This window comes from Arenicella xantha, from assembly GCF_003315245.1.
In the GTDB taxonomy this organism is placed as follows: Bacteria; Pseudomonadota; Gammaproteobacteria; order Arenicellales; family Arenicellaceae; genus Arenicella; species Arenicella xantha.
The window spans coordinates 583,679-641,349 of sequence record NZ_QNRT01000001.1 but is presented as its reverse complement, the minus strand read 5'-3'; the positions used below and the strand labels follow the sequence as shown (position 1 = coordinate 641,349).

At 48.1% G+C, this 57,671-nt stretch carries 45 protein-coding genes (2 of these 45 running past the window's edge); 34 read left to right on the top strand and 11 right to left on the bottom strand.

The genetic code is table 11. From position 1 onward, the window contains the following. The 8 genes from miaB to DFR28_RS02715 all read left to right on the top strand — a co-directional run. Positions 1-608 carry the final stretch of a tRNA (N6-isopentenyl adenosine(37)-C2)-methylthiotransferase MiaB gene (gene miaB, locus DFR28_RS02750; RefSeq protein WP_425455468.1) on the top strand. 682 nt of this gene lie to the left of the window's left edge, so 608 of the gene's 1,290 nt are visible here — the last part of the coding sequence; its start codon lies off the left edge, out of view; its stop codon occupies positions 606-608. Positions 609-786: 178 nt separating this feature from the next. Continuing rightward, positions 787-1,767 (top strand): PhoH family protein, encoded by a 981-nt coding sequence (locus DFR28_RS02745; RefSeq protein ID WP_245941724.1) that lies wholly within the window; start codon positions 787-789, stop codon positions 1,765-1,767. Further along, positions 1,751-2,302 carry an rRNA maturation RNase YbeY gene (ybeY, locus tag DFR28_RS02740; protein ID WP_113952763.1) on the top strand — a complete coding sequence of 184 codons (552 nt, stop codon included), beginning with the start codon at positions 1,751-1,753 and terminating at the stop codon, positions 2,300-2,302. Before DFR28_RS02745 ends, ybeY begins: the two co-directional genes overlap by 17 nt. A gap of 41 nt (positions 2,303-2,343) precedes the next feature. Beyond that, a complete protein-coding gene (locus DFR28_RS02735) occupies positions 2,344-3,189 on the top strand; it encodes a CorC family transporter (RefSeq protein ID WP_113952762.1) in 846 nt (281 codons plus the stop codon). 5 nt (positions 3,190-3,194) lie between these two features. Beyond that, on the top strand, positions 3,195-4,118 hold the full coding sequence (locus DFR28_RS02730; RefSeq protein WP_113952761.1) for a 5'-3' exonuclease: 924 nt from the start codon (positions 3,195-3,197) through the stop codon (positions 4,116-4,118). Between the two features lie 110 nt (positions 4,119-4,228). Then, entirely contained in the window at positions 4,229-6,100 is a 1,872-nt protein-coding gene (locus DFR28_RS02725) for an ExeA family protein (RefSeq protein ID WP_113952760.1), read from the top strand. Between the two features lie 9 nt (positions 6,101-6,109). Further along, a complete protein-coding gene (locus DFR28_RS02720; protein ID WP_113952759.1) occupies positions 6,110-6,562 on the top strand; it encodes a general secretion pathway protein GspB in 453 nt (150 codons plus the stop codon). Positions 6,563-6,673: 111 nt separating this feature from the next. Beyond that, positions 6,674-8,251, top strand: a complete 1,578-nt coding sequence (locus DFR28_RS02715; protein WP_113952758.1) for a peptide chain release factor 3 — start codon at positions 6,674-6,676, stop codon at positions 8,249-8,251. Between the two features lie 72 nt (positions 8,252-8,323). Here DFR28_RS02715 and DFR28_RS02710 read toward each other — a convergent pair whose 3' ends face one another. After that, positions 8,324-9,193: a 6-pyruvoyl trahydropterin synthase family protein gene (locus DFR28_RS02710; RefSeq protein ID WP_113952757.1), complete on the bottom strand. Its 870-nt coding sequence runs from the start codon at positions 9,191-9,193 to the stop codon at positions 8,324-8,326. Between the two features lie 74 nt (positions 9,194-9,267). On the opposite strand from DFR28_RS02710, the gene gltX reads away from it, so the two are divergent. The 12 genes from gltX (at position 9,268) to pgi (ending at position 22,798) form a co-directional block, all read left to right on the top strand. After that, positions 9,268-10,656, top strand: a complete 1,389-nt coding sequence (gene gltX / locus DFR28_RS02705; protein WP_113952756.1) for a glutamate--tRNA ligase — start codon at positions 9,268-9,270, stop codon at positions 10,654-10,656. Between the two features lie 1,077 nt (positions 10,657-11,733). Continuing rightward, positions 11,734-12,435 (top strand): DUF3450 domain-containing protein, encoded by a 702-nt coding sequence (locus DFR28_RS02700; protein ID WP_113952755.1) that lies wholly within the window; start codon positions 11,734-11,736, stop codon positions 12,433-12,435. A gap of 2 nt (positions 12,436-12,437) precedes the next feature. Continuing rightward, complete coding sequence (locus DFR28_RS02695) at positions 12,438-13,784, top strand: MotA/TolQ/ExbB proton channel family protein (protein ID WP_113952754.1); 1,347 nt, start codon at positions 12,438-12,440, stop codon at positions 13,782-13,784. A 93-nt stretch (positions 13,785-13,877) separates the two neighbouring features. After that, positions 13,878-14,408: a MotA/TolQ/ExbB proton channel family protein gene (locus tag DFR28_RS02690; RefSeq protein WP_113952753.1), complete on the top strand. Its 531-nt coding sequence runs from the start codon at positions 13,878-13,880 to the stop codon at positions 14,406-14,408. Positions 14,409-14,466: 58 nt separating this feature from the next. Continuing rightward, positions 14,467-14,871, top strand: a complete 405-nt coding sequence (locus tag DFR28_RS02685) for an ExbD/TolR family protein (RefSeq protein WP_113952752.1) — start codon at positions 14,467-14,469, stop codon at positions 14,869-14,871. Positions 14,872-14,876: 5 nt separating this feature from the next. Next, positions 14,877-15,476 carry a TonB family protein gene (locus DFR28_RS02680; RefSeq protein ID WP_113952751.1) on the top strand — a complete coding sequence of 200 codons (600 nt, stop codon included), beginning with the start codon at positions 14,877-14,879 and terminating at the stop codon, positions 15,474-15,476. A gap of 42 nt (positions 15,477-15,518) precedes the next feature. Next, positions 15,519-16,877 carry a tetratricopeptide repeat protein gene (locus tag DFR28_RS02675; RefSeq protein WP_113952750.1) on the top strand — a complete coding sequence of 453 codons (1,359 nt, stop codon included), beginning with the start codon at positions 15,519-15,521 and terminating at the stop codon, positions 16,875-16,877. A 108-nt stretch (positions 16,878-16,985) separates the two neighbouring features. After that, positions 16,986-17,768, top strand: coding sequence for a DUF3450 domain-containing protein (locus tag DFR28_RS02670; protein WP_113952749.1), 783 nt, complete (start codon positions 16,986-16,988; stop codon positions 17,766-17,768). A 43-nt stretch (positions 17,769-17,811) separates the two neighbouring features. Further along, the gene (locus tag DFR28_RS02665) at positions 17,812-19,281 is read left to right on the top strand and encodes a MotA/TolQ/ExbB proton channel family protein (RefSeq protein WP_170131952.1); all 1,470 of its coding nucleotides are present in this window, start codon (positions 17,812-17,814) and stop codon (positions 19,279-19,281) included. Between the two features lie 20 nt (positions 19,282-19,301). Continuing rightward, positions 19,302-19,715: an ExbD/TolR family protein gene (locus DFR28_RS02660; protein ID WP_113952747.1), complete on the top strand. Its 414-nt coding sequence runs from the start codon at positions 19,302-19,304 to the stop codon at positions 19,713-19,715. A 325-nt stretch (positions 19,716-20,040) separates the two neighbouring features. Then, the gene (gene gap, locus DFR28_RS02655) at positions 20,041-21,036 is read left to right on the top strand and encodes a type I glyceraldehyde-3-phosphate dehydrogenase (protein WP_113952746.1); all 996 of its coding nucleotides are present in this window, start codon (positions 20,041-20,043) and stop codon (positions 21,034-21,036) included. 118 nt (positions 21,037-21,154) lie between these two features. Continuing rightward, positions 21,155-22,798 carry a glucose-6-phosphate isomerase gene (gene pgi / locus DFR28_RS02650; RefSeq protein WP_113952745.1) on the top strand — a complete coding sequence of 548 codons (1,644 nt, stop codon included), beginning with the start codon at positions 21,155-21,157 and terminating at the stop codon, positions 22,796-22,798. Positions 22,799-22,904: 106 nt separating this feature from the next. On the opposite strand, the gene DFR28_RS02645 is transcribed toward pgi, so the two are convergent. From DFR28_RS02645 to pyrC, 3 genes are all read right to left on the bottom strand, one after another. Continuing rightward, positions 22,905-24,626 (bottom strand): energy transducer TonB, encoded by a 1,722-nt coding sequence (locus DFR28_RS02645; protein WP_113952744.1) that lies wholly within the window; start codon positions 24,624-24,626, stop codon positions 22,905-22,907. A 160-nt stretch (positions 24,627-24,786) separates the two neighbouring features. Continuing rightward, positions 24,787-25,578 (bottom strand): TerC family protein, encoded by a 792-nt coding sequence (locus DFR28_RS02640; protein ID WP_113952743.1) that lies wholly within the window; start codon positions 25,576-25,578, stop codon positions 24,787-24,789. Positions 25,579-25,795: 217 nt separating this feature from the next. Next, positions 25,796-26,827 (bottom strand): dihydroorotase, encoded by a 1,032-nt coding sequence (pyrC, locus tag DFR28_RS02635; RefSeq protein WP_113952742.1) that lies wholly within the window; start codon positions 26,825-26,827, stop codon positions 25,796-25,798. Between the two features lie 255 nt (positions 26,828-27,082). Here pyrC and thrS point away from each other — a divergent pair, with 255 nt between their 5' ends. Genes thrS through DFR28_RS02620 form a run of 3 tightly spaced genes read left to right on the top strand, consistent with a single transcriptional unit; the run spans position 27,083 to position 30,096 of the window. Then, positions 27,083-29,017, top strand: a complete 1,935-nt coding sequence (gene thrS / locus DFR28_RS02630) for a threonine--tRNA ligase (RefSeq protein WP_113953385.1) — start codon at positions 27,083-27,085, stop codon at positions 29,015-29,017. Between the two features lie 36 nt (positions 29,018-29,053). Then, positions 29,054-29,833, top strand: a complete 780-nt coding sequence (locus tag DFR28_RS02625; RefSeq protein WP_170131951.1) for an FKBP-type peptidyl-prolyl cis-trans isomerase — start codon at positions 29,054-29,056, stop codon at positions 29,831-29,833. Positions 29,834-29,844: 11 nt separating this feature from the next. Beyond that, complete coding sequence (locus tag DFR28_RS02620; RefSeq protein WP_113952741.1) at positions 29,845-30,096, top strand: glutaredoxin family protein; 252 nt, start codon at positions 29,845-29,847, stop codon at positions 30,094-30,096. Between the two features lie 111 nt (positions 30,097-30,207). Here the strand turns inward: DFR28_RS02620 and adk are convergent, their stop codons facing one another. Further along, the gene (gene adk / locus DFR28_RS02615; RefSeq protein WP_113952740.1) at positions 30,208-30,864 is read right to left on the bottom strand and encodes an adenylate kinase; all 657 of its coding nucleotides are present in this window, start codon (positions 30,862-30,864) and stop codon (positions 30,208-30,210) included. Between the two features lie 241 nt (positions 30,865-31,105). Here adk and DFR28_RS02610 point away from each other — a divergent pair, with 241 nt between their 5' ends. The 3 genes from DFR28_RS02610 (at position 31,106) to DFR28_RS02600 (ending at position 34,770) form a co-directional block, all read left to right on the top strand. After that, on the top strand, positions 31,106-32,962 hold the full coding sequence (locus DFR28_RS02610) for an AMP-dependent synthetase/ligase (protein ID WP_211316822.1): 1,857 nt from the start codon (positions 31,106-31,108) through the stop codon (positions 32,960-32,962). Positions 32,963-32,967: 5 nt separating this feature from the next. Further along, on the top strand, positions 32,968-33,711 hold the full coding sequence (locus DFR28_RS02605; RefSeq protein WP_170131950.1) for an endonuclease I family protein: 744 nt from the start codon (positions 32,968-32,970) through the stop codon (positions 33,709-33,711). 204 nt (positions 33,712-33,915) lie between these two features. Further along, complete coding sequence (locus tag DFR28_RS02600; RefSeq protein WP_170131949.1) at positions 33,916-34,770, top strand: MlaD family protein; 855 nt, start codon at positions 33,916-33,918, stop codon at positions 34,768-34,770. A 59-nt stretch (positions 34,771-34,829) separates the two neighbouring features. Here the strand turns inward: DFR28_RS02600 and DFR28_RS02595 are convergent, their stop codons facing one another. Together DFR28_RS02595 and DFR28_RS02590 are read right to left on the bottom strand one after the other, a co-directional pair. After that, positions 34,830-36,527, bottom strand: coding sequence for a glutamine--tRNA ligase/YqeY domain fusion protein (locus DFR28_RS02595; protein WP_113952737.1), 1,698 nt, complete (start codon positions 36,525-36,527; stop codon positions 34,830-34,832). Between the two features lie 113 nt (positions 36,528-36,640). Next, complete coding sequence (locus tag DFR28_RS02590; protein ID WP_170131948.1) at positions 36,641-37,720, bottom strand: mechanosensitive ion channel family protein; 1,080 nt, start codon at positions 37,718-37,720, stop codon at positions 36,641-36,643. 227 nt (positions 37,721-37,947) lie between these two features. On the opposite strand from DFR28_RS02590, the gene DFR28_RS02585 reads away from it, so the two are divergent. Together DFR28_RS02585 and pntB are read left to right on the top strand one after the other, a co-directional pair. Next, complete coding sequence (locus DFR28_RS02585; RefSeq protein WP_113952735.1) at positions 37,948-39,489, top strand: Re/Si-specific NAD(P)(+) transhydrogenase subunit alpha; 1,542 nt, start codon at positions 37,948-37,950, stop codon at positions 39,487-39,489. A gap of 12 nt (positions 39,490-39,501) precedes the next feature. After that, the gene (pntB, locus tag DFR28_RS02580) at positions 39,502-40,887 is read left to right on the top strand and encodes a Re/Si-specific NAD(P)(+) transhydrogenase subunit beta (protein WP_113952734.1); all 1,386 of its coding nucleotides are present in this window, start codon (positions 39,502-39,504) and stop codon (positions 40,885-40,887) included. A 74-nt stretch (positions 40,888-40,961) separates the two neighbouring features. On the opposite strand, the gene DFR28_RS02575 is transcribed toward pntB, so the two are convergent. Next, entirely contained in the window at positions 40,962-42,419 is a 1,458-nt protein-coding gene (locus DFR28_RS02575; protein WP_113952733.1) for an amidohydrolase family protein, read from the bottom strand. Between the two features lie 81 nt (positions 42,420-42,500). After that, positions 42,501-43,550: a helix-turn-helix domain-containing protein gene (locus DFR28_RS02570; RefSeq protein WP_113952732.1), complete on the bottom strand. Its 1,050-nt coding sequence runs from the start codon at positions 43,548-43,550 to the stop codon at positions 42,501-42,503. Positions 43,551-43,688: 138 nt separating this feature from the next. On the opposite strand from DFR28_RS02570, the gene dusA reads away from it, so the two are divergent. The 5 genes from dusA (at position 43,689) to DFR28_RS02545 (ending at position 52,608) form a co-directional block, all read left to right on the top strand. Then, on the top strand, positions 43,689-44,672 hold the full coding sequence (gene dusA / locus DFR28_RS02565; protein WP_113952731.1) for a tRNA dihydrouridine(20/20a) synthase DusA: 984 nt from the start codon (positions 43,689-43,691) through the stop codon (positions 44,670-44,672). A gap of 191 nt (positions 44,673-44,863) precedes the next feature. Then, entirely contained in the window at positions 44,864-46,741 is a 1,878-nt protein-coding gene (locus tag DFR28_RS02560) for a right-handed parallel beta-helix repeat-containing protein (protein WP_113952730.1), read from the top strand. Between the two features lie 176 nt (positions 46,742-46,917). Continuing rightward, positions 46,918-49,467, top strand: a complete 2,550-nt coding sequence (locus tag DFR28_RS02555) for an AsmA family protein (RefSeq protein ID WP_113952729.1) — start codon at positions 46,918-46,920, stop codon at positions 49,465-49,467. A gap of 149 nt (positions 49,468-49,616) precedes the next feature. Further along, on the top strand, positions 49,617-51,299 hold the full coding sequence (gene ilvD / locus DFR28_RS02550; protein ID WP_211316821.1) for a dihydroxy-acid dehydratase: 1,683 nt from the start codon (positions 49,617-49,619) through the stop codon (positions 51,297-51,299). Positions 51,300-51,309: 10 nt separating this feature from the next. Next, positions 51,310-52,608 (top strand): replication-associated recombination protein A, encoded by a 1,299-nt coding sequence (locus tag DFR28_RS02545; RefSeq protein WP_211316820.1) that lies wholly within the window; start codon positions 51,310-51,312, stop codon positions 52,606-52,608. 48 nt (positions 52,609-52,656) lie between these two features. Here the strand turns inward: DFR28_RS02545 and DFR28_RS02540 are convergent, their stop codons facing one another. After that, positions 52,657-53,148 (bottom strand): Fur family transcriptional regulator, encoded by a 492-nt coding sequence (locus DFR28_RS02540; protein WP_113952727.1) that lies wholly within the window; start codon positions 53,146-53,148, stop codon positions 52,657-52,659. Then, complete coding sequence (locus tag DFR28_RS02535; RefSeq protein WP_170131947.1) at positions 53,141-54,613, bottom strand: SH3 domain-containing protein; 1,473 nt, start codon at positions 54,611-54,613, stop codon at positions 53,141-53,143. The genes DFR28_RS02540 and DFR28_RS02535 overlap by 8 nt, the downstream gene beginning before the upstream one ends. 1,212 nt (positions 54,614-55,825) lie before the next feature. Here DFR28_RS02535 and DFR28_RS02530 point away from each other — a divergent pair. After that, positions 55,826-57,671, top strand: the 5' portion of a protein-coding gene (locus DFR28_RS02530) for an adenosylcobalamin-dependent ribonucleoside-diphosphate reductase (RefSeq protein WP_342773275.1). 263 nt of this gene lie beyond the right edge of the window; only the first 1,846 of its 2,109 coding nucleotides appear in the window; its start codon is at positions 55,826-55,828; its stop codon lies off the right edge, out of view.

The window sequence follows — 57,671 nt, the reverse complement described above, 5'->3', positions numbered from 1 at the left end:
CATTGGAGTTTTCGGACAGTCTAATAAATGTGTATGCCGATGTGCCAAAACTAGTGAATCATTTGCACTTACCGGTGCAGTCTGGCTCTGACAGCATTTTAGCGGCGATGAAGCGTCGTTATAAGGCCGAAGACTATGTGCGTATTATCGAAAAAATCCGCAAGATACGCCCCACAATAAGCTTGTCATCCGATTTTATTATTGGCTTTCCAGGTGAAACCGATGAGGACTTCGAGGCCACGATGTCGCTGATCGAAACTATCGGTTATGACACTTCGTTTAGCTTTATTTACAGTCCGCGCCCCGGTACGCCAGCATCAGATTTGGCTGATGACGTGCCGATGGAGGTCAAGCAAGCGCGCTTACAACGTTTGCAAAAACGCATCATAGAAATGGCGGCGGATATAAGCCGAAACATGGTCGGTACGGTACAAACCGTATTAGTTGACCGTCCGGCGCGAAAAGATCCTCAGCAAATATCCGGTCGCACCGAGAATAACCGCGTGGTGAATTTCGATGGAGACCAGAATTTAATCGGTCAATTTGTCGATGTCCGGATAACCGAAGCATTGCCAAACTCACTGCGTGCGGTAATGGTGGACAGTTAGGTTTATTCGAGTTGCGTTGGTGTGACTCGAATTCTTAACAAAATTACGCTTGTTTTCTTTGGACGCTTGTTCTATAAATCGAGTATGCAGAAAAATCATCTTCGTCGACATTCTATGCGAGGCAAGCTGCATTCATGATTAGACGTACCAGCTGTCCTTGTACGAGAGGTCTATTTCATTGAATCAAGCACTGCCTGCTAAGACGCTCTCTCTCGGCTCTAAAGAGTCACCTGTCGACAACGCACGATTATCCATTCTCTGCGGTGAATGTCACCGCAACATCAAAATTATCGAAGACGAATTGTTAGTGCGCTGTTACCAACAAGGTTCGGACTTTGTGCTGCAAGGTAAGTTGGGCCACGTCGAGGTTGCGCAACGAGTCATTCAAAAGCTATATCAACTAACGGCTGGCAAAGCCGGGAGCGCTGGTTTGGAAGAGTCCAAAGTTTATCAAGTGATCAATAATATGTCAGAGCCGTCAGAGCGCGATGTTGAATTTGCGCGTGTGTCCGCCCCGCTTAAACCTGTGGTGGCCAAATCTAACGCGCAAAGCGAATACATGTTGTCGATCGATAAGCATGATGTGGTGTTCGGTATTGGCCCTGCCGGAACCGGTAAAACCTATTTGGCCGTGGCCAAGGCGGTAGAAGCGTTAGTCAATGAAGAAGTAAAACGCATCGTGTTGGTGCGACCAGTGATTGAGGCTGGTGAGAATCTCGGGTTCTTGCCGGGCGATATCGGTCAAAAAATCGACCCCTATTTGCGACCCTTATATGACGCTTTATACGAACTATTAGGCGTCGAACGCGTTGCGCGACTTATCGATCAAAAGATCATCGAGTTGGCACCGTTGGCCTATATGCGCGGACGTACTTTATCCGACGCCTTTGTGATAATGGACGAAGCTCAGAATACCACCATTGCACAAATGAAAATGCTGCTGACCCGCACCGGTTATGGTTCCAAGGTTGTTCTTACCGGTGATTTGTCGCAAGTAGACTTACCAAAAGGCACGTACTCTGGTCTGAAGCATGCGCTGACGATTCTGCGTGATGTTAAAGGTATTAGCGTTAATAAATTCACCGGTAAAGATATTGTGCGGCATCCATTAGTGCAGCGCATTGTGCAAGCTTATGAGAAACATGAGCGCAACGATTAGTTTAGTGGATTTGCCAGTGTTGTCGGTTGATGTGCAATTCGCGCTTGAAGCGTATAACGATGACGGCTCTGAAGCTACTACAGTGGTCAACTCTGAGAACGAGCTGCCGACAGTCGATCAATTGTCAGAGTGGGCTAATTTGGCTTATCAAGCTGTGCGTGATACGCCCACTGAGATGACTATCAGAGTGTGTGAGTCCGCTGAGTCTCAGATGCTGAATCTTAGTTATCGAGGAATGGATAAGCCGACGAATGTATTGTCTTTTCCGTTTGCCTCAGACGACGACTCTTTTGCGCCAGCGATGGCCGATCTGGAATTGCCTATTTTAGGTGACGTGGTGATCTGTCATGCGGTATTAGTTCACGAAGCGCAACAACAACAAAAGTCACTCTCTGATCATTATGCGCACATGGTGACTCACGGTATATTGCACCTTTGCGGTTTTGATCATTTGGACGATCAAAGCGCACACCAAATGGAATCCTTAGAAGCTACGATTTTGGAACGCAGTCAGATCGCGAATCCATACCAATAATCACCTATTTTTGTCATTGAAATTAACCCTCTTGTTACTGCATGAACGCTCCCGAAAAACCTCCGTCGAAATTTACTCAGTTGCTTAAAAATAAGTTGTGGGGTCTATTGCCTCAACAGCGTGCTGAAACCCGCGAAGATGTGCTGGAAAACCTTCGCCAAGCTGAAGAAGACGGCATTGTTGCCCGTGATGCCTATGACATGATGCAGCGCGTTATGTATGTGTCGGACCTGAAAGTGCGTGACATTATGGTGCCGCGTAGCAATATGGCTTTTGTTGAACGAGAGCATGCTCTTGACCAATGTTTGGATGTCATGGTCGACAGTGGGCACTCGCGATTTCCTGTGGTAGATAATGAAAAGGATATGATCGTTGGCATTTTGCTGGCCAAAGATCTACTGCACTTTTTCGATGATGATAATAAGCAACGGTTTAATCTGCGCGACCTCACTCGGCCGGTGGTGTTTATTCCTGAGAGCAAACGCTTGAATGTGTTGCTTAGTGAATTTCGCGAAAACCGCAACCATATGGCGATTGTTGTCGACGAGTTTGGCGCTATTGCTGGTTTGGTGACCATTGAAGACGTGCTCGAACAAATCGTTGGAAATATTGAGGACGAGCATGATGTGGAAGATGATGAAAGTCTGATTCGTACACTCGAAGACGGCGAAGTGATTGTTAAGGCGGTATTGCCAATCAGTGAGTTCAACGAACATTTCCAGTGTTATTTGAGTGAAGCTAATTCAGACACCATCGGCGGTTTGGTTAGCCAGACTATCGGGCATGTGCCAATGCGTGGTGAAAGTGTGGAGATCGATAAGTTTAACTTTGAGGTGATTCACTCTGATTCGCGGCGCATCCATTTGATTCGCGTTAAGCAGGGGTAGGCGGTATGCAAAACGGGTCGAAGCCAACGGTGTACTTAATTGATGCCAGCATATATATCTTCCGAGCATGGTTTTCCGTTCCGGATTCTATGCGTGGTGAAAATGGCCAGCCGGTGAATGCGATTTATGGGTTTGGTCGTTTTTTAACTGAGTTTGCCGAGAGAAGTCAGGCGGCTCATGTGGGTATTGCCTTCGATGAAAACCTCACTCAGTCGTTTAGGAATGATATCTATCCACAATACAAAATGAACCGGGAGTTACCCCCGGAAGACCTCAAAAATCAATTCAAGTATTGTAAAAGAATGGCTCAAGCCGCTGGGTTTCATTGTATTGGTCATGATCGCTATGAGGCCGACGATTTGATCGCGACATGGTCGGCAGCAATGCGTAGTCACGGCTACCGCAACGCCATTGTAAGTGGTGACAAAGATCTAGCCCAGCTTCTGCATGGCGATGATTTTTGGTGGGACTTCGCGCGCAATATTCAGCTCAACTCAGCCGGAGTGGTAGATAAGTTTGGAGTACCACCACATTTAATTCAGGATTATTTGGGGCTATGTGGGGATGCTGTTGATAATATTCCGGGTGTGCCGGGAATCGGTCCGAAAACCGCCACAGCCTTGCTCAATGAATTTGGCTCGGTGGAAGATTTGTACGACAATCTGGATGCCGTAGGCGGCTTATCGATTCGAGGAGCTAAAACGCTGTCGGCTAAGTTGAGCGCACATAAAGATCAAGCAATGATGTCGAAGTTGCTGGCAACGGTAGCGTATGATGCTCCGATTGACACCACGCCAGACACCCTGTTGCGACGATCTGCAGAGATAAATTCACTGCAGGAAATCGGCCACATCATGGGCGGACGTGGTGAGGGCTTGTTTAGTCGATTGGTTGAGTCTTCCAACCGAGTTCGTCAGTCGACACCCTAATTAGTTAGCGACCTTTGAGGCGCGTGTGCTTTAGTAATGCATCTGTAATTAGTTGTGTTGTGTGAGTCCGCGTGCATTCAAAATTTGATTTGACGTAATCGAGGCTACCAGTGTACTTAACGTATTTTGGGTTAACCGAGCGACCATTTTCTATCGCCCCTGACCCGCACTATCTTTACATGAGTAATCGCCATAAAGAGGCGATGGCACATCTAACTTACGGCTTGTCGCAAGGTGGATGTTTTATCGTGCTCACTGGTGAAGTAGGGACGGGTAAAACTACGCTATGTCGCAATTTGTTGACTGATCTGCCAGAGAATGTCGATGTCGCGTTAATACTGAATGCCAATATTAACGAGCAGGAGTTATTGCAGACTATCTGTGATGAGCTCAAAATCGATTATCAAGAGTCGGCTACGCAAAAGCGCTTGTTGGATCAGATAAACGCGCACTTGCTGGCGACCTTCGCCGACAACCGACACACGGTGTTGATCATTGACGAAGCTCAATTGTTGAGTCGAAACGTGCTCGAGCAAATCCGCCTCTTGACCAATCTGGAGACCACTAAAAGTAAGCTGCTGCAAATTATTCTAATTGGCCAGCCAGAGCTCAATCAGGTATTGACTCGCAATGATCTACGTCAACTAGCGCAACGGGTTACCGCGCGCTACCACTTGGGCTCGCTGGATCGTGCTGAGATCGGTGATTATGTGAATTTCCGTTTGGCGGTAGCCAGTTGTAAGCAGCCGCTGTTTAGCCGTCAAGCGCTGAATAAGTTATATAGTTTGAGTGGTGGTATTCCGCGCAAAATCAATGTGTTGGCTGACCATGCTTTGTTAGCCGCATACGCCAAAACTCAGGCGATGGTAGATTCAAAGTGCGTTAAGGCCGCAGCGAAAGAGGTCTTTCTCGATTCGGACTCAGTTGGCTCAGCGGTGACTGGTCATTTGAATGCGAATCGCTGGTGGGGTTTGGCGGTTGCTGTGGTCTTGCTGAATGTGCTGCTCTGGTGGTATTTCGCGCCAAGTAATCAGGATGTGAATGAGTCTGCTGGTCAAGCTGTATCAGGATTGCCGGCTGTGTCGGAGTCTTCGGAGTTAGTTGATGGCAAGCAGTCGACGGCTGCATCGTCTTCTGTTTCAACTGAGGTGGCAAATCAACCGGCCTTAACTACGATTATTAAGTCTGATCAAATTGCACCTGGCTCGGTGCAGATTGCTGACGAGTTTTTGGATAGCCCGTCGGATGCTGACTCGCAAGATGATCCGCTTATCGGTCAGGCGAGTAATCCGCCGATCAACAATTTGTTACCTGCGGCTCCGCGGCGGCCGAGCTATGACATTGATTCTGAGTTTGGCGCGGTGCTTGATACCTCGGCAGATGTTACCGGTCGGATCTTGGCGCTCAGAAGTCTCGCCTTAGCCTGGGACGTAGATTTACCCGAGCAGCTTATTAAGTCTCCGTGCGAAGAGTTAAAGCAGGTTGGGGTGGCGTGTGTGAGCGCCAACAGTTGGTCGCAATTGCTGCGTTTAAATCGTCCTGCTGTTTTAGTGTTGGAGCAGCGCGGGCAACTGCATCGGATCATCGTGTTCGATATGGAAGATGATGTAGCCCGTGTACTAGTTGGTGAAAATGTTCATTCGGTTGAGGTCAGTGAGTTGGCTGCGCGCTGGGCGCGAGATGCCACGGTTTTGTGGCGACCGGGCCCGGTCGGCAGCCGTTTGTTTCAGCAAGGCGATGAGTCACAACAAATGCCGGTTCTACGAGCGCATCTAAATCAAGCTCTAAGTGTCGCTAGCATGCCGCTGTTAAGTGATGTTGGTTCGACTAAATTTGATCTGGATTTGGCGCAGAAGGTCTTCGCGTTGCAATCTCGATTTGGTATTGTGGCAGACAGTAAAGTCGGTGATGAAACCTATACGTTAATGAACGAATTGATTGCGCCTGAGACTACGCCGGTATTACGGCCTCGCGCGTGGTAGGTAATTGTTATGTCAACCATACTTGATGCGTTAAAAAAGTCCGAGCAAGAGCGCAAGCTGAACAGTCTTCCGACTTTGTCTGATATGCCACCTCCGCAAGAGAGTTCGCGGCTGCCGCTCATTTTGCTTTGTGTAATTTGTGCGTTGCTGGTTGTGTTGTTGCTGTTGGTTGTGGCGCAATGGCGGTCTAATCACAATAGTGTTAATTCAGAGCAATCCGAGTTGAATGGTCGCTTATCCGTTGCTGCATCGACTGACGAATCGCTGCCAGTCGATGTAAATATTGTAATACCGATTGATGTGGTGTCGTTCTCGGATGAGCCGGCTCAGCGGTTTGTCATGATAGAAGGCAAGGTGGTGCGTGAAAAAGAGTTCGCGCAACCGGGTGTCATGGTCGAAGAGATTCAGCGCGATGCCGTGATATTGAATATTCGAGGGCAGCGCGTTAAGCGTACGCCTTGACCCCACTTTTACGGTATTTTCAAGAAAACCTCCGAAGTGCTTAAAAAGCATGGGGTGGGTTGATCCGTTTCGCTATAATCCGCGCTTTGCTACTACTAAGAAGCCTTCACTATGAGTTTGTCATCCGAAGTCGCCAAGCGCCGCACCTTTGCTATTATTTCGCATCCGGATGCGGGTAAAACAACCTTAACTGAACGGCTACTACTGTCTGGTGGCGCAATCCAGATGGCTGGTAACGTCAAAGCTCGAAAGAGTGGTCGACACGCCACCTCCGATTGGATGGAGCTAGAGAAACAGCGTGGTATATCGGTAACCTCGTCAGTGATGCAGTTCGAGTATGGCGGGAAGATGATTAATCTGCTCGATACGCCCGGTCACGCGGACTTTTCTGAGGATACGTATCGCACGTTAACGGCAGTCGACTCGGCGCTAATGGTCATTGATATTGCCAAGGGTGTTGAAGAGCGCACGATTAAATTGATGGATGTGTGTCGATTGCGTACGACGCCGATTATGACCTTCGTTAATAAAATGGATCGAGAAGGGCGCGACCCGATCGAGGTAATGGATGAAGTTGAGTCGGTTCTCGATATTCTGTGTGCACCAATGACGTGGCCGGTTGGCACTGGAAAACTGTTTCGTGGTGTCTATCGGATCTATGATGACACGATCCATTTGTTTGCCGGCCGACCCGGTAATGATAAGGAGAAAGATACCTTTATTGATGGTTTGCACAGTGCCGAGGCAGATGCGGCGTTGGGCGGTTATGCGGCCGAACTGCGTGACGAATTAGAATTGGTGCAGGGCGCTAGTAACGAATTCGATTTAGAGTTTTATCTGAGCGGAGAATTGACGCCGGTGTTTTTTGGCTCTGCAATTAACAATCTAGGTATTGATGAGTTGATGGAAAACTTTGCTCGCTATGCCCCGCCACCGCAAGGTCGCGCGGCGCAGACTCGCGAGGTGAGTTCGGCAGAAGAGAGTTTTTCAGGTTTTGTATTCAAGATACAAGCCAATATGGACCCGTCGCACCACGACCGAATTGCGTTTATGCGCATTACGTCAGGGCATTTTGAGAAGGGTAAGAAGCTACGGCATGTACGCTTGAAGCGAGACATGGCAATCAATAATGCCAGTACCTTTATGGCCTCGCGTCGAGACCAGATTGAAGAAGCGTATGCGGGCGATATTTTGGGAGTGCATAACCACGGCACAATTCAGATCGGTGACACCTTTACCGAAGGTGAAGAATTAAAGTTCACTGGTATTCCAAACTTTGCTCCTGAGCTATTTCGGCGCGTCCGTCTGCGCGACCCGTTGCGTGCCAAAGCCTTACAAAAGGGCTTGATTCAGTTAAGTGAAGAAGGGGCGACGCAGGTGTTTCGGCCGCTCAACAATAACGACATGATTCTTGGCGCGGTGGGGATTCTACAGTTTGATGTAGTGGCGCACCGTTTAAAGGCTGAGTATAACGTTGAGTGCGCATTTGACGCGGTGCCAGTGGCGACCGCGCGCTGGTTACATTTTCCAGACGCTAAAATGGAAGAAGAGTTTCTGCGCAAAAATGAATCGAACGTCGCGCGTGATGGTGCCGATAGTTTGACCTATGTTGCGCCCAATATGGTGAATCTGCAGCTTACGATAGAGCGCTGGCCTGACGTTGAGTTTCGCAAGACGCGTGAAATCTAGATGCACTAAGTTTCACGCGCTTCTATTAACTAGGTATTGATTAAGTCGGCTGTGGCGCGTTGGCTTTGTGGTCTAAGGTATCGCGGGCAAGCTTTCTGCTATAGCGCCTTTCCCAACGCCCTCAAACGCCTGTACTTTAAAGTGTGCGTTAGGTGAGGCTTCGTTTAGCAATTCGACAATATGCTCAGCGATGCACTCAACAGTTGAATCGCAGTGCATGATATGCACTCGATCTGCCGGTAAGCTAATCTCAAATACACCTTGCGGTGCTTGATATCTAAAGCTTATATCGTCATGTTGGTAGCTGACAATATCTGCGTTCGAGCCGAGGTATATGTCTTGCCATCGAGAAGCTAAGGCTTTTTCGAGCCCGCGTTTACGCTTGCCGTTTTTCCAGATACGAATGGTCGAGCGATGTCCGTGGGCGATTCGTTGACAATTGCCGTCATGCTTTTTAAGGCCGTGGCTATAGGTGTAATAGCTGCCAGCCCGCGACTCTTTACGAAGCTTAATCTGGATCTTTTCTACGTTGCTCGGCAGAATTTCTTGTAAGCGAGCCTTTAAGTACTTTTCAACTCGCTTGCGGCTGACCCGCGCAGTAGCGATGGCGCAAATTGCACTGGCCGGGGATGAGTGTTTAATGCTTAAGTCGTCGTTGGTAGTGAAGCTGAGTGCGAGTGTGCCGGTGTCGTCGTCGCTCAGCTGACCATCTATGCTCAATTGCTGGTAATTCAGTGGCACTAATAGCTTGTGGTCAACTTCGGCGTCAATTAACTGCTTGATTGCTTTCTTAACTTTTGCGAAGTCGAATACCATGCTTTGCGCATCGAGCTTGCCGTGCAGTTCAACGTCAACCTCCCAGCTAGCGCCAATGAGCCCACGTTTTGGATCCAATACTGAGCAGTCGATGACGGTTAAATTATTTACAAATAGGCGCGGCATAATGCGAATTCGGCTAATTATGATCGCTGAAATTATACTACAATTCGCCCGTACATTATTTAAGGATCTTTATTATGACCGTCACTCGATTTCCCCCAAGCCCTACTGGCTACTTACACATTGGTGGTGCACGAACTGCGCTGTATTCATGGTTGCACGCACGGCAGCACAAAGGTCGATTTGTGTTGCGGATTGAAGATACCGACCTAGAGCGTTCCACGCAGGAATCGGTGCAAGCAATTCTCGATGGAATGCAGTGGTTGGGGTTGGATTATGACGAAGGTCCCTATTATCAGACTCAGCGCTTCGATCGATACAAGGAGGTTATTGACCAGTTGCTTGAGTCGGGTCATGCCTATCATTGTGAGTGTAGTCGAGAGCGCCTAGACGAGATGCGTGAAGCGCAGAAGGCTGCCGGCAAAAAAGCTAAATACGATGGCCGTTGTCGTGAGCTTGGTTTGTTAGAGTCCGCTGAGACGGTGGTGCGCTTTAAGAATCCGCTTGATGGTGATGTGGTTATCCGCGATTTAGTAAAAGGCAACATCGTGATTTCTAATCAAGAGCTGGATGACTTGGTAATCGCGCGCCCAGATGGTGTTCCTACTTATAACCTCACGGTTGTAGTCGATGATATGGATATGGGGATCACGCACGTTATTCGCGGCGATGACCATATTAATAATACCCCTCGTCAAATTAATATCTTGGAGGCGCTCGGTGCAGCGTTGCCGTTGTACGGTCACGTGCCGATGATCTTGGGTGAAGATGGTGGTCGATTATCTAAACGGCATGGTGCGGTGAGTGTCATGCAGTATCGCGATGATGGTTTTTTGCCTGAAGCGCTTTTGAACTACTTGGTTCGGCTTGGTTGGTCGCATGGCGATCAAGAGATATTTACTCCAGAGGAGTTGCTTGAGTATTTTCGGATCGAGGATGTTAGTCGTGCACCTTCGACCTTTAATGGCGATAAGCTGTTATGGGTAAATCAAGAGAAAATCAAGTTGCTGACCCCTGCTGAGTTGTTAACCGCGTCGGCTTGGCATTTTGCGCAAGCGGGTATTGATGTTGAGCATGGTGAGCATAGTTATGCGGTGTTGGGCTTAATTAAGGAGCGTTGTAAAACCTTGATCGACGTAGTCGAGCAGAGTCGCTTCTTCTTCTGCGCGGTCACTGAGTATGATGCCGCTGCGGTTAAAAAATGGATTAAGCCCGGTTCGCAAGCACTGCTGTCGAGTTTGATTGCTAAGCTAGAAGCGTTGACAGATTGGCATGCTGAAGAGATTCAAGCTTGCGTGCAGCAAACCGTTGATCAGCACGAAGTTGGTTTCGCCAAGGTCGCGCAGCCAGTTCGAATTGCGGTGACCGGTGCAACCAATTCGCCGTCGATCGATGCGACGCTTAGTTTGCTGGGGCGGGCGGAGACATTGCAGCGATTGAAGGCAGCGTCGGCGCATTTTGAATAATACTGCTGGACACTTTGTAAATCATATTGAGAATTAGTAGCTAAAAAAACTCACCAAGTGAAATAAGTGTAATTGATCAGTGACGTCATAGATTGTGGCTGTTAAACTCATCAGCCTTGCGCTTGATTTGGTAGTGCAGGATCGATTGCCACCGAGCTTTTGGTGGTGGCTTTTGACCGCACACAATCAGATTTAAGTGTTATTGAGGTAGGTGCATTAAAGGGTGCACAAGCGTTGAGAGTTTGAAAAGGGTTGGCGTGATGCGTTAATCCGTTATAGACTTGGCGTCGAGAAGTTCTGCTAAAGACAGAGCGGCAATTACAAAATAAACAGGCTCGCTTGTTTTTTTAACTCACTTGTTTTTTTAACTCACTTGTTTTTTTAAATAGTTCGGTTAATTCGGGTAAGTTTAGAAACAGTGCAAGAGGGTCAGCCTTAGGAGAAGATGTTTGCCTCGCCCATGCAATGGTGCATGGTCACACTACTGCAACGCAGTTTGTTTAGCGTTTTGGGTAGTCCGACAAACGATACAACATATTACCGTTTAGGCATTTGTTGGGTTGCGGGCCGCTAGCTAGAAGCTGTAATGTGAATGGTGTGAGATTGATTGGTTATTTGCGTTTAATGTTGGTTTGCCGGCTTTGATACGAAATTGAATGGTGCCCCATATGTAGCTATTGTATATAGGCTGCTTTCACTGTTTCGATTTGTACGGCGTCAACACTAAAGCAATTTAGTCCATACACGCGAGTTCCTTCATACTATCTTCCCCTAAAGTGCTTAGTTTTTTGGTTGCGGCCTGTTGGCTTGTTTCATTACGAGTTGTAAACTTTCGTTCTTGGCTTAAATGTTGCAAGCTACAGAGGGTTTCTCGAAGGTGTTACTTTGAAAGAGGGGTGGGCTTACGCGTTTTTCGCTGTAGTGCATCGGTGGTGACCCATAAATTTCAATTTGAAGTGTTGGCGCAACAAGGCTGTAATGGTTTTGGGTCAGCTTCAAATTTAAACAAGTCGACTTAACGGTCGGCAACTATTGAATCTAGCTAAATAGATTTCATTACAAGAGGTTAAATCTAAAATGAAAAAATCTGTGTTGAATTGGATCGGTCAGGCGTTGGCAGTGGTTGTCATCGGCGCGGCCGCTGTGACCACCGCCGTGGCGCAGTCATCTGGAGGCTCTTCGGTTGATCAAGAGTTTGCACGAGAGCTCAAGTTGGTTGAAGGCTTGAAAGTGTATAACGCCCAGTTGGAAGAACAGCTCCAAGCACAAGGCGTTGCAAAGCGCGAAATCGTTCAGTCAATAGACAAAGCGAAAGATTTGGACCCGCAAATGGCGCCAGTTTTGAGCAAAATGTTGGCCGCTTTGGAAGCGTTTGTGAAAGCAGATTTGCCTTTTCATAAAGAAGAGCGTGTTAAGAGCATCATTCAATTGAAAGATTTGATGAAGAACCCTGATGCCACAACCTCTAGTCGCTACCGCAGTATTATGGATATCTATAATGTTGAGCTCGAATACGGCACAACCTCTGAAGCTTATAAAGCAACTCAGAGTATTGGTGGCACCGAAGTAGAAGTTGATATGCTCCGTATCGGTCGCATTGCGCTTTATTACCAAACTACCGATCAGAAAAATTCTGGGATGTGGGATTCAGTGAATAATACTTGGAAGCCGCTGCCTGCCAGCGACAATCGAAATATCCGAAAAGCAATCAAGGTCGCGGCTAAAACGACTGCGCCTGAACTGCTAAGTCTGCCTATCAATGCTCCGGAGGGTGCGTAATCATGAAGCGTTTATTAACAGCTATTGCTATTACAGCAACGTTCGCCTTCGCCCCAGTTCAAGCTCAAACTGTCGACCAACTTCTATCTGATGTTAAAAGTGGCAGTTTGCAAAAAAGCAAAGCAGCGACTGATTTAGAGAATCGATTTCGTTCAGCTGGCGGCGGTAAAGCTGCCATTCTGGCAAATCTAAAAGCACAGCGTGCGACATTGGATGCGCGCAGTGAAGCGCTTGAAAACCAATACGCCGCAAATAACGAAGAGTTGAATACGATTCGTACCGCTCGCCAAGCTGCACTCGGTAATCTGAAAGATTTATTTGGTGCCGTACAGCAGGTAGTTGGTGAGGCAGAAGCCCGTTTCGACACTTCTATCGTGTCGGCTCAGTACCCAGGTCGTGGTGCTAATTTTGACGAAATTTCCAAGAAAGTATCGAATCAAGCGAATCAGCTTGTGACGGCTGGTGAGGTTGAGTCAGTGTGGCGTGAGCTTTTTAACGAGCTTGTGCAGCAAGGTAAAGTAGCCAAGTTTAGTGCCTCTGTAGCAACTGCTTCTGGCGCGCGTACTGACCAAGATGTGGTTCGAGTTGGTGTGTTTAACTTGATTGGTGATGGTAACTTCCTAACCTACGGTAAAGGTGGTGTGGCTGAATTGCCGCGTCAACCAGACGGTCGATATTTGAGTCAAGCTGGTGATTTGTTCGGAGCAGCTGGTTCAGGTGGTACGGTTAATTTCGCGTTGGATCCAACACAAGGTCGCTTACTTGATGCGGCAGTTGAGAGTCCAAGTCTGAGAGAGCGAATTGACCAAGGTGGACCAGTTGGTTACATCATTTTAGGTGTTGGTTTATTCGCCGCGTTAATCGCTATTTACAAGATTGTGACGTTGTTTGGTGTTGCGGCTTCCGTTAACAAGCAAGCTAAGAATCCTGGCTCGCCTTCAACGAAGAACCCACTTGGTCGTGTATTGAAAGCGGTTACTGATAATCCAACTAAAGATACCGAGGCGATGGAGCTGAGGTTGTCTGAGGCGATTATGAAGGAAACGCCGAAACTGACATCTTGGTTGATGTTCTTGAAGATCGTTTCAGTAGTAGCACCACTAGCGGGTCTACTCGGTACGGTGCTCGGTATGATTGAGACGTTCCAATCAATTACTTTGTTCGGTGCGGGAGATCCAAAGCTTATGGCTGGCGGTATTTCTCAAGCGCTGGTAACCACAGTATGTGGTCTAGTAGTAGCAATTCCGATCGTTCTCTTGCATACCGCCGCTGCGTCAAAAGCGAAGCGTGTTGAGGAAATCCTCGAAGAGCAGTCAGCTGGTATGGTTGCTCGTCAGATCGAAAGCTAAGCGCTTTTGGTCTCGGGTTAAGTTCGCTGGACAATTGTGGCCAGCGAACTTAACGAAATAAGAGACTGTCAGTAACAATAGAGGTTTCACAAGATGCCAGAGTTTATTTTAGTCATCTTTGAGTACATTCGAGATTTTATGGAGCTGGGCGGACCGGTTTTATATCTGATCGCTGGATTACTCATTATTATGTGGTTCATGATTATTGAGCGCATATTTTATATACGCGGTGCTCATCGTTCGGCTGTTAAGTCGGCGATTGAAGAGTGGGAGTCGCGTACCGAACGTAAGTCTTGGGCGGCTCACCAAGTTCGTGAAGAGCTGGTGTCCCGTGTCGCTAGTAAGTTGCGTGAAAATTTATCGATGATCCAAGCTTGCGTTGCATTGGCTCCGCTATTTGGGTTGCTCGGTACTGTAACTGGCATGATTGAGGTTTTCCAAGTCATGGCGATCAACGGCACTAGTAACGCTCGTGCGATGGCAGGCGGTGTTTCGCGTGCGACTGTTCCAACTATGGCTGGAATGGTGGCGGCTTTATCCGGCTTGTTCTTAAGTTTTTGGTTGCAGCGTAAGGCTGAACAAGAACGAGAAAAGTTGAATGAAAACCTGACCTTGGATCATTAGACCCGTAGCTCAGTAGTTATCAGCCAAGAATTAACCCCCTAAGTTGGGAGAACATTAAATGAGACGAGCACTTAGAAATAGACAAGAGGAAGACGCCAAAATCGACATTACGCCGATGTTGGACGTTGTCTTCATTATGCTCATTTTCTTCATCGTTACCGCTAGCTTTATTAAAGAGAGCGGCGCTAAAGTTACTAAGCCTGAAGCGGTTAATGCTGTTAAGCATCCGAAGGCATCTATCCTTCTTGCTATCGATGAAAACAATGATATATGGCTTGATCGACGGGTAATTGATCCGCGCGCTATCAAAGCCAACGTGGCCCGTTTGCGAGCAGAGACCCCTGATGGGGAAGTGATTGTGCAAGCGGATATTGAGTCCAATGCCGAGACCGTCATGAAAGTTGTTGACGCGCTTAAAGAAGCTGGCATTCAACTTCCCACTGTCGCGACTAAATCGGAGTAGTAATCATGTTTAGATCTATTCAATCCCTAGTGATCGCAGTATTCGTGACGCTTGGTCTAATCGTAGGTATGTATGCCTTGATTAAGATGGAGGAGCCTGAATTGGTAGAGTCTCAGGATCTGAAATTGCCAGACTTTAAATTCAATCCTAAGAACGAAGAAGTTCAAACTATCACGCCTAAGCCTCAGCGCCCGGACGAAGTAGAGCAGCAGCCCGATGTGCCTGACGTGCAGGTTGTGGCTGATCGGCTTGATATTAATTCCAACTTTGCGCTTGGCGCGGTGAAAGTTGGTATTAATCGTGATCTTAAAGGGTTCAACTCCAATGATGGGGAATATTTGCCAATCTTCCGTCCTCCTCCGATCTACCCACGACGTGCGGCAGAACGAGGTTTGTGTGGTTCGGTTGATTTGCGTTATACGGTAACTTCGAGTGGCACAGTAACTAACCCTGAAGTGATGGCAAGTACTTCGTCAATGTTTGAAAGTGCCGCGAAAAAGGCTGCACTTAAGTACAAGTACAAACCCCGTCAGGTTGGTGGTAAGCCAGTAGACGTTTCTGGAGTAGAAATCCGGGTGGTTTTTGAAATGGAAGGTGGTTGTTAAGTCGGCGAGCCGAATAACAATCACTCTCAGCGAGGTGAAACTATGAATACCATGAATTTTTTGAAGACAATAACAGCCTCCGTTGCAACAGCCGTACTTATGGTACCGATGTTTGTGGCGGTTGAGGTTGCGGTGTTCGGCGCACAGCAAGCTGTAGCGCAAGAAGAAGGCGCTAGTAATAAAAGGCAGACCAAACGGGTAGAGTCGATACGTCAAAAGCACATGAAGACGTTTGAGAAGATTCAATTGTCTTTTGAAGAAAAGCGAACCAACGAAACCAAGGCACTTTTAGATAAATTGGCGCAAGATCCCGAATTAAATAATATCGAGAAAGCCTATTTGCATAACTATCGTGGCAACATTTGTTTTGAAGAAGATAATTTGAATTGCGCCTTGCGAGAATTCAAATTGGTAACGGCGACTCGCGAGGGTTTATCCGATGCTTTTTACAATCAAATGTTGTATGTGATTGCTCAGGTTCTGTTTTCACAAGAAAATTATCGTGAAGCCCTCAAGTATGCCCAGCAATGGTTTAAGACTCAGCAAGATCCAGCTGCTGACGCTTACATGCTAGTAGGTCAAGCTCACTACATGCTTAAAGATTACGACGCTGCGCTACCAAATGTGCAAAAGGGTATTTCTAAGTATGAAGAAGTTGGTAGCGTACCTAAAGAAGGTTGGTTGCAATTATTGAGTCAGATCTATCGCCAGAAGAATGACTATCGCAAGATGTTGCCAGTGCTTAAGCAATTGGTTCAGTTTTATCCAAAGAAATCATATTTGCTGACTATGGCGAGCGTTTATAACGAGTTGGATGATCAACCTCGTATGACCGCGATGTATCAAGCTTTGTATGATCAGAACTTACTGACATCTGAAGCCGAAGTGGTTGCACTCGCGCAGTTAAATATGAGTCTCGACAATCCTTATGCCGCGGCACAGATCATGGAAAAAGGTCTGAATTCGGGCGTGATCAAAGGCGTGCTTAAGAATTATCGTATCTACGCACAAGCATTGTTTGCAGCAAAAGAGTACGAAAAAGCCCTTGCGCCATTGGAAAAGGCGGCTGGTTTGGCGAAAGACGGTAAGTTGTACAACCAGCTTGGTCTATCTCTAATTCAACTGAATCGCTGGCGTGAAGCTGAAAGCGCGCTCAAAAAAGCTATCAATAAAGGTGGCCTGCAGAACACCGGCGGCGTATTCATTAGCCTAGGTTTAGCACAGTTTGAGCAAAAGCAATTTGTCGAGGCTGAAGCGACTTTCAATCGAGCTACTAACTACGAGAAAGTTTCTGGTGATGCTCGAAATTGGATCAGATACGTTAAATCAGAAGTTATTCGAATTAGAGAGCTCGAGGCACCAATCCCTGAGATTGATACTAGCGTTGAGCCAATTACTTAATCGATAGATAAACAAATTAGATAATTCGTGTTTGATTTATAAACACGTTTACTTGAAAGAACCAATAAAAAGCCAAGCTTTAGTCTTGGACTTATAAAGAGGTTAAATATGCGTACAGTAGTACTGAAGTCAGTAGTGAAAAAGAGTGTGCTTTGTCTCTCACTCGCGGCGTTGATGCCATTCACTGCCTATGCAGACAAGACCGATGATATCTTGAATAGCGGAATAAAGCGTCAAGGGTCAGGTGCCGCGTCGCAGAAGCGTATTGATGCAATCTCCGAGCAAACCGAAAAGGTTATTGCTGACTACCATCAACAGCGTAAAAACGTTGAGGTGTTGAAGAAGTTTAACGATCGCATGCGTCGAACTTTGCAGGCTCAAGAAGTAGCCATGCAACGGCTCGAGCGTTCTATCGAAGATGCTTCGTTAATTGAGCGCCAGATCGTGCCACTTATGCTCAGCATGATTGACGGTTTAGAGCGCTTTATTGCCGCTGATGTTCCGTTCAAACTTGAAGAGCGTCGCGCTCGTGTCGGACGAATCAAAGGTTATTTAACTAACGCGAATATTTCTGCCGCTGAGCGATTTCGTCAAGTCTTAGAGGCGTATTCGATTGAGAATGCCTACGGCCAGTCGATCGACGTTTTTGTCGAAGAGCTTGAATTGCCGCAAGGAACCTTGTCGGTCAATATGCTGCAAGTAGGCCGGTCTGGCTTGTATTATCTCACTACCGATGGCAAACAAGCTGGATACTGGGATACCTCAGCAAAGGTGTGGAAAGCGCTTGATAGCTCACACAATGCTGGTATTGCACAGGCTATTCGTATGACACAAGATAAAGAGGTGAAAGGGCTAATGCTTCTTCCCACCAAAGCACCGGAGGCGATTTAACATGGTCTCTTTACTAGCAAAAATAAATAATAGACGGTCGAAAATGTACGGATCTAGCAATGTCATTCGTTCGGGTGTGTCTAGGTCGGTTGCACTGCTGTTAGTCGTTCTGCTTGTGCCTTTTAGTTCGGGTGTGCAAGCCCAGGCTAACGAATCGACTCGCGCCTTAGATATTAATCGGATTTTGAGCGCAACAAACTCAGCAGCGAGTCGCGAACGCACTGCGAATACAGCTCGTGAGAATCAATTTAAAGCCGAGCGCAGTAAGCAGCAAGGCCGTTTGAACGCAATGCGCAACGAGCGCGCTCGTCAAGAGCGTATCAGTGATGAATTGGATCGTCAGTTCAAAGCCAATGAAACGAAAATCATTGCGTTGCAAGAGGATTTAGCTAAGGAGCTAGGTGATCTAAAGCAGTTGTTCGGCGTGATTCAGTTATCGGCGTCAGAAGCGCAAGAGTCTTATAAGACGTCGCTGATTAGTGCTCAATACCCAGATCGTGCTGAAAATCTTCGTCAAATGGTAGCCAAAATGGCGAGTTTGACTGACTTAGTTTCGATAACCGAAATAGAAGATTTGTGGTACCAACTGCAGAATGAAATGACCGAGCAAGGTAAGGTAGTAAAGTACACTGCCCCGGTGAATTATGTAGTCGGTTACGAAGTTGACGAGAACGGCGAACTATTGAAGAACGATAATGGTAACCCGATTCCGATCTATGAAAAGCAAGACAAGGTGGTAACCCGAGTTGGTGTATTCAATGCGGTTACTGGTGGTGACATTCTGCAGTACTCTGAAGGCCTTGGTTTCGTCGCGTTAGAGCGTCAAATGCGTGGCGACTTCACTAGTCGGGCAATTGACTTGCAAAATAGTACCTCAGATGTAACTCCGTTCTTGATGGACCCAACGAAGGGTGCATTGCTAAGTGCATTGGTTCTGGCTCCGAGTGTTGGTGAGAAAGTCAAAGAGGGCGGTATCGTAGGTTATGTGATCATTACCTTGGGTGTACTTGCGCTACTAATTGCCGCTTTCCGTATCTTGGTGTTAATAGGTGTCGAAGGTAAGGTGCGTAAGCAAGCTAAGGATCTTAAACGTCCTTCTCTACGTAACCCATTGGGTCGCGTATTGAAAGTGTTCCAAGATAATCCGAATACGGATCCCGAGACAATGGAATTGAAGCTTGGCGAGGCTATGTTGAAAGAATCGCCTAAGTTGAACTCATGGATCATGTTTATCAAAATCATTGCGGTGGTTGCACCACTTCTTGGTCTACTAGGTACCGTGACTGGCATGATTCAAACTTTCCAAGCAATTACCTTATATGGCGCAGGTGATCCTAAAACGATGGCTGGAGGTATCTCTCAGGCCTTGGTTACAACCGTGCTAGGTTTAGTGGTTGCGATTCCTACCGTTTTCGCTCACTGGATGGCTTCGAGTCGCGCCAGACGTGTTGAGGGTATTTTAGAAGAACACGCTGCTGGTTTGATTGCCGAGCAGTATGAAGCACAGCGTTAAGCGTTACAGAGGAAATAATAATGAAACGTCTAGGTAAAGCGAATAACGAAGAAGAAACCGATATTGATATCACGCCCATGTTGGACGTGGTGTTTATCATGTTAATTTTCTTCATTGTGACAGCCAGTTTTGTAAAAGAGTCAGGTATCGATATTAATAAGCCACCGGCTTCTGCTGATCCGCCAGACCCAGAAGCGCCAAAGCCAATTGTTATTGAAATCAACAAGTTGAATGAAATAACAATTGAGCGTAATGTGGTTGATCATCGTGCGATTAAGTCTACCGTTACACGCCTAAAGGCTGAACGGCCAGAAGCATCGGTAGTTGTTAAGGTTGACCCTAAGGCTCAAACCAAGGCAATCATTCAGGCGATAGACGGAATTAAATCCGCTAATGTCCCGACACCGACCATCTCCTTGACAGAAGGAACGTGATGTTGGTTCGATGATGAAATTCAAAAAAGCACGCGTCTTAGCGTGCTTTTTTGTGTTTAGCGTTACTGCTTTGTAGAACTTGGTATATGGAATTTTGTATCTAGAGTTGGGCGGGTCTAATTAAGTGTTTAGTGGTCTGCTTGAGAGTCTATCTCAATGATAATTACGCCGATGAGTGTAGGCTTTTATTCCCAGCATCGGTTGTTGCAGAGTGCCTTCGGCTAGCGATATTCAGCCTCGGAATTACCACATTCTTTGAATCTGTCGGTATTATCTTTGAGGTGCAACGCTGACCCGTATTAAAAAGTAAACTAGGAGTTTAGAGATGATCAATATTGCTATAAATGGCTTCGGCCGCATCGGGCGAAATATACTTCGGGCCGTCTATGAGCGGGGTTTGGACAAACAGTTTAATATCGTAGCGATTAATGACTTAGCGTCCACGGAGGCTAACGCTCACTTATTGCAATACGATACGACCCATGGACGATTTAATCAGATTGTCAGTTTTACCGAAGACTCTATTTCGGTCGATGGAAAGGTTATTCCAGCGTTTATGCAGAGAGACCCCGCAAATTTGCCGTGGGGAGACCTCGATGTTGATATCGTGCTCGAATGTACAGGATTTTTCCGAACCCGTGAATTAGCGAGCAAGCATTTAACAGCCGGTGCCAAAAAAGTACTCGTGTCAGCGCCAGGCAAAGGGCTAGATGCGACTGTGGTGTTTGGAGTCAACGATAGCGAGATAGGTCCTAACAGCCAGCTGATTTCTAATGCGTCGTGCACAACCAACTGTTTGGCGCATGTAGCTAGCGCAATGCATAGTTCGATTGGAATTGTTTCGGGTTTAGCGAATACGGTGCATGCTTATACTAACACTCAAAATCTGTTGGATTCATATCATAAAGATAAGCGGCGAGGGCGAGCGGCTAGTTACTCGATGATTCCAACCAGTACCGGTTCGGCCAAAGCGATCGGACAGGTAATACCTGATTTGGATGGTAAGTTAGATGCCGTAGCAGTTAGAGTGCCAACCATTAATGTATCCTTGTTGGACTTAACCTTTTTAGCGACCCGCAAAACATCATTGCAAGAGATAGCTGATATATTTGAGGTCTATAAAGAAGGTCGTTCGGGTGTGTTCAACGTGAGCAATGTTCCTTTGGTGTCGATTGATTTCAACCATGACCCTAATTCTTGCGTGGTGGATATTGAGCAAACTCGAATTAATGGACAGCTTGTCAAAGTGCAGGCTTGGTACGATAACGAATGGGGATTCTCTAACCGAATGTTGGACACCGCGTCAAGGATGCAGCAATAATAAAGTCAATTAGACTATGTCAATCAAGTTTGCACTTTCGAGTACATTGGAGATGCACTACAATCTCCAGTCTATGTTAAAACTTAACCGTTAGCCTCGCGCTAAGCAATGCTTACCTATGTCTGAAAATATCATGTCGCCGTCAATTGAACCATCGCTTCGAAAAAGGTTAGAGGCGTTGGCCGTTCTTGATCAGCGTTTAGGGATTAAAAAGAAGTTTATCAGCGATAGTAATCGTGTAAATCTGATGTCCAAGCAGATAGGGGATATCTATTTTGATTTTAGTAAAACTCATATCAGTCCTGAGCTGATCAATATTTACTCCGAATTTTCGGATCAAATTGAGTTTGCAAAAAAGCGTACGGATCTGTTTTCAGGTGAACGAATTAATATTACCGAAGATCGCTCGGTGTTGCATACGCTATTGCGTGACCCGACTAACCAGGGAATCGATATGCGTCGCCCCGAGACGTTAGAGCAAGCGCAGTCCTCAGCAAATCAGCTGCTTGAGCAATATGCAGCAATTACCAAAGAACTCGATGCTCGAAGTACTCAGGTGACTGACATTATTCATGTTGGTATTGGCGGCTCTGCGCTAGGGCCACAGCTAATTACCGAAGCGTTGAGCGACGTAGGCGGCGATATTACCGTTCACTTTATCGGCAACATTGACGCACACCAATTAGTCGCCGTGTTGAGTGCCTGTAGGGTTACAAGCACATTGGTAATCGGAGTGTCGAAAACTTTCACCACGGCTGAAACCTTGCAAAACATAAACTCGATCGCTGATTGGTTTGCTAAACACGGGGAGATGAACCCGTTGCAGAATTTCTACGCAGTGACGGCAGCTCCAGACAATGCTGTTGCGTATGGAATACCTGAAAAAAATGTTGTTTCCTTCCCGCAATGGGTTGGTGGTAGATACTCGGTGTGGTCGTCAGTGTCTCTGTCGGCTGCATTGGTGTTTGGTATGGATCGGTTTCAAGAGTTTTTGGCCGGCGCGGCATCAATGGATCAGCATTTTTATCAAACAAAGCCAAGTGAAAACGTCTGTTTTCTCGCTGCTATGCTCGATCATTATTATGATAATTTCATGGGCGCGAGTTCCAAGGCGATCTTTGCCTACGATTACCGTTTACGTTCGTTGGTCGATTACTTGCAGCAATTAGAAACCGAGAGCAATGGTAAGGATCGTCAGGTAGATGGTAGTCCGGTCGATCAGGAAACATCGCCGGTGGTCTGGGGCGGTGTCGGCACTGATGTTCAGCATTCGGTATTTCAAATGTTGCATCAGGGCACCTCACTGATCCCGGCCGAGTTTATTTTAACCTTGCGTGCTGATCATGAATATCCCGAGCATCACCTTGAGTTGCTGGCTAATGGTCTAGCGCAGACGGCGGCGCTATTAGCGGGCCAAAGTCTTGACGAAGTGAAAGAGTTGCATGCGACAGAGGGATTAACTGACCTAGCTGCTAAAGCAAAGATATTCGCTGGTGATAAGCCCTCGACAACTATTCTCTTGCAGCGACTCAATCCAACAACGCTCGGTGCATTATTAGCGTTTTATGAGCATAGGACTTTTTGTGGTGGATTATTTGCGAATATTAATTCGTATGACCAAATGGGCGTAGAGCTTGGGAAGCGTCTTGCGAAACAGCTTAAGCCTACCATTGATCCCAATGCTGCAAATGTTGCCGATGGCGCCAAAGACGCGTTTGATCCGTCCACGCAAGCATTGATTACGCGAGTTAACGACAGATAGTTGTGCCAATGAAGCTTGCGTGACGTTGCAAGCGGCAGGAATCATTTTGACAATCCAAAAAAAAGGGCGTGCTAAAAGCACGCCCTTTTCTATATAGCCTATTTCACTAGTTCAAGCGAAATTGCACCTTAGTAGTAATTTGGGTGCTGCGCACTGGCAAGCCAGTGTTCTGATTGCGAGCTGGAGAAAAGCGCCATTTTTCGACTGATTTTATCGCTGCTGAATCAAAGGTTGTAGAAGGTTCAGATCCCTTAATAGTGATATCTTCAGGGACACCGTCTGTGTTTACGTAGAAGGCCACTTGTACCCAACCCTCTTGCCCGTTCTTCAAGGCACGGCTTGGATAGCGAGGAGGTGCTCGACTGATTACTTTAGCAGGAAGAATTTTAGGTGGCGCAGGTTTGGCTTCAGCAACCTTTACTGGCTCAGTTTTTTGCTCGGCTGCTTTCGCCGCTGCAATTTCTTCTTGTTTAGCTTTCACTTTCTGGTTTAGATCGGCTAAGCCCTGACGGTCAACGTTTAAGCGTTTGATCAGCGCCGACAATTTAGCTGTCTCTTCCATATTGCCAGAGCCAAAATTTTCATTGGCTAATACAAGCAGTTTGGCGCTAAGTTCTTTTACTCGAGGTTCCGAATTGGCCTTGCTGATCTTATTGCCTTTTAAAGCGTCTGAAACCAGTGAGTAAGCGTTTCCTTTTTGAGGAGGGATTAGGTTGCCGTTAGCCAGCGCGTTGTCGATGTTGCCAATCAGAACTTGTTCTTCCTTCAAAGCTTCAGTCGCTGTCTTAGAGCCTTCAACGTCACCTTCCAGTCGCTCCAATACGGCGGCGGTTTCAGCTATTTCTTCTTCTGAGCCACTGGCGCGTACTTTCTTCACATGGGCTGTAATCGCCTTGCCTAAATCGGCGCTAAGCTGATCGTTATTGGTGTTTAACGGTTCAATAGCGCGTAAAGCATCTATGGTTTTTAGTGCTTCATCAAATTGAGCATCTGCAACTAGTTGGTTGTAGTTGGAGCGCATTGCTTCAGCAACGGTTTTACGCCCTTCGTAAGCGGTTGAGTCATATGGGTCAATTTCCAACACTTGATCAAAATACTCAAGAGCATTGTCACCAGCAGGAGTCACATAACGACCCTCTAATAGTGCTGTGGCTGCTTGTTGATTTAGTTCGTTGGTAATAGAGACTGTGTCCGCTTCGATATCTTCGATGACTTGTGTCGCTTCAGTTGGTGTGTCGAGAACGATTTGTTGCTCTTCTTCTCCGCCACCGCCGAAAATCAAAAAGCCGACTACAGCTAACGCTAATACACCGATACCTGCATAAATGGCTGGGTTGGTTTTACGTTGAGCGGCTAATGAGTCAACACTAGCTCGATTCTCGGCAGGGCCGACAACCATAATGTCTTCACCAGCCGCTTGCTTTTCTACTAATTCAGTATGTAAAACATGTGCTGACTTAAATGCTAATGAAATTTGATTGGCGCTAACTGGCTTATTAAATGCTCGATACACCACGGGCTGAATATTGGACTTGAGAATTTCATTGAGTCCTTCTTTCTCGCCAACAAGCATCAATACTTGAGTTGGGTCGCTTTGTTTGATCTTCAGCGCTTGATCTATCGCGGTGCCGACATCGCCGGCAGTGCTATCGATATCAAAAATCACGATGCTGTTGTTCAAAAATAAATTGGGTTCGGCTAACGCGGCCTGTACCGATTCACGAGCGTTAAATTGCTGATCAGTAGTGTTACCACCAAGAATGGTTTCGACAACGGTAGTATCCGCTGATATGACGAGTACTGATTGACTGGGGGTGTCTGCAGACATACATCCTCCTACGTTTAAACTATTGGTTTTTCAAAGGTTTGTTATTGTTGTAAATGCGCATTATTACAACTTGATAATAGCACTTGACGAACTAATTACCATGTTGCCAATTAGCGTCATCGCTAATAAATCACGATTTTTAAAGACTTCATCGTGCATTTTATGGGGTTTTACTACCTACCCCTTTTTTTGCGATATTCAATTTACGCTGATAGCGACTTTGGACTATGTCACTGATAATCAGTACGAATAAAACAAAATAAAATGTGGTTTTCGACATTTGTTCAATGGGGTTTCCGAACAATTGCATGTGAGCGAGATGGCCGCCTTCAGATAGCAGCATAACGCCGACTAAGAATAAGATGAATAAGCCGAGTACTTCGTACATTCGATTCTTGGTTAAGAAGTCGGATACGGTATCGGCTAATGCCACCATTAATATTCCGCCAATGAGAATGGCGGTGGCCATAACGGCGAACACTTTGGTCACCGCCATAGCGCTTAGAATAGAGTCAAATGAGAACACAACGTTCATCGCCACGATCCAAAAAATCACAAAGCCGATCGATTTATTGCTTCTTTCTTCTTGGTTAATATCTTCGAGGCTCATCATATGCAATATCTCTTTCATGGCGGTATAGAGAATGAATACCCCGCCAAACAACACAATGATTGCGTGTAACGTAAAGGTCGCATGAATGATTCCTTCCCAATGAATTGCGAATAACTCATTTTGGAAAGCTTTGATCATGTTTAGCAGTAGGAATAACAATATGATTCGTAATGCGACCGCAATAATGATGCCCCAAAAGCGGACTGCTTTTTGTTTCTCAAGCGGAGCGCGTTTGCTCTCCAATGAGATATAAAGCAAATTGTCAAAGCCCAACACGGCTTGTAGTAATACTAGTAGTAATAAATCGACTAGATTTACTAAGGTGAAAATTTCGGCCATTTAAAAATTCCGGTTATTGGTTTTTTCTCTATCTATGACTAAACGTCATATAAAGAAAGGAGCATGATTTTACTGAGTAGCCTGATACGCTAAGCGTCCGCGATCTAATCGAGATAACGATTTATCTTGGTTTTCGCTAAGCGATAAGGCCATAATTTATTAGTTTTAGTGACTCGTACTGTATTAAACCGCAAATCAAACGGTTTTTTAATGGCCTTTAGGCTAATTTCCACTTAAGTAATTGACCCGCGTAGAAAGGTACGATCGAATCTCCGTTTGCGAGCTCGACATTTTCGGGTACCGTCCATGTGTCACGCAGCAAGGTGATGGTTGATGTGTTTCGCGGCATTTTGTAAAAATCTGCACCGTAATGCGACGCGAAGCCTTCAAGTTTGTCGATTGCGTTCAAGTCTTCAAACACTTGCGCGTACAGCTCGATCGCGCTCCATGCGCTATAACAGCCCGCGCAACCGCAGCTATTTTCTTTGGTGTGTTTGGCATGTGGTGCTGAGTCGGTGCCGAGAAAGAACTTGTTAGAGCCACTGGCAACGACCTCACGCAAGCGTTGTTGATGAGTGCTTCGTTTTAATACGGGTAAGCAGTAATTATGTGGTCGAATACCGCCTGCTAGTAAGTCATTTCGGTTGAGCAATAGATGTTGAGGCGTGATCGTTGCCGCTAAATTTGCGTTGCCGGAGAGCACAAAATCCACTGCGTCGGCGGTGGTAATGTGCTCGAACACAATTTTCAGGTCTGGAAATTTGGCGTGAATTGCCGCGAGGTGTGAATCGATGAATGCTTTTTCGCGGTCGAAGATATCCACTTCCGCTTGAGTGACTTCGCCGTGAATCAGCAGTAACATGCCGACTTTGCTCATGGCTTCAAATACCGGATATAAAGACTCGATCCCCTCGACCGCCGCATCAGAGTTGGTTGTTGCCCCTGCTGGATACAGCTTTGCTGCCGGAATTGTTGAAGAATGCGCCGCAATAATATCCTCAGGCGTGGTGTCATTGGTCAAATACAGTGTCATCAATGGCTCGAAATCATTACCTGCAGGTCGAGCCGCAAGAATGCGTTGTCGATACGCTAGCGCTTGTTCTTTGGTTGTAACTGGCGGTACCAAATTGGGCATTACAATGGCGCGCTTAAAGCACCGCGCGGTTGCTGGTACGGTTTCGTTGAGCATTTCGCCGTCGCGAAAATGTAGGTGCCAGTCGTCTGGCGCAGTAATGGTGATTTGATTCATGACATGAAAGCCGTAGCAGTTACCTGCCGATGGCGCTTTGACCTTGGTTATTAGCCTTTAACGGTTTCGTTTTCTGGCGGTTCCGATACAATACACCGCTGGCTATTATATGCTGGCGGTTTTCAGTTTGAGTTTAGACGAGGTTTGACCTGTTTGAATCAGTAAAAAACCGTAATACAAGCCCCCATGTGGATGCTTGACCGTAAACTAAAGCTAAGTGATTTGCTTAGCAAAGAATATAGCGACCGAAGCGACATGTCGATACAAATAACCTTCCCAGATGGAGCCACCAAAGAATTCGATCAAGCCATTACTGGCTTTGCGATTGCTGATGGCATTAGTAGTGGTTTGCGCCGTAATGCGGTGGCCATTGAAGTTAATGGTGAACTCTGGGATCTGACGCGGGAGATTGAAGCCGATGCCTCGGTAGATATTATCACGCGCGATAGCGATAAGGGTCTCGAGGTGCTGCGTCATGACGCCGCTCATGTGATGGCTGAAGCGGTCAAAGAACTGTATCCAGAAACCCAAGTGACTATTGGGCCATCGATCGAGAACGGTTTTTATTATGATTTTGCTCGAGAAGAAGCATTTACTCCTGACGACCTAGTGTTAATCGAAGCACGCATGCGTGAGATTGTGAAGCGCAATGAGGCCATCGAGCGAGAAGTGTGGGATCGTGATGATGCCATTGAGTACTTCAAAAACTTAGGGGAAGTCTACAAGGCCGAAATAATTTCGGATCTACCGGTAGACGAACAAATCACGGTCTATCGGCAAGGCGACTTTCTGGATTTATGTCGCGGCCCCCATTTGCCATCAACTGGCGTTTTACGCGATGGCTTTAAATTAACTAAGCTCGCTGGTGCATATTGGCGTGGTGATTCGAATAATGCTCAATTGCAGCGTATTTATGGCACCGCTTGGGCAGACAAGAAGCAGTTAAAAGAATACCTTCGTCGCATGGAAGAGGCTGAGAAGCGCGACCATCGAAAGCTCGGCAAGGCAATGGATTTGTTTCATCTGCAGGATGAAGCGCCAGGCAGTGTGTTTTGGCATCCCAAAGGCTGGTCTATATATCAGACTGTGCAAAATTATATGGGCGCCAAGCAGTATGCGCATGGCTATCAAGAAATTAAGACCCCACAGGTGGTTGATATCTCTTTATGGGAGAAGTCGGGGCATGCGGCTAAGTTTAGCGATGACATGTTTACCCTCACAACCGACGATCGTGATTACGCTATTAAGCCAATGAACTGCCCATGCCATGTGCAGGTATTCAATCAGGGCTTGAAGAGCTACCGAGACTTGCCACTCAGGCTTGCCGAATTTGGTTCGTGCCACCGCAATGAAATGTCCGGTTCGTTACACGGCATCATGCGAGTGCGCAGCTTCGTGCAAGATGATGCGCACATTTTCTGTACTGAAGACCAAATCCAATCTGAAGTAAAAGCCTTTATCGACTTCTTGCATGAAGTGTATGCAGATTTTGGCTTTGACGAAATTATTTATAAGTTGTCTACTCGACCCGAACAGCGCGTAGGTAGCGACGAAGTCTGGGACCGAGCGGAGCAGGCTCTGGAACTCGCGTTGAATGACAACGGCCTTGATTGGGAATTACAGCCGGGCGAAGGCGCATTTTATGGCCCGAAGGTTGAGTTCTCATTAAAAGATTGCATCGGGCGTGTTTGGCAGTGCGGTACCATACAAGTAGATTTCTCAATGCCTGAGCGCTTAGGTGCGGAGTACGTAGCCGAGGACGGTAGTAAGCAAGTTCCGGTTATGTTGCATCGAGCGATTCTTGGGTCTATTGAGCGTTTCTTGGGCATCTTAATCGAGCAGCACGCGGGCGCATTGCCAGCGTGGTTGGCGCCTCAGCAAGTGATGGTGGCTACCATTGTTACTGATGCCAATGATTATGCGATTGAAGTTGCTAAGGCCCTGCGAAGTGCTGGATTACGTGCGGAAGTTGATCTGCGCAATGAAAAAATTGGCTACAAAGTTCGCGAGCATAGCTTGCAAAAGATTCCGGCGATCCTATGTATTGGAAAGCGTGAAGCGGAAGAAGGGACTGTAGCGGTTCGTCGTTTCGGCAGTAAGGCGCAAAACGTGATGCCTTTAGAAGAATTTATTGAACAGTTCTGCACGGAAGTTGACGACAAGCAAGTGTTCGACATTGAAGCGAGTTAGGCTCGCGTAAATAAACCCACTAGGAGACTATTATTAATGAATTTAGTTAAACACATTACTGCTACCGCAAGCCTATCTGCGCTTGTGGTTGGTGCGAGCATTGGCATGACAACATCTGCTTTTGCGCAAGACAGCAAATGGACAACCAATACGGCAGTCGATTTAAGCTCTCAAGAAGCCAAGCTTGGCTATACGTTTGGTATGCAGATTGGTGCCAATCTAGTGGGGCAAGGCATCGACAAGCAAATCGACGTGTCAGCACTAACCGCGGCAATTCAAGACGCTGCAGCAGGTATTGAGCCGCGTTTGTCACAAGAAGAAATGCAGCAAGCTCAAATGGCTTTCCAGCAAGTGATGCAAGCCGAAGCTGAAAAAGCTCAAGCTGAAATGCTAGCCAAAGGTGCTGAAAACAGCGCTGCCGGCGCCGCTTTTATGGCTAAGAATGCCAAAGAAAAAGGCGTTAAAACCACTGAGAGTGGTTTGCAATATAGTATTTTGCGCGAAGGCAAAGGCAAAACTCCAACAGCCAGCGATGTCATCAAAGTTCACTACGTGGGCAAGTTAATCGATGGCACTCAGTTTGATAGTTCGCACGACCGAGGCCAGCCGGCTAGTTTCGCCGTTGCCGCGGTTATCCCTGGTTTCTCAGAAGGCCTGCAATTGGTTAAAGAAGGCGGCAAAATCCGTTTGGTGATTCCAGAGAGTCTAGCCTACGGTGTGGATGCTCCTCCTTCGATCGGTCCTAATCAAACCCTTATTTTTGAAGTTGAGTTGCTAGAAGTCACACCAGCTCCAACTAGTAAGAAAGAAGGTTAAGGCACTTACTAATGGACACTACGAAGGAAACTAAGCTAGCGCTGTATTACAGTAAATATTGCTTTTTTTGTCAAAAGGTACTGACGTTTATGCGTGGCGGCGATTTTGATGTTGAATTACGCAACACCTCTGATCGCGAGCATGCTCAGGCTTTAATGGCCGGAGGCGGTAAAACTCAGGTTCCTTGTTTACGTATTGAGCAAGCGAATGGTGATGTTCAGTGGATGTATGAATCCGACGACATTATTCGATATCTGGGATAGCTAGCGTTTTACTTCAGAGCATGTGCTCCACTAAAAAAGGCCATCGTTTATGATGGCCTTTTTTTTGACTCAACTGCTTGCTGAGTTGAGTGCTATTTTGTCGGTGTGATGTTACTGATCAAGTGCGGCCTGAATTTTATCGCGAATGGAGTCAACTGTGCCAACGCCTTCAATTTTAACGTATTTAGGTGCGTTTGCTTGTTGGCTATCGGCAAATTCTTGATAGTAGCCGATCAGCGGTTCAGTTTGAGCATGATAGATATCTAAACGTTTACGAACCGTTTCTTCTTGGTCGTCATCTCGTTGTACCAATGGCTCGCCAGTGACGTCATCAATGTCGGCTACTTTAGGCGGGTTATAAATTACATGATAGGTACGCCCAGAAGCTAGGTGTGCACGTCGGCCACTCATGCGTTTTATGATTTCGGCATCATCTACGCTTATTTCGACCACATAGTCGATATCAATGCCGTGTTTACGCATTGCGTCAGCTTGTGGAATGGTGCGTGGAAAACCATCAAGTAAGTAGCCGTTTTCGCAGTCACTTTCTTGTACGCGGTCTTTCACCATGCCAGTAATGATCTCATCTGAGATCAAGCCACCGACATCCATGATTTTTTTTGCCTCAATGCCGAGCGCCGTTCCGGCTTCAACAGCCGCACGTAACATGTCGCCGGTTGAAATCTGCGGAATACCGTATTTTTCTGTAATAAACGTGGCTTGTGTGCCTTTGCCAGCGCCAGGGCCGCCGAGAAGAATGAGTCGCATAATACTCGCCTTTAAAATCCGGTTGAAATGCTGATGTTGCTCGAGAAAATGCCTTGAAACTAGGCACCTTACCGCGGAGAGTGGCGTAATTTAGCACAATCTTGGTGCAGTGATAAGCTGGAATTATCTATCTATAACGAGCATCTTTAGGATGAATAGAGATTTTCGGTGACCAAGCCTGTCAAGCGCGATACTATAAAGGCCTAAATTTCCCAAAATCACACAGTCAAATTAGCAAATCGTGCCGCATACCGAACCGAAAATATATGTTCAACATCCAGATGACGCACTGGTTAATGATACGGCGCTAGACGTTATCAACTGCCATGACGCTACAACTCTGGATCAGTTATTTCGTGAGCGAGTCCGACGCAGTTCGAACAAGGTAGCCTATCGCTATTACCAAGACAAGCAATGGCAATCGATTACGTGGGCAGGCTTAGCCAGTGAAGTTGAGCGCTGGCAGGTCGCGTTTCGTGAAGCGGGTTTGCAGAAGAGTGATCGAGTTGCGATCTGCTATCGCAATAGTGTTGAATGGGTAGTGTTTGATCAGGCGGCTTTACGTCTTGGTCTAGTGGTCGTGCCGCTTTACACGCAAGATCGAGCTGACAATATAGCTTACGTAATTGGCAATGCAGGAGCTAAAATCGTCTTGTTTGCCGACACGGAGATCTGGCTGCAGGTCCTCGATACTGATGAAGACACGAGTTGTGTGGAGCGCGTGTTGGTTATGCGCGGCGCGGAACTGGGTAAGGTTAAATTGGTCGATAACTGGCTGCCGGAACACGGACGTCATTTTGAACGAGGCTTAGCAAAGGCTGATGATTTAGCCTCAATCGTTTACACGTCTGGCACCACAGGTAGACCGAAAGGCGTTATGTTATCGCATCGGAATATGTTGTCGAATGCGTATAGCGGCATGCGCAGTGTGCCGCTGCATCCGGATGACTGCCTGCTATCGTTTCTACCTTTGTCGCATACCTTGGAGCGTACGGTCGGTTATTACGCGGCGATGATGAGCGCAAGTGAAGTTGCATTCAATCGTTCAATCCCAGAGTTGGCGGACGATTTGCGAGAGATTAAACCCACCGTTATGATCTCAGTGCCTCGTATATTTGAGCGCGTACACAATAAGATTTACGCGGGCTTGGCGGAGCAGTCAAGCTTCAAGCGTTGGCTGTTTCAGGCCGCCGTGCGCGTTGGTTGGGCGCGCTTTCAGACGCAGCAAGGCATTCGTTCATGGAGCCTTAGTCAGCTGCTGCATCCGCTATTAGATGCTTTGGTGGCAAATACAATTCGAAGCAAGCTCGGCGGTCGACTGCGGTTTGTTATCGTTGGCGGCGCTCCATTGTCAGAAACCGTAGCCAAGACCTTTATTTCAATGGGTGTTCCCTTACTGCAAGGCTATGGCTTGACTGAATCAAGCCCGGTTGTCAGTGTAAATACTCCATCTCGCAACCGGCCAGATTCAATTGGCATGTTATTGCGAGGAGTGGCGGCCAAGTTAATGGATGGCGATGAACTTTGGGTGCGCGGCGAAAATGTAATGATGGGTTATTGGGATAATCCATCAGCGACCAGTGAAACGCTGGTGGTCGACGGTGATCAGCGATGGTTGCGAACTGGCGACTGTGCTTCGATTGATGACGACGGTTTTTTGCGGATCACCGGGCGAATCAAAGACATCTTAGTGTTGGCTAATGGTGAAAAAGTGCCGCCATCGGACATCGAAGGAGCGATTTCCCGCGATCCAATATTTGAACAAGTGTTAGTGGTCGGCGAAGGCAAGTCGTTTCTATCTGCTTTAGTGTATTTGAATCCAAAGCTCTATCAAGCGTTGTGTGATACGCACGGACAAAACGTCGCGGACGCCCCAAGTGTTTCAGTGCAAGATGACTTATTAGCGCGAATTGCTCAGCAAATGGACGATTTTCCGGGTTACGCAAAGATTCGCAAGGTGGCATTAAGTGATCAAGAGTGGACCGTCGAGTCGGGTTTATTGACGCCCACTTTAAAGATAAAGCGACCTAAAGTTTTGGCCCAATACCAGTCAAAGATTGACGAGCTCTATGCCGGGCATGGGGTTCACGGGGAATGAGGTCAGTGAGTGTGATTGTCAAACGAGTCGCTGTCGTGGCGCTCATGCTCGCGGCTGTGTGGTTCTTTGAGTCTTATGAGTCAGCATCTGAGCAGGGCACGCGGGCTGCAAATTCACCGCCGCAACAGGTCGGTGCTAAACAACGCAATTACGATCAAGCACGTAAAGTGTTTTGGCGAAACTTGTACCCTCGTGATGGCGTTACCTTGTATTGCCAAGCGCCGTTTGAAACCGATGAGCGCGCTGGATTTAATGTCGAGCACGTGTTTCCGATGTCGTGGGCGACGTCAGGCTTGAAATGCGGCAAGCGCAAGCAGTGTCGCGCTAGTAGCGCATGGTTTAATCAAATTGAGTCCGACCTACACAATTTGTATCCAGCACGTAGCGATGTGAACCAAGCCCGTTCGAGTTATCGCTTCGGTGAGGTTAAAGGCGAGGTGCGGCGCTATGGTGAAACCTGTGACTTTGAAGTGGACGAACGTGCTCGTGTTGCTGAACCGACACCAGCGGTGCGCGGGGAAGTAGCGCGAGCGATGTTTTACATGGCGTTTGAATATCGCGATCAAGGCTTGATGCTATTTGATAAACAAGCGAAGCTGCTACAACAATGGCACCGAGCTGATCCGCCGAGTGCTGCTGAACGTCGCCGCAATGATATTATTGAAAAGCTACAAGGCAACCGGAACCCGTTTATCGACCGACCAGAATACTTGGACGAGTTGTATCGACAAGGATATTTCTCCCAATAGCGGTCAGCGCTTGAGAATCGTTAAACAACGAAAATTCGTTGATATTTTACCGGCTAGCGCGAGTGCAGCTGGTATCGTAAGGAGTGTCGTTTTATTTATGTGTGGGCTTGTTTGGTCTGAGCTCGCTTAACTTGAGCGTATTGAGCTCAAGGTTGTCAAAACTAAACTTCCCCAAAAGAAATTGTCCCAAAAATGGAGTCGAGCATGTTTCAGCTAAATCGTAATACGTCCCCACTTGCGCTTTTATCATTGATTTTACTGAGCGCATTGCTGAGTGCCTGTTCCAATGATTCTTTAGATGTGGTCGTTGAGTTTAATAATACTCGAGACATCAAGGCTGGCACCGACGTGCATTGGCAAGGCAGCACAGTTGGGGAAGTCAGCGCGGTAGATCTAAGCGACGGTGTTGCGCAGGTTCATATTAGTCTCGACCCAGTGAAGGCCAAAGAGATTAGCAGCGAAGCGGCGATTGTCGTTAATCGGGTTAAACCGGGCGCGCCGTTAGAAATACATAACCCGACAGGTCCTATTGCACAGGCTTTGCAAGCAGGGCAAACACTGCATGGCATGGATTCAATGTTGGAGTTGATGGCGTGGTCGGTGGGCGATGCGCTTAATGCCGGTGGCAAACAATTAAGCTCAATGGTCACTGGATTTCAGAGTTATGTTCAGGGCGAGGAGTTTCAGCGTAGCAAAGACCAGTTGCAGCAACAAATGACCGACGCGGTGGAATCCACCGGCAGTGCTTTAAAAACTTTGGAGCAAGGTTTTGCGGATTCAATCGAGGATATGGCAGCGACTGAAGAGCAGTTGGCCGGAGCGATTAACGACCTGAGCGAGGAGCTAGCACCGATGGTGCAAGAAATGTCGCGCAGTAGCGCTGAGTTAGCGAAGCAGGTGGATCAATTTGTGTTGCGAATGGAGAACGCTACACCAGAGGAACGAGCCTCTGGCGAGCGATTAATGCAGAGCTTAGTCGACATGATCGATAAGCTGAATTCAAGTATGGAATCCGGCGCCACATCAGCGCCAGATGCCACTCAAAACGATCGCTTTTAGTGCTCGGCAGTCTGGTACTGCTGAGCGAAATATATGCTCGATCGCTTAAATGAATTAGGCTACTTTTTATTCGCGCCCATTTTCGCCCAGGTATCTCTAAGACTAACCGTTCGGTTCATTACCACGTTATCGGCGCGGTGATCCTCCGAATCGAAGCAGAAATAGCCGACGCGTTCGAATTGAAAACGATCTTGCGTATCGGCGTTTAGCACGCTAGGTTCGAGCTTCGCGTGTGGATATACACGGAGCGATTCTGGGTTCAGTAATGCGATAAAGTCGTCAGCCCCAGCGGGATTAGGTTCAGTGAAGAGTCGGTCATACACGCGCACTTCGGCGTCAACGGCCTGCGCTGCACTAACCCAGTGAATAATGCCTTTGATTTTTCGACCATCGGGAGTTTGCCCCTTAGCGGTTAACGGGTCGTAGCTGCAATGTAGCTCGCTAACGTTGCCATCAGCATCGTAGATCACGTCATTGCAGGTCACTGCATAGCCGTAACGTAGGCGCACTTCGCGGCCTGGGCCTAAGCGAAAAAACTTGGCCGGTGGTTCGAGCATGAAGTCGTCACGTTCAATGTAAATTTCGCGTCCAAACGGCAGGTCGCGAGTTCCCATCGAATCATCTTTCGGGTGATTTTTAACCGTGAAAAATTCAGTTTGGTCTTCAGGATAATTGGTGATAATCAGCTTGAGCGGATCTAATACACCAAATACCCGTTTGGCACTGGCTTCTAAATTATGTCTAATGGCGTTTTCTAGCACCGCCATATCGATGGTGCTGTCTCGTTTGGTAACCCCAATTTCGGCACAAAAGTCGCGGATAGATTCTGGTGTGTAGCCACGTCGACGGAGCCCGACTAAGGTGGTCAAGCGCGGATCGTCCCAGCCGTCTACATGACCTTCGTTGACCAACTGGATCAGCTTGCGCTTGCTGGCCATGGTGTACTCTAGGTTCGATCGCCCAAATTCAATTTGCTTTGGCATTAATTTGCCGCGCTCGCCAACAAGGTTTTCCTCAAGTGTAATATTGCTAAGAATCCAATCGTATAGCTCGCGGTTGTCTTGAAACTCTAAGGTGCACAATGAATGCGTAATGCCTTCTAGGGCATCAGAGATGCAGTGAGTGAAGTCGTACATTGGGTAAATGCACCACCTATCGCCGGCACGATAATGGTGAGCATAGCGAATCCGATACAAAATTGGGTCGCGCATGACTATATTTGGCGCTGACATATCAATTTTGGCGCGCAGTGTGTACTCGCCCTCGGCGAATTCGCCAGCGCGCATGCGTTCAAATAAGTCGCGATTGTCAGCAATAGATCGATCGCGAAAGGGGCTGTCTTTACCCGGTTCAGTTAGTGCGCCACGGTACTCGCGCATTTGCTCTGGGTTGAGTTCATCGACATACGCCAAGCCTTTATCGATTAACTCTAGGGCGTAGTTGTAGAGGTGATCGTAATAATCTGAGGCGTAACAAAGCTTGCTCCACTCAAAGCCCAGCCACTCAACGGTGTCGCGGATTGACTCGACGAATTCGACGTTCTCTTTTTCTGGATTGGTGTCATCAAACCGGAGGTTGCATTTGCCGCCTAGGTCTTGTGCGAGTCCAAAATTTAAGCAAATTGACTTGGCGTGCCCCAGGTGTAAGTAACCGTTCGGCTCCGGCGGGAAGCGCGTATAAATGTATTCGTGCTTGCCGTTAGCTAGGTCGTTTTTAGCGATGCTGCGAATAAAGTGATTAGGCGTGGGTTTGCTCATGGTGACCTTGGTTGAGTTGGCTGGTGCCGATTAGGCAGTAATTCAAACGATTTATTATAGGCGATGTTAGCGTGCGATAGTGAACGCTAACTGCGTCAATTAAACGGATTGGCTCACATTGACGGTGTGACGTTCGCTGCCGCCTTGGACAGAGTCACCTCATTCATCTGTAATACTGGTGTGGCCAAGGAGATATCTGATCGGACTGATTCGGCTAGAATGTGCGCTCGAAACTTTTGCTTAATTTTCAATAGATGCTTTACGTCTTTAATATAGTAATACACGGCCCAAGTTACCGCGTAGTCGCCGGTATCATGCACTAGCACCTCAGGGTCGAACTGTTCTTCACGCATGCCCTCAACTCGATCGATTTCGCTAAACGCGCGCAACATCATTTCAGTGACTTCGTTTTGGCTGTGAGCATAGTCGATATTAAACAGCATGCATTCACGTAGCCCCTTAGCCGATGCGAAGCGCGAGAGGTTTTGAATGCCGTAATCACGTAATTTCGTATTGCGCACCATTAATCGATGGTTATTGGCCAAATCTAAGCACTCGGTATGGAATAGTTTGGTTTTGAACACCGATGCCACGATTTGTGTGCCATCCATATTGAATTGGACGACATCACCTTCTTCGCATAAGCGACTATTAAGAATGATTAGGCCGCTAATAATGTCTGGAGCCCACGACCCTTGAGTCATGGCTAAGAACAGACCAATGATCCCCAGCGCGCCGCCGGCCTCTAAAAGAGAGTTTAGCCCGAGTATTCTCAAGCAGGTTACCAGTGCGATCACACTGATGAATGCGGCCACAGCTAAGCTCAAACCGCGACTCGAATAAGTGTCCGATATCGATGTGCCGGTACTGGTAATGCGAGTTTTGCCAAAGCGGCGACGTACAAAATAATTGATGACGTGCGTCACCAAGGTGGCAAAGTAGATGACAATTAACGATTGGGTAAGTCGGCTCAGCCAAGCGCTCTCGTGTAACACAAATACGCTGGCGAGCACCGCCACTATGATCAGGAAATTCAACATGCGCATCATGCTTACGCGTGAGGTCAAATCATCTTCGCTGTTTAACCACTTGCTGAACGGCCGAGCCAGAATCATTAACAGTAGACTGATCCCAATGGTGATCAAGTCTTGAATTGTGAACGCGTTTAATACGGCGGATAGGGTCGAATTCATCATCTTTACCAGTATACGCGAGGTGCCTCAAAAGGCACATGCGGATGTGTGCTCTCTGCAAAATAGCCGAAATCGCAAAAGTATTCACTCAAACAATGGCTACTATTGCGCGCAACTTCGCTGTGACAGGCTGGCATTGTTGGGCGCGGTTCGTATAATCAGTGCGATCCTACCAGCAATAAAGAGTAGGCAACCACTTACTGGACACACCAATGGAGTAAGAAACGATGATAATTAGTATCCCCAAGGAGTCGTACAAAGGCGAGAAACGCGTTGCGTTAACCCCTGAGTCGGCGCTGCAAATTCAGAAACTAGGCCACACACTGCGAATCGAAGCAGGGGCCGGTAAGAATGCCGAATTTAGTGACGCAGACTACAAAGACGCTGGCGTTGACGTCGTGACATCGGACGCGATCTGGAGCGACACGGATATCATTATGAAAGTGCGTGGTGTCACATCGGCCGAAGCCGACAAGGTTGCCGCCGGTACCACGCTAATCAGTTTTTTCTGGCCAGCGCAAAACGAAGAGCTGCTTAAGCAGCTAGCCGACGCCAAAGTGAATGTGATCGCGATGGATTGTGTGCCGCGCTTGTCACGCTCTCAGAAGATGGACGCACTTAGCTCCATGGCGAATATCGGTGGTTATCGTGCCATCGTGGAAGCCGCCAATCAGTTTGGTCGCTTTTTCACGGGTCAAGTTACCGCGGCCGGTAAAGTACCGCCAGCTAAAGTATTAGTGATCGGTGCCGGTGTTGCTGGTTTAGCGGCTATCGGCGCAGCCAAAAGTATGGGGGCCATTGTGCGTGCTTTTGACACGCGACTGGAAGCCAAAGAGCAAGTCGAGAGCCTTGGTGGCGAATTTCTTGTTTTAGAATTTGAAGAAGACGGCTCAGGTGATGGTGGTTATGCCAAAACCATGAGTAAAGAATTTATTGATGCTGAAATGGCGATGTTTCGTGAGCAGGCCAAAGAGGTCGACATCATCATCACCACGGCGTTAATTCCAGGTCGACCTGCTCCTGAGCTCATCACCAAAGACATGGTGGAGAGCATGAAGTCGGGCAGTGTGATTGTGGATTTGGCTGCTGAGCAAGGTGGCAACTGTAAGTTGTCTAAGGCGGATAAAATCGTAACCCATAAAGGGGTGAAAATTATTGGTTACACAGACCTGCCAAGCCGACTAGCAACGCAGTCGTCGCAGCTCTACTCGACTAATCTACGTCACATGCTGACTGACTTGACGCCGGACAAAGACGGTAAAGTGTTGATCAATATGGACGATGCGGTAATTCGTGGGGCGACCGCCGCACACGATGGCAAAGTCACTTGGCCAGCGCCAGCACCAGCTTTGTCAGCAGCGCCAAAAGCCGCTCCGAAACCGGTCGCGATGCCCGAGCCAGCACCAGAGTTAAGTGCAGCGAGCAAAGCGAAAATGACCTTCGGTGCGATGGGGCTGGGTTTACTGGCTCTATTGGGCGTTGGCTCAGTCGCGCCGCCTGATTTCATGAGCCATTTTACGGTGTTTATCTTGGCGTGTTTCATTGGTTATCAAGTGATCTGGAGTGTTACTCCATCGTTGCACACGCCCCTCATGAGTGTGACCAATGCGATATCTGGGATCATCGTGGTTGGAGCCTTGTTACAAATCTCCTCCGGCTCTGGACTGGTTGTGTTTCTCGCCTTCGTAGCGACGTTGATCGCATCGATCAATATCGCGGGCGGTTTTTTGGTTACTCAGCGCATGCTGAAAATGTTTAATAAAGGTTAGAGGGAGAGCAACATGGAAATGGGAACTATTACTGCGGCGTATATCGCTGCTGCGATTCTGTTTATCTTGAGCCTCTCTGGGTTGAGTAATCAGGAATCGTCACGACGGGGCAATTGGTACGGCATTATTGGTATGGCGCTTGCGATCGTGGCAACAATTCTAAACAAAAATGTTGATGCATACGGTTGGCTGATTTTTGCAATGGTGATTGGTGGCGCGATTGGCGCACGTTTTGCCGCTAAGGTGGAAATGACGCAAATGCCTGAGCTGGTCGCCATTTTGCACAGTTTTGTGGGCATGGCAGCCGTATTGGTAGGTTATGCCAGCTATTTCGATCCTAACAATAATTTGTATGGCGTCGAAGCGACAATTCACAACGTTGAAGTGTATTTGGGTATTTTGATCGGTGCGGTGACGTTTACCGGCTCGGTCGTAGCGTTCGGCAAGTTGAGTGGTCGCATGGGCAGTAAGCCATTGATGTTACCGTCTCGCCATATGCTTAACTTGGCGTTACTGGGTGTGTCGATCTTGCTTGGTTGGTGGTTTTTAGAGGCGGGACACGACGGCGGCACTTTGCCATTGATTTTAATGACATTGATTGCTTTCGCGTTTGGTGTGCACATGGTCATGGCTATTGGCGGTGCTGATATGCCAGTGGTTATCTCGATGTTGAACAGCTACTCAGGTTGGGCCGCTGCCGCGACCGGCTTTATGTTGTCTAACGACTTGTTGATTGTGGTTGGCGCATTAGTTGGTAGTTCTGGTGCAATTCTCAGTTACATCATGTGTCGTGCAATGAATCGCAACTTTGTGTCCGTCATTATGGGTGGCTTTGGTACCACTTCGAGCAGTGACGCTGACGAAGGTGAGCAAGGTGAAGCGATTGCAATTCAAGCGGATGAAGTAGCGCAAATGATGGCTGACGCGAATCAAGTTGTGATTGTTCCGGGTTACGGTATGGCTGTCGCTAACGCGCAACATGCGGTATCTGACCTCACTAAGATGTTGCGTGCCAAGGGCGTTAATGTGCGTTTCGCTATTCATCCGGTGGCCGGCCGTATGCCAGGACACATGAATGTGTTGCTGGCTGAAGCGAATGTGCCCTATGACATTGTGTTGGAAATGGACGAGATCAACGATGAATTGCATGAAGTGGATGTAGTGATGGTGATTGGCGCTAATGACATCGTCAACCCAGCTGCGCTTGAGAACCCCAACAGTCCCATCGCTGGTATGCCTGTGTTGGAGGTTTGGAAGGCAAAGAATGTGATTGTGTCTAAACGTTCGATGGCAACTGGCTATGCTGGCGTTGAAAACCCCTTATTCTTTAAGGAGAATACGCGCATGCTATTTGGTGACGCCAAAGACAGCGTGGATGCCATCAAGGCAGCGTTGTAGCACTCTTAGCGTATAGACAGTTCGAAAAATGCCACCTTAAAGGTGGCATTTTTTTTGCCTTTGTTCGCCGCGGTTTATAAGTAGGAACGAGTAACAATATCCTCAATGAAGCGGCCGAAGCTCGGATACCAGTGTGACGGTTGAGCTCCCGAAGCGATCAGCTCGGCCAACGCCGATTCTCCTAACCACTGACCTTGTTTTACCACCGCCATGGGTTTAGTGAGATGAGTGATATCGGTCAAGGGATTCGCTGTCACTAGTGCAAGGTCGGCGATTTTGTTGCGCGCCACGCTACCCGTAGTCTGCTCCATATGCATTGCAGTGGCCGCATTTAGCGTAGCACTTCTTAGAATCGTAGCCGGATCAATACCGGCCTCCTGCATCAGCGCCATTTCCAGATGCGTTGAGATACCGGCGGTCATATACATCGTTCCTTGGTCTGAACCGACCAGCAAGGGCACACTGTTGATTGCCAGTTGTTGGGTAATTTTGAACAAAATGTTTCGCTCTTTAAAGTTCCAGTCTATTTGTGCCTGATCCGCTTGTAACCAGCGTTGTATCGCAAACTGCTCGTTTAAAAACCGAAAGAAAGGATTGATTCGATGGATTGGTTGGGCTTTTACATACGCTTGTTTATGTGCACTGAGTTGCGTGAGGTGATCAAACGTGGCGAGAGTTGGCGTAACAAACGAACCTGTTTGCTTTAGTTTTTGTATATACCGCTGCAGAGCTTCCGTGTCGTAGTTAAAGCGCAGCACCGTTTGGAAAATTTCCTCAACATGTTCCAGTGACTGCATTGACTGGATATCACCTAGATTGAACTCCTTACCACTCGCGGGCACTGCGCCAAAGGGGCCATGTTTGGCGATTGGCATGTGTTGAATCAGCGCCTCATCAATTATGGCCGATAAGATATCAGGCTCAATGTCGTTATATATCTTAAGCAAATCGTAGCCATCCGCATGGAATTGGCGTACCAGCTCACGAGCGTGCTGTGGGTCTGATACTGCTTGCTGCATGAGGTGCGCATGTTCTGGTCTATCTAATACCGGCGAACTGGTATACAGATTCGCGCCTAACCAGGTATTGCTCTGCAATTCCTCGCGCCAGCGGAGATGCATCGGCAGCCCCCGTAGATTCCGTACCGAGGTCACACCATAGGCTAGACTGGTGACCAAGTCTTTGCGATCGTAAATATGCGTATGCATATCGATTAAGCCAGGCACTACGAACGCGCCCTTGCCGTCAATCAATTGGTAGTTGCTCGGTGCGGTGCTATTGGCGGCGCGTATATCCTCGATAAGGCCGTGCCTGATTAGCAACTGTTGATCCGGTACCACAGTGCCCGTGGCGACATCGACAATCGACACTGAGTCGATAAGCAACCCTTGTTTATTATCGACCTGCGGTAGGTCGGAAGGAGAATCGAGTCTCGCTGCAAGCACCGCGAATACTAGAAAGGCTGCGAACGAAACAAGCAGTGCGAGGGTGAATTGGACGCTACGCTTGAGGAGTGATTTAGCACTAGTCATAAGTCAGAGAGGAGTGGTTAAAATGAACCTCTAGACTGCAGCACTAATAGCGTCAAATCGTCCAAGATCGTGATTGTGGACTTATTTCGTTTGTTGGTTTCTTAAGTATTGGCGGGGAGTTATGCCAACCAGCGATTTGAATACTGCGTTAAAGCTTGATTTGGAGTTAAAGCCCGCGTCTAACCCAAGCGATAAAAAGTTCGGTACTGGCTCGCTCTGAGCTGCCAACCGTTGTTTGACCTCCTCCACGCGCAGTCCATTAATGTAGTCACAAAAGCTCATCCCAGCACCACTATTGACTGCATTAGAAACATCTTTCGGGCCGATCCCCAGTGCGCTGGCAACGTCATTTAACGACAATCTGGGTTGACGGTAGAGGGCTTGCTGCTTGAGGGTCTGGTCGATTTGCTCGAACAGGACTCGGGATAGCTCCTGATCGGCGTGAGACGCGCTAATAGACTTGTATTGGCTGAGACCATCAAACAAAGACGCTTGCTGCACCGCCAATACAATGAGGCTAGTATAGAGCACCAGCACACTTGATTGATGCAGTAGGTACCAAGTATTCGCGAGCTCGTAGCTGAGAACCGGCTGTAGGTTGAGCCGAATGATATCGGTGATTCCCAACAAGGCAAACGTCAGCATCAGGTAGCCGAGCCAGTCCAAACGCATCTCGCGCGCGGCCGAACTCATGGCGCGTGAAGCGGAGCGATAGCGCAACAGCCAACGAAAGGCCAAAGTGCCATACACCAGTAGACTGATAGAGCCCAATGCAATAATGAGGTTGGTGTGGTCGGTGAAAAAAACCGCGAGTAACGCTGGGATGGCGTGCAGTGTGTCGATCCAAGACCAGCGACGGTCATCAAACACCAGCTGCCGCACGAACAGATAAAATGCTGGTCCAGTACACAATGTGAACGCGGGAGTGATCAAGTAACGCTGGTTAAATAACTGAGTTTCTTCTGAAAAGTTGAAGGCCATTAAGGTCGCTTCCAAGCCAAACAGCAAACACACGCCGCGAAACCTGGGTTTGGACCAAAGTAAAGCAATCCCCAACAGGCAGATACACAAGAATACTAGTTGCACTAGATTTACCGGTCGAACAAGATACGCATCAATTAGGATATTCACTTTATTGGCTAGGGGAGCGCGCGGGTTGATCCGGTGTTAAGTCTATCGTTGTTGTACTATTTTTACATATATCCATGATCTCGGGTATTGCTGAATACGCGTCTGGTTAAGCAACCAAATTTTGCTACAATCCGCCCGATGAATCGCCCAGATAAAATTTCCCGTCGCTTTTGTGTCGCGCCGATGCTCGATTGCACTGATCGACATGAGCGATATCTTGCACGCCTGATGTCTCAACATGCTGTGCTCTATACCGAAATGGTAACCACTGGCGCGATACTGTTTGGTGACAAAGCACGGTTTCTCGATTTTAATTCGAGCGAGCATCCGGTGGCCTTACAGCTCGGTGGTAGTGACCCTGATGCAATGACGCGCTGTAGCGAAATTGCTCAGCAATGGGGTTACGATGAGGTGAACATTAACGTTGGTTGCCCGAGCGACCGCGTTCAGTCCGGCAGTTTTGGCGCTTGCTTAATGCAGTCACCAGATATTGTGGCTGAAAACGTCAAGCAGATGCAGGCTGCAGTGGATATCCCCGTGACCGTTAAATGCCGTATTGGCGTTGATGATCAAAAGCCGCGTGAGGCTTTATGGTCCTTGGTTGGCGCCAGTGCTGAGGCGGGTTGTAAGACATTTTTGGTGCATGCGCGTATGGCGTGGCTTAAAGGATTGAGCCCGAAGGAGAATCGCGATGTCCCACCGCTCGATTATCAACTGGTGTATGACTTAAAAGCCGATTTCCCCGAGCTGGAGATCGTTATTAATGGTGGCATTAATACCTTAGCGCAATGTCACGAGCATCTCGCTCACGTTGATGGCGTTATGATGGGGCGTGAGGCTTATTCAAATCCGTATATTTTGGCGCAAGTTGACCAAGAGCTGTATGACGAATCCAGCAAGCCCGTGTCCCGTGATGACGTACTCGAGGCGTATATCAAGTACGCAGATCAGCAAATCGCCGCCGGAGCGAGACTGAACCATTTGTCCAAGCATGTGGTTGGTTTGTATCACGGTGAGCCCCGTTCGAGGCTGTGGCGTAGGCATATCAGCGAAAATGCGCATAAGCCAGGTTCGGGCACGCAGGTGTTACGCGACGCAAATTTGGCAATGGCTTCGATCTAACCCAGCGCGTTGATCGCTTTAAGTCGGGTAGCAAGCTGATTGGCAAAGATTGTCTGTGTGCAATTTTTACGGTAATGTGGTGCTAGCCCTACCGCACTGCGTTTCTGTTGTCTGATTTACGATAATCCAACAGCTGAAACAAGACTTAATTTAAGCAGCAAATGCTTTCCTAACACAGCACGATATTCTCTATGCACCATTCAAGCTCGCCTGTTATAAACGCCGATGCCGACTTTCGCTTGATACCTTCCAAGCTGAGTCGAGCGGTTACTGCCGCGATTATCGGCTTAGGTGTTGGCTTAGCTAGCTCTGGAGCGCATGCCGCACTGGTGACAGTGAATGATAATACTGATGCTGGAACGGGGGCTACTTGCACTTTGCGGCAAGCGATTAAAACTATTAAGGATGGTGGAAATGGAGGAAGCAGCTGCAGTATTTCTAGCGGAGGCACCAATGAAACCATCAACTTTGACAGTGGTGGCACGATTACGTTAAGCGCCGGGGAGCTACTACTTGAAAGTGACGTCACAATTGATGCCACAAGTGTCGGTGGTATTACCATCGACGGTGGCGAGTCGAGTCGAGTATTGAGTGTCGGTGCAAGCACTAGCGCGTCGTTGAGTCATGTGACGATCACTGGCGGTTCGGCCGCTGATTACGGCGGCGGTATTATGCTCGAGCCTTATTCAGCGCTGACCTTAAGTGATTCGACCATTAGCGTTAACGCGGCTCCAAGTGGCGCAGGTATCGCGCTGGGGGAGGGCGCTGAGCTAACTGTGCAGGACAGTGACATATCGGGCAATACCGCCGATGTCGAAGGCGGCGGTATCTACCTGTTGTATTACGGCTCATCTATTGGTGGCGCTAATGCTAGCGTCAGCATTGCTGGTTCCACGATCCATAACAACGAGGCGAGTTCGGGGTTTGGTGGAGGTCTAGGTACGTTTGCGACGAATGTCATATTGGATGTTAGCAACTCAACCATTACCAACAATAATGCGGCCACCTACGGCGGTGGAATATATTTGGGCGGCACTAATAATCAAGTAAATATTACCGGTGGTGAAATCAGCAATAACATGGCGAGTGTTAGTGGTGGCGGCATCGGAGCCTATGGGCAGGGATTATTTTTATCCATCAGCGGAACGCTAATTGACTCAAATGTAGCGCAGGACTACGGCGGTGGCTTGAGCCTTTTAGGGCTCGATCTGGTTGAGGGGCCGAGCGCCACGTTAAGTAGCTCGATACTGAGCAATAACACGGCAACCGGCCAAACCCTCACGTCAACAGGGGCGGGCTTATACGCGAGTTTTGTCACGTTGAATGTGTCAACATCGACGTTTGATAAGAATGTCGCAAGCGGGTTTGGTGGCGGTCTGTACCTTTTTGGCAGTGATTTGACGCTCGATACCAGCACTGTTTCAAATAATTCGGCTGGCGTCGATGGCGCTGGTCTATATGGCTACAACTCATCACTGGCACTTAGTACGAGTACCTTTGTTAGCAATAGCGCGGCTCAATATGGTGGAGGCATTCTTTCCGTTGATGGTAACTTGACGCTGAGTAATAGTACGTTGTCAGGTAATACCGCCGCGGTGTCCGGTGGTGGTGTGCACAGCTATACGGCTGGCGCGCTTATCCAGCACACCACTTTTTCTGGAAATCACGCGAGCAGTGCCGGTGCAGGCTTGTTCGGTTACGATCAAACGGTGACATTGCGCAACAGCATTGTTGCTAACTCTGCAAGTGGTGGAGACTGCTTCGGTGCGGTCAACGTCGATACCGCATCAATCATCGAAGATGCTTCTTGTGCGGCAAGTCGGAGTGGTGATCCAAGCTTGTTAGCTTTGGCTAATAATGGCGGCGCTACTCAAACCCATGCGCTGAACAATACTAGTATCGCCCGCAATACCGGCGACAACGCCAACTGCTTAGCGCAAGATCAGCGCGGCGAATTACGTAGCGACGGGCGTTGTGATGTGGGGGCGTACGAGGAACCGACGGAAGAAGACGGCTTTATCGTAATTCCATTGGGCAATGGTACAAAAGCGGTTGTAGTGCCGCTATAACAAATATTAACTAGCTCAAAACTGCTGCGTGTCGAACGGCGGCTGATCATTGCTGGACTGGCTCAACTTGGTGAATCGTTCCAAGGCTAAGCTGGTGCGTTAATGTTTGGTTCATCTAGCTACTCTACACTCGCGTTATTGGTAGCATAGGCTAGAGATAAATTAGGTGTAATTAGATGTTGAAATTGTTGAAGTGGATAGCTGGAACCTTGCTGACTGTGGCGCTATTGGTGTTGGTGGCAGCAATCGTGATTCCAGCGGTAATTGACCCGAATGACTATCGTGATGAACTCACGGCCTTAGTCAAGGACAAAACTGGGCGCGAGATGCGCCTCGAAGGAGACTTGTCGGTGTCGGTGTTCCCGTGGCTCGGTATTCGTACCGAAGGGCTCCATTTTGCTCAACCAGAAAGTATTGGTGGCGACATGGTCAGCGTCGACAGTGCACAGCTTAGGGTGAAACTGATTCCGCTTCTAAGCAAGCGGGTAGAGGTCGATACCGTAGTCCTTGAGCAACCTACCATTCGTTTAGTAACACTCAAAAATGGCGTAGACAGTTGGTCTGGATTGCTGTCTGATGGCGAACCCGATGCAGCGAATGGGGCGTCGGCTGATAGCGGTTCAGATGCGTCGGGTGCTGCGGTGGCATTGGTGGTGCAGGGCGTTAAATTGACGGATGGCACTATTGTGTTGGATGACCGTCAGGCCGGATCGCGCACCGAAATCAAGCAATTGAACTTGGCTACCGGCAACTTGATCGGTGACAGTCTTGCTGATTTCAATGCGTCAGGACAATTATTTCAATCCGACGCGACGTCGGCCAGTGGCTATAACCAAACCAAGTTTGATCTCGGCGCGCGCGCCAAAATAGATCGAGAAAGTTTGGCAGCGGAGTTGGAGCGCTTACAGGTCGAGCTTATTCAAGTTGATCAAACCGTGCAGCTCGAAGTTGATAGCATTGCGGTGTCGCCGCAACAAGTGATTAGCTTATTTGGTGCCTCGGTCTCGGTTAGTGGCGCCCAAGCGATTGATTTGTCGCTGCCAGATGCAACGATCAATCTGACTCAACAAACCTTGGATGCGCCGCAGCTAGTGGCGACTATTGCTAATCTGAATGCCACGATATCTGACGCACGAATAACCAAATTAATGGACGCGCCGCGTGTCACTGGTCGTGTCGAGGTAAGTGAGTTTAACGCGAACAAATTACTATCTGAGTTCGATGTGGATTATTCGCCGACTAATTCAAATGCACTCAATGCGGTATCACTTAAAGCCGCATTTGTTGCCGATATGGAGTCGGCCGCGTTAAGCGAGTTAGTATTGGTTGTTGATCAGAGTCATTTAACTGGATCAGCGTCTATTCGGAATTTCACCAATCCGGCGATGCAATTTGACTTGTCACTCGATAGCTTGAATCTCGATAACTACTTACCTAAGGCTGACGAGAGCCAAGGTTTGAGCGCAAGCAAACCCGTGAGTGGCGGTGAGGCTTTGGCAATACCCATGGCGGCTTTCCATGCAGTAAACGCGAACGGTCGATTCCGTGCCAAGCAATTTATCGCAGGTGGCGTACAGTTGAGCAATATTGATGTGACAGTGGTCTCGCAAGATGGCAACGTTTCAATCACGCCAGTGGCCAATTTGTATCAAGGTAAGTTGGAAGGAGAAATAGCGTATCAGCAACAGTCTGACCAGGCCCAATTGCGTGTTAAGCAGAACATGGATTTGGTGCAACTAGGCGAACTATTAACCGACGCAGATATCACCGACCAGTTGCGCGGTGTTGGCATGCTAGATGTCGATGTTACGGTGACCGAACGAGCTGGCAAACAAAGCAATCAAGGTGTTATTAAGTTGCTTGCCAGCAATGGTTCATTGAACGGCATCGATATGCTCGGACTGCTAGCGCAAGCAAACACCGTGGCTAATTTATTGAGTAAAGGCGAGCAGCAACAAGCCGATGCAACGGCCGACAAAGAAGTACAAAGCAAGCAATCGGATGTGACTAAATTCGGTGAACTAATAGGCACGTTTTCACTCAATGATTTTCAACTCAGCAACAACGACCTTAAATTAGTCGCGCCGGGGTTGTTGGTAACTGGTTTCGGTGAAGTTGACCTTGCGACACAAACATTAGACTACAACTTACGCGTGGTTGTGCAAGAAGGTATCGACGGCGTCATTGGCGAAAAGCTTTCTAAGTTACAGGGTTACACGATTCCGGTGCGTTGCCGTGGATCGTTTGAAGCGCCGAGTTGTTTGCCCGATATGCAAGCGTTGTATAAGGCGTATGCGAAGACCAAATTGGATACTAAAAAGGGCGAGCTGCTTAAAGAAAAGTACGGCATTGAAGGTGGTGAAAAACTGTCTACTGCGGATGCGATTAAGCAAGTACTAATTCAAAAGGCGCTAAAGAAAGATAAGAACAATTCAAGCCAAGAAGCTAAGCCGCCTGTTGGCGAACGCGACGGAGCCGTTGAAGCCACTGAGCAGCAACCAGCGACACCTGGAAAAGAGCGTCCAATTAGTGAGCGGCAAGCAGAACCGGAGGTCCAAACTGAGCAATCAGTGAGCGGCGATCAAGCGTTCAGTAATGTTCCGGTATCGAGCGATCCAGCGCCGGTTGCTGACACGCCGCCTGAACCAGAATTGAACGAAAAACAAAAACGTCGAGCTGAGCGTAAAAAGTTATTGGAGCAGTTATTGAGTCCAAGTGACGGGTAGTAAACAAAACTCGCGTTGCTTAGGCTAGGCTCGCGCTGTGATCGAGCATAATAAGTGGTGCGGATAAATGAGGTTTTCAGGTTCTATTGGCCGCAAGCGCCGTGTAGAATCAACGTCCCGCTTTATTTAACCGCATGACCTCAGCGCTTATGTCTGATAACAAAATCAATAAACACAGCTCCACCATTACGCAACCTAAGTCACAGGGTGCTGGCCAAGCCATGCTCTACGGCACGGGTTTAACTCGCGACGACATGAACAAGGCGCAGGTCGGTATCGCCAGTGTGTGGTGGGAAGGTAATACCTGCAATATGCATTTGAATGACCTGGCAGCACACGTGAAAACGGGTGTGCAAGATGCTGGCTTGGTAGGTATGCGCTTTAATACCATTGGGGTAAGCGATGGCACCACCAATGGCACGGCAGGCATGGCTTATTCCCTGCAGTCGCGTGACATTATCGCTGATTCAATTGAAACCGTAGTGGCGGCTCAATTTTACGATGGATTGATAGCGCTCCCAGGCTGCGACAAAAACATGCCGGGCTGCATAATGGCGATGGCGCGCTTAAACCGTCCGTCGATTATGGTCTACGGTGGTTCGATTAAGCCGGGTCATCATAATGGTCGTAAGCTCGATATTATTTCGGCGTTTCAAGCGTATGGGGAATTCCTTGTCGAAACCATAACCGATGATGAGCGCCAAGAAATCGTTGAGAAATCTTGCCCCGGTGCCGGTGCTTGTGGCGGTATGTATACCGCTAACACCATGGCCAGCGCGATCGAAGCAATGGGCATGAGTTTGCCATACAGCGCTTCGGCTCCAGCCGTGGATCCTGAAAAAGTAGATGAGTGTATACGCGCTGGCGCGGCGCTTAAGCATCTATTAGAAATTGATTTGAAGCCACGCGACATAATGACCCGCGAAGCTTTCGAGAACGCCATGGTCGTAATCACTGCTCTTGGTGGTTCGACTAACGCGGTGTTACATTTAATCGCGATGTCGCGTGCGCTTGATATTAACCTCACCGTTGATGACTTCCAATCAGTTAGCGACCGCGTACCGTTCTTGGCGGATCTCAAGCCAAGTGGGCAATATGTGATGCAAGATTTGCATAATGTTGGTGGCACGCCTGCGGTGATGAAATTCTTGCTAGACGCTGGCTTGTTAAATGGTGACTGCATGACGGTAACTGGCAAAACCTTGGCCGAAAACTTGGCGGAGCTTCCCTCGTTAAGCGAAGGCCAAGACCTTATTCGTCCGCTATCTAACCCGATTAAACGTACCGGTCATATTCAAATTCTAAAAGGTAATCTAGCACCTGAAGGTGCAGTGGCTAAGGTGACTGGTAAAGAAGGTGAAAAGTTTGTCGGCCCAGCTAAGGTGTTCGACGGCGAACAAGACATGATTGATCAGCTCGAAGCCGGCAATATTGAAAAAGGGGATGTGCTGGTTATTCGCTATGAAGGCCCTAAAGGTGGGCCGGGCATGCCAGAAATGCTTAAACCAACCTCGGCTATTATGGGAGCGGGTTTAGGTGAGCATGTCGCGATGATTACCGATGGTCGATTCTCCGGTGGCTCGCATGGCTTTATTGTTGGGCACGTGGTGCCAGAAGCGCAAGAGGGCGGCCCCATCGCCTTGGTTAAAAATGGTGACATTATTACCTTGGATGCCGTCAATAATTGTATTGAAGTCGATCTGTCCGACGAGGAGTTAGCTCAGCGTTTGGCTGAGTGGGAAGCGCCGGCCTTGAAAGCGACACGCGGCACCTTGTTTAAATATATTCGCTACGTCAAAAACGCATCTATGGGTTGCGTTACCGACGAATAAGCTTGTTTGGGTGACTCCCGCTCCAGAAATATTTAGCCAGCCACTTGCTGACCGATTACGCCCAACTCGTTTGGAACACGTGGTCGGTCAGCGGCAGTTGCTCGCGCCGAATAAGCCGCTGCGATCCGCAATTGAAAGCGGTAAGCTGCATTCCATGGTGTTCTGGGGGCCGCCCGGCACCGGTAAAACCACATTAGCGAAATTACTCGCGCACCAAAGTGATGCGGCCTTTGTGTCGTTGTCGGCGGTGTTATCGGGAGTCAAAGATATTCGTGAAGCGGTGCAAACCGCGAGTGATCGCCAGCGCGCGGGCATGGGTAATACTGTATTGTTTGTCGATGAGGTACATCGATTCAACAAGGCCCAGCAAGATGCCTTCTTGCCTCATATAGAGAATGGCACCATTTTATTTGTTGGTGCTACCACTGAAAATCCTTCATTTGAACTTAACAACGCATTGCTGTCACGGGTGCGGGTTTACGTGTTGCAGTCGATAGGCCCTGATGATTTAGTGTCGTTGATTGATCGAGCTTTGCAAGACCAAGAGCTTGGCTTGGGTTCGCTAAATTTGCGCATGGCGGATGAGGTTAAACATCAGCTTGCGGAGTTGGTAGATGGTGATGCGCGACGTGCGCTAACCATGCTAGAGATAGCCGCTGACTTAACCGAAGACGGCGAAATAACTTCTGAGCTTATAGCTGAAATTCTCGCTGGTGGTACCACGCGACGATTCGATAAAGGTGGCGAAGCATTTTACGATCAAATATCGGCGCTGCATAAATCGGTGCGTGGCTCTGATCCAGACGCCGCATTGTACTGGCTGTGTCGCATGATTGATGGTGGCTGCGACCCGCGTTATATTGCGCGTCGCGTCGTGCGTATGGCGAGCGAAGATATCGGCAATGCCGATCCGCGCGCGTTGCGAATTACCTTAGACGCATGGGAGTGCCAAGAACGACTGGGTAGTCCAGAAGGTGAGTTGGCGTTAGCGCAGGCGGTTATCTATTTGGCAGTGGCGGCTAAGAGTAATGCGGTCTATGTTGCGTACAAATCGGCTATGTCGGCAATTAAGCAGACAGGCTCTTTGGAAGTGCCCATGCATTTGCGCAACGCGCCAACTAAATTAATGAAAGAGCTCGACTACGGTAAGGGTTACCGTTACGCGCATGACGAGCAAGGAGGCTATGCCGCGGGCGAAACGTATTTGCCCGACGAGTTAAGCGACATTGAGTTTTATCAGCCGGTAGAGCGTGGTTTAGAGATTAAGATACGTGAGAAATTGGCTTACCTGCGTGCGCAGAATAAGTAGCGGCTAGCCAATAATTTTATTAGCCCGCTAGCAGAGCTATTCTCTACGCTAGTCAGCTTGGCAAGCACGGCAAATACCATGCACCTCAATCACCGGCTGTTGGCTGCGAAACCCTAAGTCTGCCGCTCCAGCGGATAGCGCATCAGATACCGCGCTGTTGTTCAGTTCGGCAATATGCCCACATTCACGGCAAATATAGAACTGGCACTGGTGGCTCGATTCCGGCGAAGGGCAACCAATGTAGGCGTTTAACGATTCGATGCGGTGAATCAACTTAGCGTCTACTAAAAATTCAAGCGCCCGGTATGCGGTTGGCGGCGCGGGTTTGTGCCCCTGCGCTTGCAGCTGTTGCAATACATCATAAGCGCCAATTGGATTGTGTTGAGACCAAATGATTTCCAATACTTGCTGACGAATCTTGGTGAGCTTCAAGCCTTTTTTACGGCACTGCTCTAACGCAACTTCAAGGGCCTGCGATTCACAATGACTGTGATCATGGTCGCCTAGAAACGGCGAAATTACCTGGTTTTGGTCAGTCATTCTGTGCTCGGCTGAGTTGTGGTCGAGTTTTCAATTCGCTGGTTTTAACCCAGGCTTGAAAACGTGTTGGTGATTGAATTCGATACCAATTACCACGTGACTCTAACACCGTCACCGTTTCGTTTTTGTCGAGACGGCCTACCACTGTGCCGCGGATAACAATCGGCACCGAGCGCGCGTTTACCGCTGAACCGGTAATCGTGCCGCGACCCGCATTGACGCGAATGTAGTCACCGCTGACCCATACTGGAAACCCCTGTGGGCTACGAACCGCGGTCCATTCTGTATCGGGCGATACGACTTGCAACTGATCGCGCTCTTCAAGCACGGCGATTAATACGCTGCGTATCGCCGGATTGGTATATACCGCAATCGCATGACTGGCTTCAGCACTGTTTGCTGGTTCTTGCGCTGTGTTGCTGGCGGGCGACGAGCTGGCTCGGTTTGAGCTATTGCTTTCAACAACTGTTGGTTTGGGTGACACGCTTGGCTGGCTAACTGGTAATGTAGCGACGGGTTCGGTTTTTGCTGGCGCTTTTTCTAGCGACGCTGTCTCGCCTTGCCGTGCTTGTTCAACGACCCTCGATTGCGCTAACTCGGAGGCCGCTGGTTTAGCCGCACTAGCTTGCTCGATAACGGGTGGTTTAGCGGCGGGCAGTGCTACCGGCTGTACTTTGACTGGTTGTACTTTGGAAGTGATTTCCTGTGAATCGCTGCGACGCGCCAAACTGTCGCGTTGTGGACGTTCGGTAATCACCAATGAATCGTTTGCGGTGTCGATCGGTGTTTGGGTAATCGCCGCTGCTGAGGCCGCTGGGCTTGGTGTTGGTTGGGCTAGGGCTTTGGGCGTTGCTTTTTGTGTGTTCGCTTGCGGTGCGCTAGGTTGTTCAATCACTGCAACTGGCGCTGTGTCTGGCTGCTTGCTCACCGCGTATTGGCCTGGCGTGGCCCATCCTAGTTGTTCAAGAATTTCAATTGAGCGCGGTTCTTGGTTGCTCGCGGCTCGCTCAAACCAGATCCGTGAGAGGCTCAAGTCTTTCTTTAGGCCTATGCCCAAATAGTAGGCGCGACCAACATTGAACTGCGCTAAAGGGTGGCCTTGTTTGGCTGCTTTTAACCACCAACTCATTGCCGTTGCTTCACTGGGTTTTACGCCAATGCCGTTTAAGTATTGATGGCCTAAATTATATTGCGCTAAGGTGTGGCCTTGGCGAGCCGCCTGTTTATACCAGTACACGGCTTGTTCGTAATCGGCTGATTTGAACTGCTCATTGGCAAATAATACGCCAACTTTGAATTGTGCCTCTGCATCGCCTTCGTAGGCGCGCTCCATCCACTTGTCCAACTCTTTTTTAAATTCGGCTTTCAGATTTGGGGAGTTCGCGTGAATTGGAAAATCGGTTTGCGCGTTGGCAACCAAACCAGCACACCATAGGCTCAGCACCACGCTTACCAGCAGGCGCATAATGTGCAGCCTTGAGCGAGGTAGAACGCGATTAGCGTTATGTGTGGTTGGTGGTAATGAGGGTTGGCGAATCATTTCAACATCACGGATAATTGCGCAAAGTGTAGCATCTTTCAAAGCAGAAAAAAGGATTGGCTGGGACGCGTTAATGTAGGGCTTCGAAGTAGCCGTTTATCACTTATTTATTTAGAGGTCGACAACTTTTTTTAGGCGTTTTGTCTACCAAAATCGCCAATAAATTATCGACGATAATAATTACCCTCAAAACTTCATAAACAGCTTGCGATTTTGTCTTCGACCCATTATCTTTGGGTCTGCTCTGGTCATGACCACAACATATAGTGTTTTTTAAGGATTAACCATTTCTTCAAAAAACGCGCTAAGGTATTGAAAACGCTGATATCTACGTCATTTCGACGTGATTTTCCATTCCATGCAGCGGGCCAAAATCTAGTGTTAAGTTAACGTCTATGCCGGGTTAGCGTAATGTGGGATCGTCGTAAGACGAGCTTAAAAATGTAGCGTGAAATTGATTGTTTTATCGTCGCCACGTTGTCTGTTTGTGATTGTTGCTGTTTGTCTTTGCTTGTTGCATCAAGTTGTCGCTTAGTGATTGTTTTCGACCGGTTATGTTTGCTGGTGATTGTTGACTGAGCCTGAGCAACTTAAGACTCAGCCTTTAGCATTAGCATCACTCAGCAGAACCAATGTGCATGCAAAACCGAACACCGATAGCTCAATATCAATTTGCTAGCTTTTTTGGGTAAGAGTTTTAAATTGAGAACTTTTGACATGCTGCTTGCTGAATTATTCGCAAATGTGCGACGTGCCTCGGCATGATACCAGCGCTTAGATAAAGTGGGTTTTACGCTGAATCCGTTGTGACAGACCAAGAGAAGGGGAATGCTGAGTTACCTGCCGTGTTAATACCGCGGCTTTTGCTTTCCTTCTATCTATTGTTATTGGTTATCCCATTAACAGTAGTAAATAAATGCCGATACCTAACCATAAAACACCTGTGTTTTTTGGCGAAGAGCAGATTAAACCTTCATGTCGACCCATCCCGACTTGGTTTTACTAACTGCCTGCGCTGACAACACAAAAGAATAGAGGACCAACCCAATGGGCAAGCCCGTACAAGACCTGCAAGCAGGAAGCCAGCACGTTACCGCACTCGCCGCGGCTAAAGGCGGAGAGAAGAAACTCAAACAAATGTCACTGCAGTCCACATCGGCTGACATTTGGGATAAAAAATATCGCTTGAAAGACAAGGCCGGTAAGCCTGTTGATGAAACAACGCATGACACCTTTGAGCGTATTGCCAGTGCCTTGTCTGGTGTAGAGCAGACTGATGCCTTGCGTGAGCATTGGTATGAGCGCTTCGTATGGGCTTTAGATAACGGTGCATTGCCTGCAGGGCGTATTATTTCTAATGCCGGCGCACAAGCGTACAAACCGGCAACTTCGACCATTAATTGTACCGTGTCGGGCACTATTACCGACTCAATGGACGACATCCTAAATAAGAACCACGAAGCCGGCATGACCCTCAAAGCAGGTTGTGGTATTGGTTATGAATTCTCCACACTTCGTCCTAAAGGTGCGTATGTGTCGGGTGCTGGTGCGTACACCTCTGGCCCGCTGTCGTTTATGGATATCTTCGACAAAATGTGTTTCACCGTGTCATCGGCTGGTGGCCGTCGTGGCGCGCAAATGGCCACGTTTGATGTGAGTCACCCTGATGTTATGGAATTCATTCGCGCCAAGCGTGAAGACGGTCGTCTACGTCAGTTCAACTTGTCACTGTTGATTACCTCGGAATTTATCGAAGCGGTTAAAAATGACACCGACTGGAATTTGTCATTCCCGGTGACTGAGAAAGAAGCTAAACAAGATCAGCTCGACGTATATTCCTCACCTGAAATTATTTGGCGTCGTTACCCAGCCGAAGGCGGTTACATCAAAAATGAGCAAGGCCTTACCGCCTGCAAAATCTACAACACGATTCCAGCTAATCGTTTGTGGAACATGATCATGACGTCGACTTACGATTTTGCTGAACCTGGCTTTATCTTGATTGACGAAGTTAACACTAAGAACAACAACTGGTTTGTTGAGAATATTCGTGCCACCAACCCATGTGGTGAGCAACCGTTACCACCGTATGGCAGTTGCCTATTAGGTTCTGTGAACCTGACTAAATTTGTGGTTGATCCATTCACTGCCGAAGCGCGCTTCGACTGGGAAAAATACAGTGAAGTGGTTGGCGTGTTTACTCGCATGCTCGACAACGTAGTCGAAATCAACGGCTTGCCATTAGAAGGGCAACGCAATGAGATCGAGCGTAAGCGCCGTCATGGCATGGGCTTTTTAGGCTTGGGTTCAACAGCGACTATGTTGGGCATGACCTACGGTGACGAAGCATCGGTTGAATTCACTGAGCGTGTGGCACGCGAAATGGCCATGTCAGGTTGGAATCAAGCACTCGAACTTGCCAAAGAAAAAGGCCCAGCGCCGATCATGACCGAGACCTTTACGGTTGATCAAGAAATGCTGAGCTTACGACCTGAAATGGCCGAAGACGGTTACCAAGTTGGTGACCAAGTAAGTGGCGCTGAGTTACACGCTAAATACAGTCGCTACATGCAGCAAATCGCTGAAGTGGACGCTGAGTTAGTCGAAGAATTGTCGAAAGTTGGTGCGCGTTTTACGCACCACAGTTCTATTGCGCCAACCGGCACAATTTCATTGTCGATGGCGAATAATGCCAGCAACGGTATCGAGCCAAGTTTTGCACATCACTATGCGCGTAACGTTATTCGTGAAGGCCGCAAGACCAAAGAAAAAGTAGACGTATTCTCATACGAGTTGTTGGCCTACCGTGAAGTGGTTAACGCTAACGCAATGCCGTATTCAGAGAATCCTGAAGAGCAACTACCTGCTAACTTTGTGACCTCGGACACTATCTCACCAAAGCAACACGTCGACATTCAAGCGGCAGCGCAAAAGTGGGTTGATTCGAGCATCTCAAAAACCGCCAATGTACCTACCGATTACC

What these genes read in the sequence shown, in the direction of transcription:
- DFR28_RS02540 (WP_113952727.1), bottom strand. Translation starts at nt 53,148, where the DNA reads ATGACTGACCAAAACCAGGTAATTTCGCCGTTTCTAGGCGACCATGAT.
- ilvD (WP_211316821.1), top strand. Translation starts at nt 49,617, where the DNA reads ATGTCTGATAACAAAATCAATAAACACAGCTCCACCATTACGCAACCT.
- DFR28_RS02710 (WP_113952757.1), bottom strand. Translation starts at nt 9,193, where the DNA reads ATGCCGCGCCTATTTGTAAATAATTTAACCGTCATCGACTGCTCAGTA.
- DFR28_RS02620 (WP_113952741.1), top strand. Translation starts at nt 29,845, where the DNA reads ATGGACACTACGAAGGAAACTAAGCTAGCGCTGTATTACAGTAAATAT.
- DFR28_RS02720 (WP_113952759.1), top strand. Translation starts at nt 6,110, where the DNA reads ATGTCAACCATACTTGATGCGTTAAAAAAGTCCGAGCAAGAGCGCAAG.
- DFR28_RS02660 (WP_113952747.1), top strand. Translation starts at nt 19,302, where the DNA reads ATGAAACGTCTAGGTAAAGCGAATAACGAAGAAGAAACCGATATTGAT.
- gltX (WP_113952756.1), top strand. Translation starts at nt 9,268, where the DNA reads ATGACCGTCACTCGATTTCCCCCAAGCCCTACTGGCTACTTACACATT.
- pntB (WP_113952734.1), top strand. Translation starts at nt 39,502, where the DNA reads ATGGAAATGGGAACTATTACTGCGGCGTATATCGCTGCTGCGATTCTG.
- pgi (WP_113952745.1), top strand. Translation starts at nt 21,155, where the DNA reads ATGTCTGAAAATATCATGTCGCCGTCAATTGAACCATCGCTTCGAAAA.
- DFR28_RS02590 (WP_170131948.1), bottom strand. Translation starts at nt 37,720, where the DNA reads ATGAATTCGACCCTATCCGCCGTATTAAACGCGTTCACAATTCAAGAC.
- DFR28_RS02715 (WP_113952758.1), top strand. Translation starts at nt 6,674, where the DNA reads ATGAGTTTGTCATCCGAAGTCGCCAAGCGCCGCACCTTTGCTATTATT.
- DFR28_RS02700 (WP_113952755.1), top strand. Translation starts at nt 11,734, where the DNA reads ATGAAAAAATCTGTGTTGAATTGGATCGGTCAGGCGTTGGCAGTGGTT.
- DFR28_RS02685 (WP_113952752.1), top strand. Translation starts at nt 14,467, where the DNA reads ATGAGACGAGCACTTAGAAATAGACAAGAGGAAGACGCCAAAATCGAC.
- DFR28_RS02595 (WP_113952737.1), bottom strand. Translation starts at nt 36,527, where the DNA reads ATGAGCAAACCCACGCCTAATCACTTTATTCGCAGCATCGCTAAAAAC.
- DFR28_RS02585 (WP_113952735.1), top strand. Translation starts at nt 37,948, where the DNA reads ATGATAATTAGTATCCCCAAGGAGTCGTACAAAGGCGAGAAACGCGTT.
- DFR28_RS02675 (WP_113952750.1), top strand. Translation starts at nt 15,519, where the DNA reads ATGAATACCATGAATTTTTTGAAGACAATAACAGCCTCCGTTGCAACA.
- dusA (WP_113952731.1), top strand. Translation starts at nt 43,689, where the DNA reads ATGAATCGCCCAGATAAAATTTCCCGTCGCTTTTGTGTCGCGCCGATG.
- thrS (WP_113953385.1), top strand. Translation starts at nt 27,083, where the DNA reads ATGTCGATACAAATAACCTTCCCAGATGGAGCCACCAAAGAATTCGAT.
- DFR28_RS02535 (WP_170131947.1), bottom strand. Translation starts at nt 54,613, where the DNA reads ATGCGCCTGCTGGTAAGCGTGGTGCTGAGCCTATGGTGTGCTGGTTTG.
- DFR28_RS02690 (WP_113952753.1), top strand. Translation starts at nt 13,878, where the DNA reads ATGCCAGAGTTTATTTTAGTCATCTTTGAGTACATTCGAGATTTTATG.
- DFR28_RS02695 (WP_113952754.1), top strand. Translation starts at nt 12,438, where the DNA reads ATGAAGCGTTTATTAACAGCTATTGCTATTACAGCAACGTTCGCCTTC.
- DFR28_RS02575 (WP_113952733.1), bottom strand. Translation starts at nt 42,419, where the DNA reads ATGACTAGTGCTAAATCACTCCTCAAGCGTAGCGTCCAATTCACCCTC.
- DFR28_RS02555 (WP_113952729.1), top strand. Translation starts at nt 46,918, where the DNA reads ATGTTGAAATTGTTGAAGTGGATAGCTGGAACCTTGCTGACTGTGGCG.
- adk (WP_113952740.1), bottom strand. Translation starts at nt 30,864, where the DNA reads ATGCGACTCATTCTTCTCGGCGGCCCTGGCGCTGGCAAAGGCACACAA.
- DFR28_RS02560 (WP_113952730.1), top strand. Translation starts at nt 44,864, where the DNA reads ATGCACCATTCAAGCTCGCCTGTTATAAACGCCGATGCCGACTTTCGC.
- DFR28_RS02680 (WP_113952751.1), top strand. Translation starts at nt 14,877, where the DNA reads ATGTTTAGATCTATTCAATCCCTAGTGATCGCAGTATTCGTGACGCTT.
- DFR28_RS02600 (WP_170131949.1), top strand. Translation starts at nt 33,916, where the DNA reads ATGTTTCAGCTAAATCGTAATACGTCCCCACTTGCGCTTTTATCATTG.
- DFR28_RS02730 (WP_113952761.1), top strand. Translation starts at nt 3,195, where the DNA reads ATGCAAAACGGGTCGAAGCCAACGGTGTACTTAATTGATGCCAGCATA.
- DFR28_RS02735 (WP_113952762.1), top strand. Translation starts at nt 2,344, where the DNA reads ATGAACGCTCCCGAAAAACCTCCGTCGAAATTTACTCAGTTGCTTAAA.
- pyrC (WP_113952742.1), bottom strand. Translation starts at nt 26,827, where the DNA reads ATGAATCAAATCACCATTACTGCGCCAGACGACTGGCACCTACATTTT.
- DFR28_RS02645 (WP_113952744.1), bottom strand. Translation starts at nt 24,626, where the DNA reads ATGTCTGCAGACACCCCCAGTCAATCAGTACTCGTCATATCAGCGGAT.
- DFR28_RS02640 (WP_113952743.1), bottom strand. Translation starts at nt 25,578, where the DNA reads ATGGCCGAAATTTTCACCTTAGTAAATCTAGTCGATTTATTACTACTA.
- DFR28_RS02670 (WP_113952749.1), top strand. Translation starts at nt 16,986, where the DNA reads ATGCGTACAGTAGTACTGAAGTCAGTAGTGAAAAAGAGTGTGCTTTGT.
- gap (WP_113952746.1), top strand. Translation starts at nt 20,041, where the DNA reads ATGATCAATATTGCTATAAATGGCTTCGGCCGCATCGGGCGAAATATA.
- DFR28_RS02625 (WP_170131951.1), top strand. Translation starts at nt 29,054, where the DNA reads ATGAATTTAGTTAAACACATTACTGCTACCGCAAGCCTATCTGCGCTT.
- DFR28_RS02665 (WP_170131952.1), top strand. Translation starts at nt 17,812, where the DNA reads ATGTACGGATCTAGCAATGTCATTCGTTCGGGTGTGTCTAGGTCGGTT.
- ybeY (WP_113952763.1), top strand. Translation starts at nt 1,751, where the DNA reads ATGAGCGCAACGATTAGTTTAGTGGATTTGCCAGTGTTGTCGGTTGAT.